Annotated in this window: 50 protein-coding genes and 1 pseudogene (2 of these 51 only partly in view); 10 read left to right on the forward strand and 41 right to left on the reverse strand. The window is 26.2% G+C overall.

The annotated features are described in order from the left end of the window. Positions 1–763 carry the beginning of a methyl-accepting chemotaxis protein gene (locus T324_RS0109470; RefSeq protein ID WP_028330030.1) on the reverse strand. The gene continues 1091 nt to the left of window position 1, outside the view, so only the first 763 of its 1854 coding nucleotides appear in the window; its start codon is at positions 761–763; its stop codon lies off the left edge, out of view. 261 nt (positions 764–1024) lie between these two features. Between T324_RS0109470 and T324_RS0109475 the strand changes: the two genes are divergently transcribed. Further along, positions 1025–2308 carry a galactokinase gene (locus tag T324_RS0109475; protein WP_028330031.1) on the forward strand — a complete coding sequence of 428 codons (1284 nt, stop codon included), beginning with the start codon at positions 1025–1027 and terminating at the stop codon, positions 2306–2308. 81 nt (positions 2309–2389) lie between these two features. On the opposite strand, the gene T324_RS0109480 is transcribed toward T324_RS0109475, so the two are convergent. From T324_RS0109480 to T324_RS0109570, 18 genes and pseudogenes are all read right to left on the reverse strand, one after another. After that, a complete protein-coding gene (locus T324_RS0109480; RefSeq protein WP_028330032.1) occupies positions 2390–3091 on the reverse strand; it encodes a flavodoxin family protein in 702 nt (233 codons plus the stop codon). 14 nt (positions 3092–3105) lie between these two features. Then, positions 3106–4842: a flagellar assembly protein A gene (locus T324_RS0109485; protein WP_028330033.1), complete on the reverse strand. Its 1737-nt coding sequence runs from the start codon at positions 4840–4842 to the stop codon at positions 3106–3108. Positions 4843–4879: 37 nt separating this feature from the next. Continuing rightward, positions 4880–5677 (reverse strand): class I SAM-dependent methyltransferase, encoded by a 798-nt coding sequence (locus tag T324_RS0109490; protein WP_038375171.1) that lies wholly within the window; start codon positions 5675–5677, stop codon positions 4880–4882. A gap of 77 nt (positions 5678–5754) precedes the next feature. Further along, positions 5755–6393, reverse strand: a complete 639-nt coding sequence (locus T324_RS0109495) for a PASTA domain-containing protein (protein ID WP_028330035.1) — start codon at positions 6391–6393, stop codon at positions 5755–5757. Between the two features lie 13 nt (positions 6394–6406). Next, complete coding sequence (fmt, locus tag T324_RS0109500) at positions 6407–7348, reverse strand: methionyl-tRNA formyltransferase (protein ID WP_028330036.1); 942 nt, start codon at positions 7346–7348, stop codon at positions 6407–6409. Between the two features lie 41 nt (positions 7349–7389). Continuing rightward, on the reverse strand, positions 7390–8847 hold the full coding sequence (locus tag T324_RS0109505; protein WP_028330037.1) for a hypothetical protein: 1458 nt from the start codon (positions 8845–8847) through the stop codon (positions 7390–7392). Between the two features lie 12 nt (positions 8848–8859). Next, positions 8860–9474, reverse strand: a complete 615-nt coding sequence (locus T324_RS0109510; RefSeq protein WP_028330038.1) for a hypothetical protein — start codon at positions 9472–9474, stop codon at positions 8860–8862. 128 nt (positions 9475–9602) lie between these two features. After that, positions 9603–11135 carry an alginate O-acetyltransferase AlgX-related protein gene (locus T324_RS0109515; protein ID WP_028330039.1) on the reverse strand — a complete coding sequence of 511 codons (1533 nt, stop codon included), beginning with the start codon at positions 11133–11135 and terminating at the stop codon, positions 9603–9605. Between the two features lie 12 nt (positions 11136–11147). Further along, on the reverse strand, positions 11148–12560 hold the full coding sequence (locus T324_RS0109520) for an MBOAT family O-acyltransferase (RefSeq protein WP_028330040.1): 1413 nt from the start codon (positions 12558–12560) through the stop codon (positions 11148–11150). Positions 12561–12766: 206 nt separating this feature from the next. After that, a complete protein-coding gene (locus T324_RS0109525; RefSeq protein ID WP_028330041.1) occupies positions 12767–14695 on the reverse strand; it encodes an ankyrin repeat domain-containing protein in 1929 nt (642 codons plus the stop codon). A 91-nt stretch (positions 14696–14786) separates the two neighbouring features. After that, positions 14787–17384: an ABC transporter substrate-binding protein gene (locus T324_RS0109530; protein WP_028330042.1), complete on the reverse strand. Its 2598-nt coding sequence runs from the start codon at positions 17382–17384 to the stop codon at positions 14787–14789. Positions 17385–17469: 85 nt separating this feature from the next. Continuing rightward, entirely contained in the window at positions 17470–18912 is a 1443-nt protein-coding gene (locus T324_RS0109535) for a restriction endonuclease subunit S (RefSeq protein ID WP_028330043.1), read from the reverse strand. After that, on the reverse strand, positions 18903–20684 hold the full coding sequence (locus T324_RS17745; RefSeq protein WP_211232585.1) for an HsdM family class I SAM-dependent methyltransferase: 1782 nt from the start codon (positions 20682–20684) through the stop codon (positions 18903–18905). Before T324_RS17745 ends, T324_RS0109535 begins: the two co-directional genes overlap by 10 nt. A gap of 176 nt (positions 20685–20860) precedes the next feature. Continuing rightward, positions 20861–21283, reverse strand: a complete 423-nt coding sequence (locus T324_RS18275; RefSeq protein ID WP_211232586.1) for a type I restriction enzyme HsdR N-terminal domain-containing protein — start codon at positions 21281–21283, stop codon at positions 20861–20863. 202 nt (positions 21284–21485) lie between these two features. After that, positions 21486–22031 carry a hypothetical protein gene (locus T324_RS0109555; RefSeq protein WP_211232587.1) on the reverse strand — a complete coding sequence of 182 codons (546 nt, stop codon included), beginning with the start codon at positions 22029–22031 and terminating at the stop codon, positions 21486–21488. Between the two features lie 149 nt (positions 22032–22180). Then, the gene (locus T324_RS0109560) at positions 22181–22699 is read right to left on the reverse strand and encodes a cupin domain-containing protein (protein ID WP_051436828.1); all 519 of its coding nucleotides are present in this window, start codon (positions 22697–22699) and stop codon (positions 22181–22183) included. A 172-nt stretch (positions 22700–22871) separates the two neighbouring features. Next, positions 22872–23622, reverse strand: a pseudogene (locus tag T324_RS18985) (PorT family protein). Positions 23623–24011: 389 nt separating this feature from the next. Further along, positions 24012–24395: a PepSY-like domain-containing protein gene (locus tag T324_RS0109570; RefSeq protein ID WP_028330046.1), complete on the reverse strand. Its 384-nt coding sequence runs from the start codon at positions 24393–24395 to the stop codon at positions 24012–24014. Between the two features lie 369 nt (positions 24396–24764). Between T324_RS0109570 and T324_RS0109575 the strand changes: the two genes are divergently transcribed. After that, a complete protein-coding gene (locus tag T324_RS0109575; protein ID WP_028330047.1) occupies positions 24765–26078 on the forward strand; it encodes a bifunctional folylpolyglutamate synthase/dihydrofolate synthase in 1314 nt (437 codons plus the stop codon). A 60-nt stretch (positions 26079–26138) separates the two neighbouring features. Here the strand turns inward: T324_RS0109575 and T324_RS0109580 are convergent, their stop codons facing one another. From T324_RS0109580 to T324_RS0109605, 5 genes are all read right to left on the reverse strand, one after another. Continuing rightward, the gene (locus tag T324_RS0109580; RefSeq protein ID WP_028330048.1) at positions 26139–26834 is read right to left on the reverse strand and encodes a hypothetical protein; all 696 of its coding nucleotides are present in this window, start codon (positions 26832–26834) and stop codon (positions 26139–26141) included. A gap of 254 nt (positions 26835–27088) precedes the next feature. Continuing rightward, complete coding sequence (locus T324_RS0109585) at positions 27089–27784, reverse strand: hypothetical protein (protein WP_028330049.1); 696 nt, start codon at positions 27782–27784, stop codon at positions 27089–27091. A 209-nt stretch (positions 27785–27993) separates the two neighbouring features. After that, positions 27994–29256, reverse strand: coding sequence for a 3-deoxy-D-manno-octulosonic acid transferase (locus T324_RS0109595; RefSeq protein WP_028330050.1), 1263 nt, complete (start codon positions 29254–29256; stop codon positions 27994–27996). Between the two features lie 17 nt (positions 29257–29273). Then, positions 29274–29561 (reverse strand): hypothetical protein, encoded by a 288-nt coding sequence (locus T324_RS0109600; protein ID WP_028330051.1) that lies wholly within the window; start codon positions 29559–29561, stop codon positions 29274–29276. Positions 29562–29848: 287 nt separating this feature from the next. Further along, positions 29849–30223, reverse strand: a complete 375-nt coding sequence (locus T324_RS0109605; protein WP_028330052.1) for a hypothetical protein — start codon at positions 30221–30223, stop codon at positions 29849–29851. A gap of 402 nt (positions 30224–30625) precedes the next feature. On the opposite strand from T324_RS0109605, the gene T324_RS0109610 reads away from it, so the two are divergent. After that, on the forward strand, positions 30626–32443 hold the full coding sequence (locus T324_RS0109610; protein ID WP_028330053.1) for a methyl-accepting chemotaxis protein: 1818 nt from the start codon (positions 30626–30628) through the stop codon (positions 32441–32443). A gap of 10 nt (positions 32444–32453) precedes the next feature. Here T324_RS0109610 and T324_RS0109615 read toward each other — a convergent pair whose 3' ends face one another. Further along, positions 32454–33491 (reverse strand): glycosyltransferase family 9 protein, encoded by a 1038-nt coding sequence (locus T324_RS0109615; protein ID WP_028330054.1) that lies wholly within the window; start codon positions 33489–33491, stop codon positions 32454–32456. Between the two features lie 175 nt (positions 33492–33666). On the opposite strand from T324_RS0109615, the gene T324_RS0109620 reads away from it, so the two are divergent. Beyond that, positions 33667–34629, forward strand: coding sequence for an ABC transporter substrate-binding protein (locus T324_RS0109620; protein ID WP_028330055.1), 963 nt, complete (start codon positions 33667–33669; stop codon positions 34627–34629). A gap of 93 nt (positions 34630–34722) precedes the next feature. Here the strand turns inward: T324_RS0109620 and T324_RS17120 are convergent, their stop codons facing one another. The 6 genes from T324_RS17120 to T324_RS0109650 form a co-directional block, all read right to left on the reverse strand. Then, positions 34723–35655, reverse strand: coding sequence for an endonuclease/exonuclease/phosphatase family protein (locus T324_RS17120; RefSeq protein ID WP_211232588.1), 933 nt, complete (start codon positions 35653–35655; stop codon positions 34723–34725). 124 nt (positions 35656–35779) lie between these two features. Continuing rightward, positions 35780–36406, reverse strand: coding sequence for a D-sedoheptulose-7-phosphate isomerase (locus T324_RS0109630; RefSeq protein WP_028330056.1), 627 nt, complete (start codon positions 36404–36406; stop codon positions 35780–35782). 42 nt (positions 36407–36448) lie between these two features. Beyond that, complete coding sequence (locus T324_RS17125) at positions 36449–36889, reverse strand: hypothetical protein (protein WP_038375174.1); 441 nt, start codon at positions 36887–36889, stop codon at positions 36449–36451. Then, positions 36889–37551: an ankyrin repeat domain-containing protein gene (locus T324_RS0109640; protein WP_028330057.1), complete on the reverse strand. Its 663-nt coding sequence runs from the start codon at positions 37549–37551 to the stop codon at positions 36889–36891. Before T324_RS0109640 ends, T324_RS17125 begins: the two co-directional genes overlap by 1 nt. A gap of 196 nt (positions 37552–37747) precedes the next feature. Continuing rightward, entirely contained in the window at positions 37748–38404 is a 657-nt protein-coding gene (locus T324_RS0109645; RefSeq protein ID WP_028330058.1) for a YczE/YyaS/YitT family protein, read from the reverse strand. Further along, positions 38397–38834, reverse strand: a complete 438-nt coding sequence (locus T324_RS0109650; protein ID WP_483771101.1) for a MarR family winged helix-turn-helix transcriptional regulator — start codon at positions 38832–38834, stop codon at positions 38397–38399. Before T324_RS0109650 ends, T324_RS0109645 begins: the two co-directional genes overlap by 8 nt. Positions 38835–39013: 179 nt before the next feature. Between T324_RS0109650 and trxA the strand changes: the two genes are divergently transcribed. From trxA to T324_RS0109670, 4 genes are all read left to right on the forward strand, one after another. Further along, positions 39014–39331, forward strand: a complete 318-nt coding sequence (gene trxA / locus T324_RS0109655; RefSeq protein ID WP_028330060.1) for a thioredoxin — start codon at positions 39014–39016, stop codon at positions 39329–39331. A gap of 113 nt (positions 39332–39444) precedes the next feature. Then, positions 39445–41271, forward strand: a complete 1827-nt coding sequence (locus T324_RS0109660) for a ring-infected erythrocyte surface antigen domain-containing protein (protein ID WP_028330061.1) — start codon at positions 39445–39447, stop codon at positions 41269–41271. Between the two features lie 2 nt (positions 41272–41273). Further along, entirely contained in the window at positions 41274–42815 is a 1542-nt protein-coding gene (locus tag T324_RS0109665; RefSeq protein ID WP_028330062.1) for an NAD(P)H-hydrate dehydratase, read from the forward strand. A 5-nt stretch (positions 42816–42820) separates the two neighbouring features. Next, the gene (locus T324_RS0109670; RefSeq protein ID WP_028330063.1) at positions 42821–43378 is read left to right on the forward strand and encodes a hypothetical protein; all 558 of its coding nucleotides are present in this window, start codon (positions 42821–42823) and stop codon (positions 43376–43378) included. Positions 43379–43409: 31 nt separating this feature from the next. Here T324_RS0109670 and T324_RS0109675 read toward each other — a convergent pair whose 3' ends face one another. The 10 genes from T324_RS0109675 to T324_RS18290 form a co-directional block, all read right to left on the reverse strand. Next, the gene (locus T324_RS0109675) at positions 43410–43778 is read right to left on the reverse strand and encodes a preprotein translocase subunit SecG (protein WP_028330064.1); all 369 of its coding nucleotides are present in this window, start codon (positions 43776–43778) and stop codon (positions 43410–43412) included. Between the two features lie 78 nt (positions 43779–43856). Continuing rightward, positions 43857–44987 carry a [FeFe] hydrogenase H-cluster radical SAM maturase HydE gene (gene hydE, locus T324_RS0109680; protein ID WP_028330065.1) on the reverse strand — a complete coding sequence of 377 codons (1131 nt, stop codon included), beginning with the start codon at positions 44985–44987 and terminating at the stop codon, positions 43857–43859. 27 nt (positions 44988–45014) lie between these two features. Then, on the reverse strand, positions 45015–46199 hold the full coding sequence (gene hydF / locus T324_RS0109685; RefSeq protein WP_028330066.1) for a [FeFe] hydrogenase H-cluster maturation GTPase HydF: 1185 nt from the start codon (positions 46197–46199) through the stop codon (positions 45015–45017). A gap of 114 nt (positions 46200–46313) precedes the next feature. Further along, positions 46314–47738: a [FeFe] hydrogenase H-cluster radical SAM maturase HydG gene (gene hydG, locus T324_RS0109690; RefSeq protein WP_028330067.1), complete on the reverse strand. Its 1425-nt coding sequence runs from the start codon at positions 47736–47738 to the stop codon at positions 46314–46316. Positions 47739–47775: 37 nt separating this feature from the next. Next, positions 47776–48027 (reverse strand): TM1266 family iron-only hydrogenase system putative regulator, encoded by a 252-nt coding sequence (locus T324_RS0109695; RefSeq protein WP_028330068.1) that lies wholly within the window; start codon positions 48025–48027, stop codon positions 47776–47778. Positions 48028–48149: 122 nt separating this feature from the next. Next, positions 48150–49991 carry a methyl-accepting chemotaxis protein gene (locus T324_RS0109700; RefSeq protein WP_028330069.1) on the reverse strand — a complete coding sequence of 614 codons (1842 nt, stop codon included), beginning with the start codon at positions 49989–49991 and terminating at the stop codon, positions 48150–48152. Positions 49992–50155: 164 nt separating this feature from the next. After that, positions 50156–51994: a methyl-accepting chemotaxis protein gene (locus T324_RS0109705; RefSeq protein ID WP_028330070.1), complete on the reverse strand. Its 1839-nt coding sequence runs from the start codon at positions 51992–51994 to the stop codon at positions 50156–50158. Positions 51995–52147: 153 nt separating this feature from the next. After that, positions 52148–52609: a methyl-accepting chemotaxis protein gene (locus T324_RS18280; RefSeq protein WP_211232589.1), complete on the reverse strand. Its 462-nt coding sequence runs from the start codon at positions 52607–52609 to the stop codon at positions 52148–52150. Next, the gene (locus T324_RS18285) at positions 52609–53622 is read right to left on the reverse strand and encodes a methyl-accepting chemotaxis protein (protein ID WP_211232590.1); all 1014 of its coding nucleotides are present in this window, start codon (positions 53620–53622) and stop codon (positions 52609–52611) included. The genes T324_RS18280 and T324_RS18285 overlap by 1 nt, the downstream gene beginning before the upstream one ends. Continuing rightward, positions 53606–53905: a hypothetical protein gene (locus tag T324_RS18290; RefSeq protein ID WP_038375177.1), complete on the reverse strand. Its 300-nt coding sequence runs from the start codon at positions 53903–53905 to the stop codon at positions 53606–53608. The genes T324_RS18285 and T324_RS18290 overlap by 17 nt, the downstream gene beginning before the upstream one ends. 379 nt (positions 53906–54284) lie before the next feature. On the opposite strand from T324_RS18290, the gene pbpC reads away from it, so the two are divergent. Both pbpC and T324_RS0109720 read left to right on the forward strand, forming a co-directional pair. Continuing rightward, positions 54285–56891: a penicillin-binding protein 1C gene (gene pbpC / locus T324_RS0109715; RefSeq protein ID WP_028330071.1), complete on the forward strand. Its 2607-nt coding sequence runs from the start codon at positions 54285–54287 to the stop codon at positions 56889–56891. A 75-nt stretch (positions 56892–56966) separates the two neighbouring features. Next, positions 56967–57671, forward strand: partial view of a FecR domain-containing protein gene (locus tag T324_RS0109720; RefSeq protein ID WP_028330072.1) — the 5' portion only. 51 nt of this gene lie beyond the right edge of the window; 705 of the gene's 756 nt are visible here — the first part of the coding sequence; the start codon lies at positions 56967–56969; the stop codon falls past the right edge of the window.

A 57671-nucleotide genomic window follows, 5' to 3' on the forward strand; every position in this document is an offset into this window, starting at 1 on the left:
TTTTACCTTCATCTTCATAATGCAAAGCACCTTTTCTTTGTGAAGCTGCTGCAGATAAAGCATTTTTAGAACCTATAGATATGGTATTAACTTTTGCAACTTCTTTATGTGCTACTCTTCTTCCATCTTCATTAACTATATATATATTGCCTGTTTTTCCTATAGTTATTTCAGAAAAATATTTTTGAACAAAAGAATCCCATCTTAATTCAGCATATAAAACTCCTGCAGGTCTTGAATTAGTATCGAATACTCCTGCTAAAACTCCTATAACATAATTTCCTGTAACTGATGATAAATAAATCTCATCCTCAATGGCATATTTATAATTATGATCCTGAAGCTCTTTCCATATAGTTTTCTGAGTTACAGTATTTAAATGTTCATTGGAAGCTGTATCTAGAACTACTTTTCCATTTAGATCTATTAAAGCAAAAGCTGAAAAATGGGATTCCAATTCTTTTAAAAGCTCATTAAATTCACCATTTGCTATAGATAAAGTATCCTGATTTGGATTTTCAAAATAATCTAAAAATTCAGATTCTTTTGATATAACAGAAGTTAAATCTGCCTGATCTTCAATCCATATAGAAACTAAATCTCTATATCCATCAGCAGTTTCCATAAATCCGCTTATAGCAGTTCTTTCCATAAATATTGCAGAAGCGGATATTATTACTATCATAAGTACAAAAAGCATTAAGGCTACAGAAGATATGATAGTAAAAGGCATTTTAAATTTCAAAGTTTGTATAAATTTCATAAATAACCCCTATATAAAGCTCAATTATTATAATAATATTATATTACAAAAAATCAAAAAAGTCTATAGTAATGTAAATATTTTTTACTAAAAACGATAAAAAATATCTATTTTTTTACATAATTAGTAAATTTTAAGTAAATATAAAGATGTTATGTAAATAAAATTTATACAAAAATATTTAGAATTTTATCTTTGACAAATTTTATATAATTATATATCATAATTAATATAATTATTATATATAAATTGAGGGTTAGTATGTACAATATAAGTCAATTAAAAGAACTAATAAAAGAAAAAAATATGGATGAAAAATTTTCTTCAATATACGGAGGAGATAAAGACAGCATATTAGAAGCATACGACAGATTAAATAACACAATAAAACACTTTGAAAATATAGATAAAAACGATGAGATATATTTATTTAGTGCCTCTGGAAGAACAGAATTATCAGGAAATCATACAGATCACAATAACGGATGCGTATTAACCGCTTCAATAAATTTAGACAAATTAGCAGTTGTTTCAAAAAGAAATGATAATAAAATAGTAGTTTATACAGATTACTCTAACAATCCGGATGTAATAGATGTGAATAATTTAGATATAGATAAAGATGAATATGGTAAATCTAATGCTTTAAGCAGAGGAGTATGTGCAGGAATAAAAAATAAAGGATATAATACAGGCGGATGTACAATATCATTAAACAATAAAGTACTTATTGGAAGCGGACTAAGCAGTTCTGCAAGTTTTGAATCATTAATAGGCGAAATACAAAATGCTTTATATAATGATGATAAAATAAGTAAAATTGACATAGCAAAAATTGGACAATATGCTGAAAATGTTTATTTTGGAAAGCCTTGCGGACTTATGGATCAAATGGGTTGTTCTGTTGGCGGTATAATGTCTATAGATTTCAAAGACAATGACAACCCTATAATAGAAAAAGTGGAATATGATTTTGAAAAAGAAGGATATGCTCTTATGATAGTAGATGCTAAAGGTGATCACAGCGGACTTACAAATGAATATGCTGCAATAAGAGAAGAGATGAATGCTGTTGCAAATTATTTCGGTAAAAAGGTATGCAGAGAAATAAATAAACAAGAATTAATAGATAATGCCTCAAAATTAAGATCGGAAATAGGAGACAGAGCAATAATGAGGGCATATCACTTTTTAGAAGAAAATGAAAGAGTAATTAATCAAATAAATGCATTAAAAAATAATGACATAAAAACATACATAAAACTTATGAATGAATCAGGACTTTCAAGCTTTATGTATTTACAAAACTGTTATTCTGTTACAAGTTCAAAAAATATGGGTGTAGCATTGGCTATTGCTTTAACAAAAGATTTCTTAAAAGATGATGGAGCATGCCGCGTTCATGGAGGAGGATTTGCAGGAACTATTCAGGCTTTAATACCTATAAATAGAGCTGAAGAATACAAAAAATATATGGACTCAATATTTGGTGAAGGAAGTGCCGCAAAAATAAGAGTAAGACAATCTCCAGTTTGTGAAATATAATATGAAAAATAATACATAAAATAAAAGACAAGACTGAAATATTAGTCTTGTCTTTTTATATAATTAATTTTTAACTCAAACTTAATTATTACTTTTCCAAGGGACTGTACTATTAAGCCATCCCCTTTCATTCCAATAGTTAAAATCGTTTTCCGTAAAGTTTTTCTTTTTATGAAGTGATTTTATTACCTTAAAAAATATTCTTGTTTTTATAGATGGTTTTACTTTACCATATTCTCTTTTTATCTTTATTGCTGCCAAAGCCATTTTTTTAGAAATAGATTCTTTTATATCATATTTTACATTATCCCAAGTAACTTCTCTAACTGCAAATCCATATTTATATATTTTTGCTGCTCCCCAAAAGAAAGCACTGTCCGCCATATCTTTATTAGTGCTTTTCATACCGCCTCCTGCAGCAGTAGAAATGCATACAACCTGCTTTCTGAACATAGATTCATTAGGTCTATGAACTATCCATCTATATCCGTAATGATCTAAAAAAGCTTTCATAGCTCCAGTTGCATGATAAACATATACAGGACTTGTCAATATGATAATATCAGAATTATCCATAGCTTCTGTAATAGGATTAAGAGTTTTATAATGAGGACACAAAGTCTCAGATTTGATAAAACAGTTATTACATCCTACACAAAAAGAATTAAAATCTCTAGGTAAAAAAAATTCTTTTATTTCTCCATCTAATTTATCGTACAGCATTTTAGCTATATGATAGGTGGATCCTTTATGATTCTGCCCATGTATAACAGTTATTTTCATATAGATTTTGTCTATTAATCCGCTTTTATATCTCTTGGAAAGTCATATTCTTCTATAGGAAGAAGTTTAGGCGCTTTCTCAGATATATCTCTTAATTCTTTAGAGAAAAAGTATTCCGTACCTGAAATCTTTTTAGATATATATTTTCTAACACTTGAAATATAAATAGTAACACCTGGGAAAAAGCCTTCCATTGAAGTAATGCTGCTATGAGATAATTTTTCAAACTCAGCACTCATTTCATCTCTTCTAGCCTCTAACTGAGATGTTTCTTTAACAAGATTTGTAATTCTCTTTAATATATCTTTAATACCTTCTCTTTTATTTGGAGGTATTCTTTCTATAAATGCTTTAGGGTTTTTAAAATATTCAGTACCTAAAAGCGATTTAATCTTGCTGATTTCTTCTCTATTTGTTTTAACAGTTGCAACAATATTCTTAAATTCAGCGTCAGCTTCAGCATCTCTTCCAACAGTGATTGTAGTTTTTGATTCACTCATAGAACCTATACTTTTAGCCCATACGCCATTTAAAGCCTTAATATTTCCGCCTATTATAACACCTTTACCCTCTAAAACAATTACTCTATCATTACATGCTATTTCAGCATTAACAAGCTGATTTGATAAAAGGTCACCCTTACATATTATAGTAGCATTTCTAATAAATGAAGAATATATTTTACCATTAACATGTATAGTGCTGTTAGGACCTCCTATTATCCCTCCTGACACTATCAAATTACCTGCACATTCAATTTGAGCATCCTCTATATTACCGCGTACAAGTATATCACCTTCTGTCTTTATAATAAATCCAGGTGCTACATTATCCTTAATAATAAGAGAACCATTAACTTCTATATTTCCTGTAGATAAGTCAACTTTATCTATTTCAGCAACTGTACTTACAGATAAAGTATTATTATGATTAGTTAATATTCCTCTAATACCGCTTCTTATAACGATACCATCAGAATCAACTGTAACATTTTTTCCCAATTTATAACAAGGATCTTCATCATAATGAGCTTCCATAACAGTATCATATATGTCAAGCCCATCAATAGCAGGTTTTGCCTCCATAAAATGTGCTATTTGTATACCTGACTCTATATTATGTATAAATCCTCTCTCTTTAAAATCTATAGAACCAGATTCAGATTCCTTTCCTGTATCTATAGTAAAATCATAGTCCAATATAATTTTTTGAACATTGCCGTCTATTGGTTTTCTTCCTTCTACAAATACGCACATAACTCCTTCATTGTATTTCAAATTATGCTCTACAAGTTCAGCTACTTTATCATAATTTACCATTAATTTAATAGGAATACCTGCTATTAATGATTGTATATCTTCTATAGTTAATTGTTTTTTCAGAATTTTTTGAGGAGGAAGTACCATTACACCACGCCACTTATCTGCAACATTAATAACTGGTATTATGGAAACAGATTTTAATTCATCATAAAATACATATCCATTAACTGTACTTTTATATGAACCAGTCATTTTATCAAATTTTACATTTTTACCAGCTTTAATACCTTCACGTTTAGAAATTGATTTTAATACGGTATCACCAGGATAAACATAATTTCTTAGTAATTCATCATATAAATTTTGATCATTACTATCAACATCAACTATTTGATCATATATCTCTCTTGTATTTACAGTATTATCAAATAAGAATTCGTAATTACTAGCATCTATTGATAAAGCTGGTTTACCATTTTCATTATTCATATATTCTCCTTAAAATCAATTCAAACATTAAAGCTATTTACTTCTTACATAAAAATAGCATTACATCCCCTCTATTAAATAATTTAACATATTTATCAAAAAAAGCTTTAATAAATTTATTAGGTTTCTTTTCTATGGGTATAGATCCCCAAGAGAAATCACTAATTATATTAAAACCAATATTTTTCATATATTGTGATAATGTACTTTTAGAAAATAACCATAAATGCTGAGGCATTACAGCTCTCCAAGAACCCCCATATTTCTTAGCGAACATTCCTTCTGCATTAGGTGTTGTTATAGCTAAATATCCGCCTCTAGCAAGTATTCTATATATCTCTTTTAATGTGTCTCCAGGATTTGGAACATGTTCTATAACATGTGAGAAATGAATAAAAGAAAAATAATCACTTTCAAATCCTACATCAAGCAAAGGTTTTTCATGCACTGTTATACCATAATTTTTTCTAGCATACTCAGCAGATGATGAGCATATTTCAATACCTTGTGCATTATAACCTTTAGTCTTTAAATAATTTAACATCATACCTGTAGCACATCCTATATCAAGTACATTCTTATTAGGCAATTCACTCTCTATTTTCTCAAATCCTATGTCTTTTAAGGCTAATTTCATAAGACCGAAAAAATTTTCCTGATTAGCTACTTCATATTCAAAATAATTATCGCTGTATATATCATTTATCTCTTCCTGACTCAATATAGGATATTGATATATAAGCCCGCAATTTAAACATTTATTGTAGCTTACTAAATCAGTTTTTATATAAACTTCTGATTTGTCGCTACCGCAAAATTCACATTTTGATCCCACTGTATAACTCTCCAATATTATATTCGGAAAAAAAAGATATTTTCTTTATTTTTTAATAGTAAAAAGCCTATAGTTTATTATTCTTGAGCTGGTTTATTATTAACAGTTAATATTATTTCTGTATTCATGCCCACAACATCATCAGGCGAAGGTATTTGAGAAAGTACGACATCATTTTCATACATATCATCGCTTACTTCTACTTTTGGAAGTATTGTTACATTTGTCATACTATTAATAATATTGTTACTAATAATACTTACTGCCTCTTCATACTTCATACCTGTAACATCCGGCATTTTTATAAGTGCCTGCTCTGCAACATTAATAACTAAATATACAGTCCTTCCTCTTTTTACTCTAATACCTCCTTTAGGCTCCTGACTTACTACTGTACCTAAAGGGTAATTATCAAAGTAATGTGTTTGTACATTCAAATTCATACCCTCTTTTTCAAGAGTATTGAATGCTTGAAATACATCTGCTCCCTGAACATCTGGAAGAACAAATGATTCCCCATTGGATTTCACAGTTACAAATACTATCATAGTTACAATGATGCCTTGTAAAACAAAAAGTAAAATAGCAAAAATTATTAATCTTTTGAATACCAAAAAAGATTTAGGATCACTTATAATACCATCAGGTAAAATGATTTTTATGAATTTATTGATATAAAATACAATTTTCTTAAATATTTCTTTTAATTTATCCATACCACCCTCAATTTTAAGTAAAATATTCACCTTTTATTAATTTATTACCACATAAGAACTCTTTCACTGTTTGTCTTTTCTTACCTTCTCTTTGCAATTCTTTTATAATATAAATGCCGTTAAGAGCTTGAATATATATACCTTCATTATTAAAATCTATTATCTTTCCAAAATCTGAACTGCAACCATCTGAAGTTTCTCTATATTCACTCTTAAAAACTCTTATGGACATATCTTTGTAAAAGCAATATGCTGTAGGCCATCTTACAAATGCCCTTGTCATATTATGTAAGCTATATGCCGACTTTGAAAAATCTAATTTGCCATCTTCTTTCTTTATTTTTGTACAATAAGTGGCTAAACTATCATCCTGCTTAACCATATTTGATATATATTTATCAACATCTGTAAAAAATTCTTTTAAAAGATAAACGCCGCTTTCCTTTATTTTATCATATAAATCATTGAACTGCCAATTAGAATCTATAGATATTTCATGCTGAAGTATAACATCCCCTTCATCAAGTTTAGCATCCATTTTCTGCAATGTAGTGCCGCTTTTATCAAAACCATAAAGCAATGCATGTTCCACAGGACTTGCTCCCCTTAATATTGGTAAAAGAGAACCATGTATATTAAGAGGCATTATTTTTGGAAGTGCTAATGTTCTTTTATTTAAAATCTTACCATAGGCTACTACTATTAAAAAATCAGGAGCTAAGTCTGTAAGTACATTATAAAATTCATCTTTATTTATACTTTCAGGTTGAAAAAGACTAATATTATTTTCTAATGCTGTTTCAACTGTTGGAGAGTTAATTATATTCCCCTTTCTGTCTTTTTTTGTATCAATAGGAGCTATAACTCCGCACAAATTAACATTATCCGTATTTTTTAATTGTAGGATACAATCCGATGTGAAATCCGTAGAACCTGCTATTACAACATTATACATACTTACATTATATATTTTTATCATTAAAAGTCAAATATATTTTAATCCTCTAGCTGTAACTCTATTCCTTTAACTTCAGATAAAAATTGTACAAATAGATTAAATATTATAGGATCTATTTTTATTTTATCTTCTATAAAATTTTCTTTCATAAACATAACAACTTCTGACGGATCTTCATTTCTGCTTCCACCCATAAAAGTTAAACTGTCATATATATCAACAATTTCTAACATTTTAGCAGGGAAGTATGCTAAAGCCTCTGCATTAATAATATCATCAGGTTCAAATGTCATCAAGAATTCAACTTTATACTTTGGATCATTGATTTTTTTATTAATAAAATTCTTCAATATGCCACTACCATAACCATAACATTCATGATGCAATCCGGCAATTAATGAAGATTCATCTTTTTGATTCATTACATATTTAAGAAAATAATACGCCTTTGATGTATGAAAATCTTTAAAATCCCCATCTTTAATAAACTCATCTGTTGGAACAAAATACATCATATTCAGCATAGTTGTATCATGGTAAAATGCTCCTATTGCATAATTTATTATTTCAGAAGAAGTAAATTTTCTTATACCTAATTTAAATACATTTTCTAATTTTTCTATAGTTGTAATAACATTAAAATGCGAAAGTATTCTTTTATATTGTTCTAAATATATATTTTTATAATCCTGTCTTAATTTATTACTTAATCCCTTATTAAAAGCCTTATTATAATAATATAAGAATTCTATCATAAGTATACATACTCTATTTCCATGACTCAATATATTGGAATCATTCAGCATATCCAAGTTATCAAAAATATCTCTAAATAGATATTCTTTTTCCAAATATGAAACTATAGAACTTATTGTATTAATTATTAAATTTCCAGTTTCAGGATTAATATTTTCAGAGCTACTTTTTTTAGAACTTTTAATATACTTAAGATGTTTTACGAAATCTAATCTTGCAATCATTCCAAGACCAGTTAATAAACGTTCTATATCAATAGCTATTTCATTAGTTACTTTTGGTGCCTTAGCTTCAAGTTTTAATTCATCCAAATAAGGTTTTAATACATATAATCTATTAGTATCTTTCTCAGTAATAATTCTTTTCAAAAGTATATCATTAGCTGATTTCAATTTATCATAAAAAGGCACACAATTTTTATAAATATGATAAAAATATCCATATTCATCATATTTATTTTCATCTACGCCATCAACTATTGTATTAGTATTAGTTTCCGGATTACTTAAATTAAAAAACTTACTAGAAAAAGATGATATATAAAATTTGCCATCTTTAAGTAAATTGTTTTCAGCATTATTTTCTTCTATTAAAATATCTATTGAATTACCAGGTATGATAATACTTATAGAGTTAGAATTTACGCATGTAATTTCTATATTCTCTTTAATTATCATTTCTCTCATTTCTACGATCTTATTAAAATTAATCTCATAATATTTATTCATTGATTTAAACATAGTATTCTCCAATTACTTTTCCATCTCTTGTAGAATATCTTCTATATGCTTAAGCTGCCTGTCTGCTGTTTTATTATAATCAATTTCTCCAAGTGCTATTTTATATGCCTTATCAATTAAGTTATCCATTTCTAATTTAGCCTTATTTTTCATAACTTTATCAGCAAGTTCTTTAGTAATAGCCCATCTTTCCTTAGCTAAATTATAAAAAAATACAGCATATTCAAAACTTTTCTTTATATCCTCATCAAATTGTGAATTATAAAAATAATAGTTTTCTTTATCATAAAGTCCGGCAAGATAAATATAATTCTGAGTAATAAGATAGTTAAACTGCATATGCATCAAATCTTTATATCTAGTATATGCTTCTTCTGTTTCTATAATGGTTAAAGCCCTATTTACAAAATCAAAAGGGGCATTTAAAGCACGTTCAAGATAATCTACATTCCTAAGCAGATCATACTCAGCATAATAAGAAGGTAATGCATAAAGTCTGTAATAGTCCTCAGCATATACTATGTAACCATAGTCTTTTTTTTCTACTATAGTTGATTCTTTCATACCTATTTTAGGATAAAGATTTACACTAATAATTGCAAATATAATTAAAACTATCTTTTTCATAATACAAACTTATAAATAAAATACTACTATCATTAACGGTATAAATTAAATATTTCTTTATCACTTATTTATAGATCAAAAAATATAGGTAAGTAAAAAATTATTATGTTTTAGCTGCCAGAATTAATTTACAAATCTTTATTTAGTTTTTCTATTTTCCAATTACTTATATTCATCAAAGTATCTTTTAAACCAAATTCTGCTATTTGCAATACTACTAAATCTATATTATTATCGATAAGATATTTTGTATCAAATACATAACGATGTAAAAATATTGTTTCTTTAAATGAAGAAGCTATATAATTAAACATATGATAACCAAAAGAATCTCTTACAAACAATATGTTCATATTATTTGTGGAATCAGATACAGAATGACAGTAATAAGAATCATATCCTGAATAATAATGATTATTTGATCCTTCTATTATCTTAAATTTATTTGTAGTATAATTACTTAACACATATACATCTAAACTATTTTCTTTTAATACTGTAACATTATCAATATCAATAATATTATTAGTAATATCAAGTTCTTTCATTAAAGCCAAATAACCTATATATCCAGATATATTATTCCAATGTCCATCTCCTATATAATATAATTCATATTTGTTTTTATATTTCAAAATATCTTTTTTAGGATATACTATTTTTAAATCTGTATTTTTTATTAAATAATTAGTTAATTCATCTATAGAATTAGTCTCTTTAAATTTTATATAATCAGGGATACCTTCATAATAAATAGACTCTTTATTTGGAGCTATAAATAAAACAAAATCTGTACCATTTTTTTTTAATTCATCTCTAAAATTTAACAAATTACTTGAAATTAATTCCAATTCAGATTCACTAAATCTAATTTCTCCAGTTCTATATTTAATAGACTCTAGAGAATACAAATTACCATCATCACCATAAATTCTATCTTTATCCCTTTTTTCTTTGAGTATATTCCAGTCTATATATTTTCTTAAATTAATAAAATCATTTCTAAATGGTAAGTAATCATTAAAATATGCCTCATAATTTTTTGGATAATCAATAAAATTTGAATATATATTTGGATATTCTTTAAATTTTCTATTTTCATAATTATTATGATCAAACATATCATAAAATGCAAGATATATAAATTTAGGAAATACAGTAAATAAAATAAATAATGATATTACCAATACATATCCAGTTCTGACATCTTTAGAATATTTTTTATAATAAAACTCTATTTTGGATAAAAATAAAATTAATATAATAATATTTAAAATAATAAAATATTTAAAAAATTTAAATTTTATTTTTAAAATATATTTAACATTATCTATTTTTTCGTCCTCAGATATTTTTTGAAAACTAATTAAAGTTCCAAATGGAGTACCAGATTCATCTTTCATTTTTACTTCTTTTACATATTCCGGCAAACTATTAGTAACTAAATAAACTCCATATATATCACTATTTCTAAATACTTTATCATAATAGCTTATTCTAAAACCATATACATAATTATTATGATAAGAAATATTATCATTAAAAGATAATTTATCTAAATATCCAACTCTAGGTTTTGCACCTAATACAGATAAAACTATTAAAGAAATTATACATAAAGATAATAAAACTAAATAAACTCTTATCAATATTTTTTTCATAAAGATTCTGCCTTAAAATCTGAAATATATAAATGGATTGTAAGTACCATTAACTAAATACATAATGCAAATGAATAACAGTACGAATTGAATAACACTCTCTAATATATAAACTCTGCTTGAAAATATAGCTTCCTTAAGCTTTGGAAATATGCTCTGTAATAAACCGCAAAATAAAATACCGAATACAAAACAAACTTGTGTCTGAGGATAGAAGAAATATCTAACTGTAAAAATGCTCTCTTGATAATTAAACATTACTTTATATAATTCTAAAGCATGTTTCAAATCATTAGCTCTAAATAATACCCAGCCTAATATAAATACTAATATCACATATATATGATTAATAAATTTTAATTTATTTCTCTCTAACAGCTTACCTAAAAATATACGCTCTATTATTAAAAATAATCCATGCCACAAGCCCCACAATATAAAATTAAAACTAGCTCCATGCCATAAACCTGTAGCAAAAAATACAATAAATAAATTTAAATAAGTAAAATATTTACCTTTCCTATTTCCGCCTAATGGTATATATAAATACTCCTTAAACCAAGTAGATAAGGATATATGCCATCTCCTCCAAAACTCCTGTACTGACTTTGATATATAAGGATAATTAAAATTCTCTAAAAACTTGAATCCGAACATATGACCTAATCCAATAGCCATATCTGAATAACCTGAAAAATCATAATATATCTGAAGTGTATACAATATAGCAGCAAGCCATACTAAAACTGTACTTAATTCACTAACTGGTTGTTTTAATATTTCATCGCAGGATAAGGCAAACATATTCGCTAATATTACCTTTTTAGATAGTCCGTAAATGAATCTTTTTATTCCATAGCTGATATTTTCTAAACTTTCATTTCTATTAATTATCTGACTTTCTATATCATGGTACTTTACTATAGGTCCTGCTATCAATTGAGGAAAAAACGATATATATAAAGCTAAATTAAATACATTCTTCTGTGCTTTATTTTGCTCTCTGTAAACATCTATTACATAAGATAATGCCTGAAATGTATAAAAAGATATACCTATAGGAAGAACTATATTTTTTAGACTTATTACTTCTTTGCCTGATATTGAATTAATTATTGATATAGCAAAATCTGTATATTTAAAATAACCTAATATAACTAAATTAAGGATTATACAAAAAATTAAATATACTTTCTTCTTTCTTTTATTATTATCTTCAATAGCTTTATCAATTAATAATGCAAATACATAATTGATGAGAATAGAAGAAAACATTATTAAAGTATAACTAACTCCACCCCAAGCATAAAAGATAATACTTGCTGCTAAAAGAAGAACATTTCTATATTCTTTTTTAATTAAATAATATAAACAAAATACTACAGGAAGAAAAAGCCATAAGAAAATCATGGAACTAAATAACATATAAATAGCTCCGTAATTTTATTTCTAATTGTTTTAAGAGAATAATATAAAAAGTCTGATATACTACATAATTTGTGCGGTGCGGTGCGGTGCGGTGCGGTGCGGTGCGGTGCGGTGCGGTGCGGTTACCGGCATAGTATTATTCTCCAATATAGTTTTATTTTCGATATATTATTATAATTTATAATTAATGTCAAATAGAATTATTAATTAGATTGTTGCTTTTCCTCTGCCTCTTTCAATATTTCAAATATAGCATTATTATTATTATCTTTTGCTATATCTAAAGGATAATCTCCATTATTGTTTCTAACCATAACATCAGCACCAGATAATACAATTTCGCTTACTATATCAACACTTCCAGAATTTACTGCCTTATGCAAAGGTGTATCACCATTTTGATTTTGTATATTAAGATTTGGTTTCTTTTCTAAAATCATTCTTACAATAGGAAGTTTAGAATTTTCAGCAGCAATATGCAAAGCAGTATCTCCATATTTATCAACAGCATTCAAATCTACTTTTTGAGATAATAATATTCTAGCTATATTTTCAGCTCCGCTTTTTGCTGCTATCATTAATGGAGTATAACTTGATATTCCTGCATAATTTATATCAGCACCAGCTTCTACTAATATTTGAAGCAAATCAACATTATCATTATTAATAGCATATTCTATTAAACTCTCTCCATCCTTAGTTACAACGGAAAGATTAGCTTTATTAGCAATTAATAATTTTGTAAGCTCTGTATCATTATTCATAACAGCAACAGTTAAAGGACTAAGACCATTACTGTCTTCTACATTTATATTTGCTTTATTTTCTATCAAAAGATTTATCATATCATTTCTACTTGATTCTATAGGACTATTCATAGCATATAAAAGAGGAGTTTTCTCTTCATAACTTTTAGCATTAACATTGGCTTTGTTTTCTATTAATAGTTTAGCAAGTTCAATATCTCCATTATTTGCTGCATACATTAAAGAAGTCCATCCGTCATTATCTGCAAAGTTAACATCTGCTCCATTTGTAAGAAGAACTTTTACAGTATCTATATATGAATTTCCTACAGCTATTATTAATGCATTTTTTCCATTAACGAGTCTATTTAATGTATTTTTATTTATATTTGTAATTATTTTTTCCATCACTTTGGCACTGTCTGCAGATTTCTGCTGCATTAATACTAAATCAACAGGAGATGAACTTGTATTATTAAATTTAGAACCAGCTGCCGCCATTATTATATTTCCATATACATCGCTTTCCCCAGCCTCTTCTATTTTAGCACCTTTAGATATAAAATAATCTACTAAAGCAGGATTAAGCGATAAAACTGCATTATAAAGTACTGTAGTTCCGTCAGCACTTTTATAATTAATATCCGCTCCATTATCTATTAAATAACGTACTATACTCTCATCACTATTGTCAATCGCATAACTTAAAAGTAAAGGCTCTCTTTTCAAATCAAATGAATTATCTAAAAGAAGCTTTATCATAGTTTTATTAGTTTGAGAAACAGCATAATACATTGGATATCTATTAAAATTATTACCTGTATAAGAACCATATACATTAGCCTTACCTTCTTTTATAAGAAATTCAGCTATTTTTGTATTATTATTGCTTATAGCCAATATTAGAGGAGTAACTCCTGAATCATCAGCTATTTCTGCATCGGCTTTATTTTCTATTAAAAATTCTACAGCTTTCATATTATTATTTTGTACTGCATGAAACAATGGGCTTTGATTATTATTATCTGTTTCATTAACATCAGCCGAATAATTATTAACCATTTCTTTAACAATTCTATCGCCATATTTTTTCTTATATATTTCCTCGCTGTATATCTCATAATTTCCAACCATTTTCTCCATATCAGATTTACCCTTTATAAATAAGAATAAACCTACAAGCAAACCAGCTCCCACAAGAAGAACAAATACAATAGCGCAAGCTACTACAGCTACTTTAAATATATATTTTTTATTTTCTTCTGCTTCTTTGGATCTATTTATTTTTTCTATAGCATTTTCATTATTATTAACTGAAATATCATTGCTTGATTCATTATTTATTGAATCGTTATTAAGTTCATTATTATTATCCATATTTTCCATAACCGCACCTTAAACAAATTAAATTATGAAGTATAATAACATATTTTTTATAAATTAAAAGCAGTAAAATAAAAAAAATATATACCCCTATCTACTGTAGTACAAAACTTCTAGTTTCTATATAAGGAGTCTCATCAGCAATATATGATTCTATAACAATAATATAATTTCCTTTAGGAAAAGATGTTAATTCTTCTTTAGGTATAGTTAATTTGAATACATCATTTTCTAAAACTGCATTATATTCTTTTTCTCCTCCGTTTTGCAGCTGAAGCAACACTTTTACTTTAGTATTAATATCAGGCATTTCTAAAGCATTGTTCGGATAATTATACGAAGAAACATAAATATCTATATTCATATCACTATTTCTATTTACTATAGCAGGCATTTCAATATCTTCAATCCTGCTCATTTTAGTTGATAATTTCTCAATCCAATATTCAGCAGTATAACTATAATCTTTAAAAGCTGTTAATTCTATATAATTAGCTTTTGAATCTATCCTTGAAATAAAGAAAGGTCCATTTGATATATAAGCATGTCCATATTTATCTATAAAATCAATAGCAGCCTGATATCTTTTAACAGCCTCTTCTTTTGTTATAAAATCTTCTATTCCTGCAGGTATATATTGAGAATCACGCATTTCTATTAATTTTTCTTTTATATCAGATACACAGGTTGGATTTTTCACATCTATTGAAGTTAAGGACTGATCCTGAGAAATGGTATAAACATTACCGGATTTAGAACCTTCAAGAACCATTTTCATTATAGCTTCATTTATTTCAAAAGGAATAACCGTATTTCTATTTGGATTACCTATTTTAGGACTAACAGCAGCAATAGCAATTTGTCTGTCCATATCCATAGGCCAATAATAGTTTCCGTATAAAGTAAAACTTCCGTCTTCATTTATAACACTTCCTACAGCTCCGTCCATTGCAGAAAGATATCTTCCAGCCATAGCAGAATCATAATATTTATCATTCTCATTTGTCTTTGTTATAACATTTGCAATAAATACGCTTCCATACATCAAGTCAACTAAAGATGATTCTATACCATGATGCCATTTAAAATATCTAGGCTTAAAGTCGCATTTTACATAGGCTGTAATATTATCTGACTTCTTATAATCCAATTCTCCATTTTCATTCATTTTTACTATTAAACCTTCTTCCCATTTTTGAGTATAAGGATTGTACATCTTAGCATTCGTAGGAACTTCTATTGTACCTACTGGTATGCCGTTATTACCTGCTCTAACGCCTATTTCTAAACTGTTAGTGTCAGGCTCTCCCAACATAAATACCGTCTTAGCAGTAGAAGGAGATTCAAATGTAGCTCCGGCATCAGAACAAGGACCAATCATTATAGAAGAATAAGCATCAGAAAATCCGCCTACACCTACAGGATCCCATGGACTTATAAATAATGAACCTTGTGCGGAATGCTGAAGAACTCTTAATACTTTTTCTCCATTCCTATTAGGTTTTATATCTGCACTTCTTATAGACCAATCATTTATACCGTCTCCTACTCCGTAAAGCATTCTTCTGTTAAATCTTTCTTTATTAGCTACAAAAAATTGAGTCTGAGAGTTTAAATATATTCTAACAGCATCTTCAAGCCCTATTTCCTGCAAACGCATATTGCCATTCCAATATTCATCAGCAGTCAAAAACCATCCGTTTGAATTTTTATCGCTTATTCTTGAAGCCTCTCTATTATCATAATTCCAAAACTCAGAAATATTTCCTCCAGGCATATAGTTGCCTTCTCTTACATACATCTGTCTTAATGTAACATCCCACCAAGCACGAGTAGCACCTGCCCCCCAAGCCTCTGTTATAATATTCCATTCATAATCTTTAGGATCTGAACCATATACAACCTGAGTAGATTTATTTCTATCATATAATAATTTTTCAACTTTTATACCTGTTTTTTCTATCAAATCAGATACAGCATTTCCTGCAGGAAGTCTTCCTGTAGGATCATCTACCCTTATAACGAATTTAAGAGTTACAACTTCTCCATTATATTTCCACCATCCGTTTTCCTTTTTTAATTTCCCTCTATTTTCCGGCAGATTAGCAGCTTTTTCCATTGCTTTATTTATATCATTAATAGCCTTTTCCTGATTACCATTCTCTGTCATACCCATTCTTGAAGGAATAAGATTATATCTATAAGTACCCGGCTGCCCCGGTGTTGCCTGAGTAAATGAAGGCTGCCCTGCTCCTCTTAAAATTTCATCAACTAGTTTTTTTCTATCAATCAAAAAATTCATTGCAAATCTTACTTCTTTTATGGCCAAAGGATTAAAATGAGTTTTTCCATCTCTAGTGGTAACTGTATAAGGTGCTTTATTTGGCACAGGATTAAATAATAAAGACCAAGAACCGGAAGGCACAGCATAAGTATCAAGTTTTTCTAAATCGTTTTCCCCTAATGATAAATATATTCCTCCGTCTATTCCGCTAGCCATTAAATCAGCTCTTCCATCTGCTACATCTTTAATAGCTATTGTCATATCCGTTCTCACTTCATATATTATTTTATCTATTAATGCACCGCCTCTGTCTATTTCTTTTTGTGCTATTTCTTCTTGATTATTTGAACATGAAGAAAATATTAATATTATAAAAATTGATAAAAAGAATTTATTAATAAATTTCATTTAAGGCCTCATTTATATATTAAAAATACAACTTAACATAATATATAACATAAGAAATAAATGTCAACAAAATGAATATGTAAAATCACCCATTAATATAGTTGTTAATAATATTATATATTTTATTTCTTTCTTTTTCTATTTGTATATTAATTTTTTGCTGTTCTTTAATTTTATTATCAATTTCATCAACTATTTCTTGTTGTTTTTTTAATGGGATATTTGGTATTTTAAAGTTTTCAATTTCTTTCCATCTTAAATGGATTTGATTTGTAGTACCAGTAAAATCTCTTTCTATTTGAAAATATCCTAAAATACTTCTAAAAAAATATACAAAAAATAATTTATTATAATTAGTTATTCTTATGATAAAATTATCAACTGTGGTTATAGCATCTTCTTTATAGTTATATAAATCAATTTTTCCAAGTGATATTTTACCTGTTACACATAAAATAATATCATCATATTTTAATTTTTTATTATCAGATATTAAATTATATTCCTCTTCCAAAATATATTCTGAATCATTAAAATCTATATAAGAATTTTTTAAATTTTGAATTTTTATAACCTGTATTTCTCCTTCAGAATTATAATTAGGCTGTATACCTTTTTCATATTCAAAAATTATATTTTTTACCTTTATTGTGTCAATATCATTCAATATATTCATTAATTTTTTAGTTGGAGTATTATGAAATCTAGTTGAAAATCTCATTATATCGCTTTTAGAAAAATCAGTAAAATCAGTGTTAAATACTTTAAAAGTTTTATCATCTGCTATTTGAGTACTTGCAGTCATTCCCTTACCAAATTCATTATATAAATTCTCATCAAATCCAAATTCTCTAGCAAATACTTCATTAATAATTTTTTGCTCTGGTATAATAGTTTCTTTAAGGCTTTTTATTTTCTTTTCTATAGGTTCTATTAGAGAAACAATTTCATCTTGTTTTTGTTTGTCAATTAATGGAATTTTCATATTCAATAAATCTTCTTTTTTATAAGATGAAATTCCAATTCCTCTGTAAATATAATTATCAATAATATTCCTTATAATTTTAGTTCTTAATAAATATAGTATAAATTTCATATTATGATTATTATTAACATCAAAAATATAAAAACCATTTGAAAATACATATTCAGATAGATTAATATTTTCAAATAATAAAGCAGGAGACTTAGCCAATCTTATACTAGAAATTAGTAAATTATTATTTGAAATTTTATATTTAATTCTATTTGGATGTTCTTCATATGTAACTATTTGAAAATCCTTTATATATCCATCTTCGTCTATATAAGATTCTCCAGTAGGAATTCCTTTATATTCTTGCCCATAATCATACTCAAATATCTTATAATCAGATTTCAATATATTTCTTAATTTAATAGTTTCTTTGGCATAATTAAAAACATTCCAATTTAATTTAAATATAAAAGCATTATATTTAAAATCACATCTTAAATATAAATCATTAGAAAATTGTGAAAAATCTATATTATAAACTTTTAATCCCATTTTATATCTCTTAAATAATCTAGTATTGTTTCTTTTTTATTGTCATCCACAATTATTTCGCCTTTATTATTCATTCTATAAAGGTCATTAGGCATAATTTTTTCGCCTCTTTTGGTTCTTTTATAGCCTATATTTTCAGCCTCTGCCATTAATATACTATAATTCAATTCTTTAGATAATTCTCCAAAAACCCAATAAGAATTTACATAACCAAAGATATCTTTTGTATCATTATCATATTTGCAAATTTCTTTTAATTCATATTCATATTTTTTGGTTAATTCTAATATACTTAATGATTTATCATATTCTTCTATATAGTTTTTTAATAGTCTATATAATATATTTTTTCTTTCTTCTTCACTTAATTTATTGATAGATGTTAATTTAGCCTCACTCTTACCATTTATATAAACATCTATGATATTTTCTGCTCTAGTTTTTAATTTACTCCATTCATCTGAATATTTTTTCCAAACCTCATTCCACTGCTCTAATTCGTCTTTTGTTTTCTTTTGAGCAAATAATATACTAGTTTTTGTACTTGTAAAAGGTTCAAATGTAAGCTGAGGTAAACTAATAACTGCTTTTATTTTAAAATATTTATAAATAAAAATTCTAATATATTTATTTTCTGTAGTATCAAAAACACTTTCAGGTAATACAGCAGCAAAACGTCCATTATTTTTTAATAACTGATACCATCTTTCTATAAATAAATTTTCTGAATTTTTTTTATCTCCAAATAAAAAACCATCTTTTAAATTATTTTTAGTATCATTATCTAAAGTAACACTAAAAGGCGGATTGGTAAGAATACAATCAAATTGTCCATTGACATTTTTATCATTATAGATTGAATCTTTATCATATTGTTTTAAATAATTTGGAGATTGTTCTTTACTGTAAAAATTAAAAGGAAGTAATCCATCTTTAACAAAAATATTGCTAGAACCATCTCCATGCAAAATCATATTTACTTTAGTAGCTGTTCCCAAATTAAAATTAGTTTCTATACCATATATAAAATCTTTTGCCCATTTATTTTCTCTATGATCTGGTTGAAACCATTGAGTAAATTTATCTTCTACATCTCTGCTTTTATTTAATTCATCAAAAAATCTTCTTTTTATGTTTTCTGTGATGAATTTCATATATTCAATTAAAAATGTACCACTTCCTGCACTCGGGTCTATCATATAAGGTATTTCTAAATCATTATTTATTCTATCAATAGCTAATTTATCTATTTGTAATCCCCAAAGCATAAATTTAACTATATTTATATGTGTAAAAAATTGTCCTTTAGTCTGTTTAAATCCCTCTCTTATAATACCCTCAAAAAAATCTCCTAAGATATCTTTTCCTGTAAAGCTATTCTTACCATCTACAAAACTAAATCTTTCAATTTCTGAAACTGTATATTTTAATTTATTAAGAGAGAATTTATTTTCATCTATAACAAATGACTTTTTTAATTTATTTTCATCGTTTATATTTAATCTTTGCTTTAATGCTCTTCTATATAATTCATTTATTCTATTAAAAAGTCCCTCATCTGATTCAAAAGTATTTCCATCTTTATAAGAAAAAATCTGAAAATCATACTTCTCACCTTTTTTCTTTTCTGACTCATCTTGTATTTTTGATAATATTATATTGACCAACGAAGAAAAAACATCATTATCATCTGTGCTTCCTCCACCCCAAAGTACATTATGTAAATTTTTTCTTAAACTATCCAACTGCTCATGTGTAAAATTGGTATCCAAATCTTTTTTACCATTTTTTATATAAGGTTCTTTTTGTGCCTTTCCATATCGTTTAGGAATCTCATCACTAAAATTTCTTACTTCTTTCCAGTCATTAAAATTACTATATTTTTCATAGTCTATAAGTATACATTTATCTTTTATTATATTATTTGTAATTTCAAAAGTATATAGAACTAGATATTTAACTTTATGTCCTTGCCTTTTTCTTGAGAAGCTAAATTGAACAACTGTTTTTCTATTATTTCATCTTTATCTTTTTCATATTCTTCAGGACTTTTTAACTCCATATATAAAAAAGCATTTTTTTCATCATCTCTTACTATAATGTCTATTCTAGGTTTATTTACTTTAGGTCTACCTATATCATATTGTTTTTCTATTTCAATGTTTTCTAATTTATAACCTAACTCATTAACCAATTTGGACAATATATAAGCTCTAACGATTTCTTCATCACCTCTAAATTTATCTATCTTCCAACCACTAATTTTTTCTGAATATTTTACTTTTTTATTATCAAAATTATATTCTTCTACCACTCTTATATTTTGTATATCTAAATACTCTTTTATAAATACAATATCATCTTTATTCATAAATTAATCCATAATTATTTATATAAGCAATAATATAATAGTATAAATAATAAATGTCAATATAATTATATATAACTATATTTTGTAAAATGATTTTTGAAGTTTAGAATTAAACTATTTATAACAATCTTAATATTTTTATTAATTAGAAAACAAAGAGCATACAAAATAAATTTGCATGCTCTTTATTATTTTATTTGAATTACTTATTAGTATTATTTTTATGCCAATGTATAGATTTTATATAAAGTGATGAAAGATTAGTTAAATCTTTATCATCTTCAATCTTAGTTGATAAAGCATAATAAATATCATCAACTCTCCACAATGTAAACTTTTCATTATTAGGAGTAATATTATATTCAACATTTATAGAATATTCATTTTCTATAAAATTTTTTCCGCTATTAGTATAATTACCATAAAATGATAATAAGTTATTTGAGTTTTTAGAAGCTCTGTAAATATAACTATTATTCATATAGTCAAAATTTACTTCTGCCACATCCTTATTTACTACAAAATATTGAGCATTCTGTCCATGTTCAGGAGGTGCCACTGTTATTCCTATTCCTAAAGGTGCGAATGAGTTAGGAGAATCAACCTGAACATAATCTAAAACTGCATCATTGGAAATAACCTCATTATTCTTTGATGCATTGCTTACTTCTGACTCATTTGATTTACTAGAGCATGAAACTATAAACAATAAGCAGGAAATATATAAAGTAACAATAAATTTAATCATCTTTTACCTCTGTTTTATTTTTTATTTGTTAGTTTAAACAGAAAATAATCATATAAATTAAAAATTCTCATTTAAACTAATAAATTATGTTTACTTAAATAAAAAGCATGCATATAATTTAGATGCATGCTTTTTTAAACATTAAAAAATTATTTTCCTGATAATACAGCAAAGAAAATTAAAGGAGTTGTTCCGCTGTTAGAAATAGCATGACTATGTCCTGAACGGCATATTGTCATATCGCCTTCTTTAACTTCATATTGGCTTCCATCTGTATCTGTATAAGTAGCAGTACCGGATACTATTAAATAGCTGTCTTCATTTCCTTCATGTCTATGTAATCCTACAGAATCACCAGGCATTAAAGTCATATATCCCATTTCTTTTGTAGTATAATCTTTTGGAGCATTGTCTCTAACAAAAGCATATTTAACAATTAAATCTCCATTTCCACCTGCAACTTTATTTCTATTGGTAACTGGCAAATCAGCTAAACTATAAACAGCAGGTATAAAACTTTCATGTATCTCTTCTGTTGCCAATGTATCAGAAGTAGTATTAGTTGCTGCATTATCAACTACAGCAGATTCAGTTGTTGAAGATGTATTATTGCTGCAGGAAGCAAACATAAATAATAGCAATAATAACATAATATTTCTTAATAACATATTTCCCCCTATTTGTTATATTGCAATTATTCTAAATATAATCTTGAAAAAATCAATCCATATTTTATTAAATTAATTAAAAACATATAATAAAAAAGGAACAGCTTATTAATTAATAAGCTATTCCAAATTGATGAATTATCTATATAAAATTATTATATAGCAAAATTAATTAAGCTTTAGGACCAAATTTGAAGCCTAACTGTAAGCCTACATCAAAGCTTGAAAATCCCATACTATCAAATATTCCAGTTCCTGCAACAGATTCAAAAAATTTATCTGACATATTCATACCAAAATCATATCCTGCATAAAGTCCCACATTCATAGCCATATTATCAGTAAAGAATATTGAATAATCGAAAGTAGCCTTAATATATCCTATAACAGGAGTTTTAAAATTATCTTTTATATCTGATAAATTCGCTTTTACTGGAGAACCTATTATATTTTTACCATCATATTTTTGATACATTTTTCCAGATAAAGGTATTTTAACTCCTCCTCATATTCCTATAGCAAAAGCACCTATATTGAATTTAGGAAGAAGTCCAATCTGTATGCTTTCAAATGTAAAAGACTGTGTTATTTTTTTTATCGCTTGCAAGTACAAAAGCATAAGAATCATGGCTGTATCCTATTTCACCTAAAACACTAATTCCAAAACCTTCTTTTACTTGGAACATATAGCCTAACTGGGCTGTAACTCCTATATCGAAACCTACCCCGCTATTCTGTTTAGTAGATGGTTCAATATATTGTTTTATTGATTCTCCATATTTTGATAATTTGTAATTGTGAAAACCTACACTCAATCCTATAGGCACATTAACTATAGCCTCAAATCCGCTTGCTGCAAATGCTGATACACTAAATACTGATATCATCATCAATGTTAAAATAATTTTTTTAATGCTTCTCATAAAGAAACTCCTAATAATGATTTTTTATTTATAACAAAATGAATATTGCTATTCAATAAGTTATCAGGTAGGCTTGAAATACAAATAAATAAGTGATGCAAATATTTTAAAATAATATTTGCAACACCAAAAGAAATATTGATTTTAATTAAAATATTATAAATTGATATTATATAAAATTTAACAGAAAAAAGTTTTATTGAATTATTTAGAATGTGTGCTGTGTGCTGTGTTAAAAACTAAAGTACTCATAACCAGTATGATATACTCATTTAATTTTTATGTCAATATTCTGTCTAAAAAAAGTAAAAAATTTAAAATAAAATCGGCTTAAATCTAATAAAAGACATAAGCCGAAAACTATATTAAAGAGATACAAATGAAAAAACTTATGCTAATAATTCTCCGTTATAACCTATACATAAATCTAATGAATTACTTAATTTTACTCTATAAAAATTGATTCTTTTATTAACTTCAAATACAAATACTTTTTTATCTTTATATTTTTTCATTATAGATTTAACTCTGTTAGCTATGTTTTTTGGTAAAGCATTTTCTGATATAGAGTCATCGCTGCTTATATAATTCCAATCTCCTCTTTTATCAAAGTTAATATAAGTTCCATTGTTTAATTTAACTTCGTATTCATCTTTAATTTTATCAATATAAACTATTTTTGTTTTGCTGTAATTAGCATCTATAAATCTTCTAGCATTCTCTGGTAATTGGCTAGGTGTTACTTTTATAAAAAGGTTTAAAGTGTTTGTCATAATGTATCTCCTTATAGGGTGTATTGTAAAATCTCTTTACAATTATTATTATATCAGATTACCCATTTTATGCAATATTTTTTTACAATTATTTTACAATTATTTTACATTTATTCTAAAAAATAAGATATATAAAATACATTTACTACATATACAGGTGTTATTGCAAATTTCATGTAAAGAAAATGCTAAAATTCATTGATTACAATATATAAATTTCAAAAACAAAGCATAATTTTATATAAAAAATAGAAAATAATACTCTATTGCAGACTTTTATAAAATATGTTATCTTATTGCAAATTTTTATAACTATATATAGAAAACTTTTGATAAAAAATAATTGAATATGGATTTTGATGTATGGAAATAGTGAATATAAATGACGCTCTCGATTATATATATTCTTTTATGGGGAAGAAAAACTTACATAAAGAAGGTTTTGACCATATAAATAATGTACGAAACATATTAAATACTTTAGGATATAAACAAACATTTGAAGTAATACATATTACTGGAACTAAAGGAAAAGGATCTACTACATTAGTATTATCCCACATGTTAAAACATTCCGGATTTAAAACAGGTGCTTTTATATCTCCTCATATAATAGATGAAAGAGAAAGAATATCAATAAATGATGAATGGATTAGCGAAAAAGATTTTGTTTATATAACAAATAGAATAAAAAATATAGTAGATAATGATAATTATATATATGAGAATATTACTGTATTTGAAATATTTACAATAATAGGGTTATATTATTTCTATATGCAGGAAGTAGATTATGCATGTGTAGAGGTTGGTATTGGAGGAAAATTAGACTGTACAAATGTAGTGGACTCTGCTATAAGTATATTAACATCAATATCTTATGATCATACTCAAATACTTGGAGATACAATAGAAAAAATAACAGAACAAAAAGCAGGAATAATTAAACCAAACTCAATTGTAATATCAGCGTATCAAGAAGAAAATTCAATAAATATAATAAAAAATATATCAGAAAAACAAAACTCAAAATTATATATTTTTAAAAAAGATTTTGATGCAGAAATTATAAAAAACAGCAATGAAAATTTAGAGTTTATATATAAAGAAAATGATAAAGAATACACTTTTAATACAACATTATTAGGAGAGCATCAGGCAGAAAATATTTCATTATCATTTAAAGCATTTAGAATGCTATTGGAAAAAAGAAAAAACATAAAAAATACAGAAAAAATATATATAAGTGCCATTAATTCATTAAATACATTTGATATAAAAGCACGTCTTACATTTATGCAAAGAAATCCAGACATAATAGTAGATGGTGCTCATAATGCAAAATCACTAGACAGAGTATTAAAAACGGTATATAAATGGTATAAGGATATTATAATATTATTTGCTCCTTTAAGCGAAAAAGATGTTAATGGTATGTGCAATGTATTAAAACAGTATGATTCTATTATAATATTAAGTTCTTCAAACAATATAACTTATAAAGAAACAGATAGTTATAAAGTATATGAATATTTAAAAGACTATGATAATGTTAAGCATATACCTAATTTTAATGAGGCTATTGAATATATGAAAAAACTTTCTAAAGAAAAAAGTATGCCGGCATTAGTTATAGGTTCATTATATGCAGCAAGCGACTTTATTAATACTTATAAAAAATGAGGGATATATTAATTAAAATAATATATCCCTTTATAATAAAACTTTTTTCGATATAAGATATTAAATCTCTATAACTTCTTTTCTTTTAGAACCACCAAAATCAAATAAATCTAAATGTATACCTAATTGAGCTCCTATATCTACAGAACCTAATTTTCCAGGATAATTATATCCATAACCTAAAGAACCCAAATTATTTTTTACTCCCATATAAGGTATATCAAAATTAACATATAATGATAAACTAATAAATACTATATTTATTCCTGTATAAAGTCTAACATAAGGTATTAAAACATCATTGAACCTTCCAGAAAGACCTGATATTTTTCTATCAGTATCTCCTTCAGTATATTTACCTGAGAAAGGAATTTTCACACCGCCTCCAATACCTAATTGGAATAATAAAGGACGCCATTCTAAATTAAGCCCTGTCATAACACTGTCAAATTCATGGGTATAATTTCTAGAATCAGCTGTTATAAATTTAAATGTATCTCTATACCAGCCTACATCTAAACCCAAAGATATTGTATGAGTTCCGTCTCCTATATTAAAATTAACTCTAGGCTGAAATATAACACCAACTTCAAATGCAGTTTTAGGACTAAATGACACACTTGGATCAACACTGCTTTCTGGATAAAAACTAGGGATACTTCCGCCTAATGGTATATACATTCCGATACCCAGTGAATGAGAATATGCTAATGATGATATCATTAGAAATAAACTAATTAATACAAACTTTTTCATATATATCTCCTTGCCAATTTGTATAAAAAGATTAATAAGTTTATAAAGAAAATAAGATTACTAAAAAATAGTGTAAACTTCATAAACTTTCTTCGAGAATAAAGTTTTTTTACATAAAAGTCAATATGAAAATATCTTTTTTTTAAATAATACAATACCTTAGTATAGCATAATAATATTGAAAAAACATACTATTCATAACTAAATTTATATAATAAATATTATAAAACTATTTCTTATAATTATTTATTTAATTATATGGTAATCTCTGATTTACTTTCTCCAAATTCTAATAAAGGTAAATAAATACCTATCTGAACACCTACATCAAAAGCTGCAAGCTGACCAGGATATTTATATCCGTAACCTAATGAACTAATATTATCTTTTATCTGAACATAAGGTATATCAACATTCATGTATAATGATAAATTAACAAAATAGAAATTTACACCTGCGTAAAGTTTCAAATAAGGTATAATGACAGGAGTATTAAATCTTTCTGTTAACTTATCTCCGTTTAATTTAGTACCAATATCTCCTTCCAAATATTTGCCGGAACAAGGAAATTTAACACCACCTCCAATACCTAATTGAAATAATGAAGGTCTCCATTCAATATTAAGTCCTGTCATAATACTGTCAAATTCATGTTTAAATTTTTGTGAATTATTCTGAAATTTAAATGTATCTCTATACCAGCCAAAATCCAAAGATACAGCTATATAATGAAATTTACCTAATTCAAAATAAAGTCCAGGCTGAAATATAACACCCATTTCAAATGACCATTTTTCTTCTCCTATTGTAGCTGGTTCGTAAAGTTTATTGGGTAAGAAACCAGGTATACTTCCTCCTAACGGAACATACAAACCAATGCCAAAATAATGGGAATAAGCTAGAGCTGATGTCATTAGAAATAGACTAATTAGTATGATAATTTTTTTCATATTTTTTCCTTACAGACAATAAAAAATATTTAGGCATACAATAGAAATAATCTATATATAAAAAATAAATAAAATTTGAAAAAACGTATAAAAGATTTTTAAAAAAGAAATTTAAATATCTCATAAATTAATTCCACAAAGATTTCATAAACCTTATTTAAGTATAGATAATTTTTATACAAAAGTCAATATAAGAATATATATTTTGATTATACAATACCTTGGTATTTATTAATAATATTTATAGTCCTTTGAGAAGCTCCGTTATTTTGTCTTAACAGATTGTATGCTTTTTCAGATAATTCATCTCTAAGTTCTTTATTTTTATATGCAAGCTCTATAGTTTCATGCAATTTATTTTTATCTTCACAAGTAAATACAGCATCTTTCATATACTCATAAATTTCTATAAAATTATACATATACTTACCAACTATAACAGGCTTCTTAAAATATATAGCCTCTAATATATTATGGCCTCCTACATTTCCTATAAAAGTACCGCCCATAATAACCAAATCAGATAATTTATACCAATTTAATAATTCACCTATAGTATCAATTATTATACCGTCTTCAGAACTATTTTCATAATCTGTATAAAGAGGTAAATCATATCCTAATTTGGAAGCAGTATTTTGTATATCTTCTCCTCGGTTAATATCTCTTGGAACTATTACAATATAAACATTATCTTTTATTCCAAGCATATCAATTGCTTTGAGTATTATATCTTCTTCATTAGAATGAGTACTTCCTGCTGTTATTACAAATTTGTTAACTGGTATTCTATTCTCTAAATCATCTATTTTTTTCTCATTGGCATAATAATTTATATCATATTTTAAATTTCCTGTAACAGTTATAAGTCCCTCAGGCATTCCTATGCTAATCATATTTTCTTTATCTATATTGCTCTGAGCCAAAATCTTCGTATACATATTAAAATAAGGTTTAAAGAAAAATTTAAAATTTTTATATCCTTTTATTTCTTTCTTTCCAATTCTTCCATTTATCATATAAAGAGGTATTAATTTTTTATGAAGCATATAAATAAATGTAGGCCATATCTCAATTTCAGCTATCATTACATATTCAGGAGATATTAAATTAATAAGTTTATTTATCATATGAGGATAATCCAATGTTAAATAAAATAATTCAACTTTTTCCCCATAGTTTTTTTTAGCTATATCATATCCTCCAACTGTAGTAGTTGATAAATAAACACTATATCCTCTATCTATCAAAGTAAAAACTATTTCTTTTACAGCAACTATCTCACCCACGCTTACAGCATGTATCCATACAGCATTTTTATTATTTTCTTTAGGATATATAAAACCTAATCTTGATAAAGCACCTTTTCTAATAGGTTTATTAAATATCATCATTATAGAAAAGCATATAAATATTATAGGATAAATAATATAACCAAATACAGTATATATAAACATTAAAATTCTTTGCATTTATAAAACCAAACCATTTATATTATTATAGATATAACAGTCAACATAATTATAACAGCATATATCAAAAATGAAATAATAGCTTTCACAATAGCATGCTGTTTTCTAGTACCCCATTCACATTTTGAAGCTACAACCATAAAAGAAATAAATAATGCTATCTCTATTATATTTAAAATGATAAAAATAATACCATATACGCCGTTTCTAATATTATTATGTTCTATAATATAGTATGCTACTATTGGAAAAAGCATGATTATTGAAGCATTAATCAATTTATGTATTAAAAGGTATTTATTCATAGTTTTAATTATACTAAATAAATATATTATGTCAATTAATTAATATAAAATAATAGACTTTCTATTAATTATAAAACTAATAGAAAGCCCAAATTTGTGTAATGTATAATTAATTTATATAAAAAATAAAAGCTATTTATACGCATACAAAATATAAACTTTATTTTCTGATAAAATATCATAATTTATATTATTAAAATTTCATTCTAATCTATATTAACCTAACTGTTCCATTAGCTTTTTTTAGTATCCTCATAAAGTTTTGTAATATTATTATTCCATATATCCTATTTATAATGTAAATCAAATCCATAATCAGAAGAACCATTCTCAGGAACACAATTTCTTGGAGCAAACCCTATATTTGATGTAGGATAACTAGATAATTCCATTTTATTAGCATCAAATTTAGGAACACTATTTCTGGATTTTTTCTTAATATAATAACTATATAATTTTTTATTCTTCTTTTTATCAAAAAAAGTTTCACCTTTAAATATGCAGTATGATTTCAAATCATCTTCTAAATGATCAAAAAATGAAACTATTTTTATGATATCATCTTTATTTGAAATCAAAAAATAATTTTCTATTCTAAAAAGAAAAGACTTACCTATAGGAATATCTACTAAAAATATACTTCTATTTACATTGAAGTCCATAAAACATACTTAAAATTAAGTATAATATAATATTTTATTAAATTAAGATTTTTTAGAATAAACTCACGGTTTATTTATGATTAAAATGTCTCGGGAAAGTAAAAATTCTGATTAAGATATGATAATATTGAACTACTTCCTAATAAATACATGTAATATATCCTGATAATTAATCACATAGATTGTGTTATAATAACATACAAATTTATTAATGTCAATATTTTCCGATAAACTTATAAATAATATAAAAAATTTTTAAATGATATTATTATAATTTACTTAAAATATACATTATTGATATAAAACTAAAAAAATATGATACTATTTACTATTTTTAAATAATAATATATTATTTAATTATTTACATTGTTAATTTTTGTTCAAATAAAAGGGGTCATCTTTATGTTAAAAAATAAAAAATATAGCTTAGTATTAAAATTTTTAATACCATATATGGCAGCACTATTTATAATATGCAGTAGTATTTATATAATGTATATTCCGCAATATAAAACAAGATTTATAAATTCAAATAAATACAATATAACTGATATATCATCCAAATTAGAAAATAATATAGAGTCTATATATGGAAGAATAAATATATTTTGTTCTTATGTTGAAAAAGAAACAGATCACAATAAACTATTAGAAGTGTTTGCCAATGTTCTAAAAAATGAAGAAGATTTAATGAATATTTTTTATGCAGATACTATACCATATAAAGATGGTGGAATCGTATTAAATACCTTGGGACAACTGCCAGGCGATTATGATCAAACTACTAAAGAATGGTATAAAAAAGCATTAGCTTCACAGGAAATTGTTATCTCTGAACCTTACATAGATGCAGTTACAGGAAATATAGTAATAACATTTTCAAAGGCTATGTATATTAATGGTGAGTTGTATGGAATACTTGGAATTGATGTAGATTTTATAAAAACAATTAGTGACATATTGGAACAAAGTAAAAATTATAATTATGATATTAGTATAATAAATGACACAGGACTATATTTGTTTAATAAAAATGAAAGCTATATGTTAAAAGAAAATATATTTAGTGATAATAAAATATCAATATATAAAAATGATATATTAAATAATAAAAACTACTATTGGATAGAAAAAGCTAATTCTTATATTACATCTAAAATAGGAAATACCAAATGGAATTTAATAGTAATTGCCAATAATGATGAATTAAAATCATCATTATTAAAGTTGCTTATATTAGTTATAGCTGTATTTATAGTATTATCAGCTATAGAAACTATATTAGTTCTTTTAATAGCAATTCCTATATCAAGCACATTAGACAATACTATATCAATAATAAATGATATGTCTATGGGGAATTTTAATACATCATTTGACCAAAAAGAGTTAAATAAGAAAGATCAAACAGGAGATGTTGTAAGAGCCTTAAATAATATGCAGGAGAAACTTGGAGATATAATATTCAATATGAAAGATGAAATAAATGGTATTAATAATGCAGTTAATATCATTACAAATGGAAATATAAACCTATCTGATAGAGCCAATGCTCAAGCTAGTTCATTAGAAGAGTTAACAAGATCTATAGAATTTGTATTTTCATCTTTGAAGGACACTGCTGACAATGCTGGAAATGCCAAAAAAATGAGTGAAAATGTTTCTACTTCTACACAAAATGGTGTAAATGCTATAAATTCAACATCTGAAAGTATGTCAGAAATATCTGAAGCAAGTAAAAAAATATCTGATATTACAAAAATAATAGAATCCATTGCTTTGCAAACTAATATATTGGCATTAAATGCTTCTGTAGAGGCTGCACGTGCAGGAGATCAAGGAAAAGGATTTGCTGTTGTAGCATCTGAGGTTAGAAACTTAGCAATTAATGTAGGAAATGCTGCAAAAGACATAACAAGCATAGCAAATGAAACAGTAGAAAAAATACAAAATGGAAGTGCTGCTGTTCAAGCATCATCATATATATTAAATCAAATAGAATCATCTGTTAATGATGTGCTCACTTTATTAACTGAAATATCAGATGCTATCATAGAAGAAGAAAACAGTATATCTCAAATAAATACAGCTGTTATAGAAATAAACAGAATAACTCAGGATACATCAAAAATAGCTAATGAAGGAGCCAATGCAAGTAAAGATGTATTAGATAAATCTAATAATATAGTTTCACAGGTTTCATATTTTAATTTTAATTAAAGCATTGATTTTATATTTTTGTTATTAATTTTGATGCTATAATAGAAGCATCCAAGTTTTCAATACATATATGATTATTAGGACAGTTTTTTCTTTTATAGCATCTAGCACATTCTAAATTTTCAACTCTTATAGTCTCTGAATTTTTTGCTATAGGTCCTACTCTAACTTCACTGGTAGGTCCGAATAATGCTATAAGAGGCTTTTGAAATGCACATCCTGTATGCATTGGAAAAGAATCTACAGTAACCATGCCTTTAGAATTCTTTATTAAATATGCAAGCTCAGGTAAATTAAAAAGCCCAGAACTATTTAACACATTATCAAACCCTTTAACTATCTCCAAACATTTTTCATTATAATCAGATGTAGCGGAAACTATTATCTGTATATCTCTTAATTTTTGTATCTCTTTAATTATTTCTCTTGATTTATTTACAGACAAATCTTTTGTATCCCATCTTGAAAATGGAGATAAAACTATATATTCTTTTCTTATATCAAAATTACTTTCAATGTTATATTTTATATGTTCTATTTTTTTATTGAAATCTTCTTCTATAGTTTTAGGCAAAAAATAATCCAAATCAGTACCATCATCAGGACAATTAATAAATTTTAAAAAAGATATAAGACCAACTATAGCATTTATATCCTTATAATAATTACTTTTAAATCCAAACCATTTTCCTTTAGCATATTTTTCTTTAGCATGACATAAATACAAAAAAATTACACTTCTTTCAAGTCCTTGCAAATCCATAGCTATATCATAATGCTCTTTTCTCACATCTTTTATATGAGATAAAAATTCTCTTATAGTTGAAAAAAACATCAATGGAGATTTAAAAATTTCATTTTCATATTTATATATATCCAATACATAAAGTTTATTTATATATGGATTATTCTCAAGTATTCCTAAAGCACGTTTATCAGTTACTATATCTATAGTGCAATCAGGTTTCCATTTTTTTAATGCTCTTATAACAGGAGTCATATGAAGAACATCTCCAAGTGAAGTTTGCTTTATTAAAAGTACTTTCATTATAACTAAACCTACATCATTATTAATATAAATAATAATATACATTTTTTTATAATATATCAACAATAATAAAAAATAAAAAAATTACTACAAAAAGTATTGACAAAAATTACTTTACATAGTAATATTACTACATAAAGTAATTAAACTAACAATTTTAAAAAAGGACAAAATTATGAAAAGGAATATTATTATAATATTAGTTATTGTATTGATTACAACTTTTAGTATAAGCAAAGCAAATATAGGAAAGTCAAAAAATGAAGATATAATCAAAATAGGAATAAGCCAAATGATAGAACATGAGGCATTAGATTTAATTTATAAAGGTATAGAAGATGAACTAAATCTATACTATAAAAACAGCAATAAAAAAATAGTTATAGATTATCAAAATGCCCAGGGAGAACAGGCAAACTGTACTACAATAGCACAGAAATTTGTAAATGATAAAAAAGATATAATAATAGCAATAGGCACTCCTTCAGCTCAATCAGCAGTAAATTTAACTAAAGATATACCAATAATAGTTTCTGGTATAGGAGATCCTATAGGAGCAAAATTAGTTACAAATTTAAATAAACCTAATGTTAATGTAACTGGAACAATAAACCTTCCGCCTATAGAAAAACAAATAGAGCTTATGCATACATTAATGCCTAATGCTAAAAAAATAGGACTTTTATACTGCTCAAGTGAAATTAATTCTTCATATCAAATAAAGCTAGCAAAAGAAAAATTAGATTCTTTAGGAATTGAATATGTTGACTTAACAGTAGCAAATGCCAATGAAATACAGCAAATAATGCTTAGTGCTGTTAATAAAGTAGATGCTATATTTTCACCAACAGACAATATCATAGCAAGCAGTATGGCTAATGTTGCTATGATAGAAGAAAGTGAAAAACTACCTGTTGTATGTGCTGATGCTTCAATGACAAAAATAGGAGGTACTGTAACTTATTCTGTAGATTATTATGAAATGGGTAAGGTTACTGCCAAAAAAACAATAGAAGTTTTAGAAGGAACAAAAGACATAAAAAACATACCACTAGAAACTGTTGATAGTTATAATTTTATAGTTAATACTAATATGATAACTAAATTAGGATTAAGCATACCAAATAATATTTACTAATAAGCTAATATATAAAAATAATTCCATATTTAGAATTCTACTACATAATATTGGGCTTGTAATTATATTAATTATTACAAGCCCATAAATATATTACTGTTCTAATAATTTTAATGTAGCAATTACAGGTAAATGATCACTTACAGAAGTCCATTCAACTCCATCTGCTTCCGCAGAATTTTCTTTATTAGGTATATAAACATCAGCCTCCCATACTTGAGCTTTACTTGTAAATATATAATCTAATCCAATTTCAGGATTCTCAGAAGGCCAGGTTCTATTATCTATTGAAGAAGGTATTTCACATTTCCAATATCTCTCTAAACGTTTAATTGTATCAGAATTAATAGTATCATTAAAATCTCCGCACATTATTTTTATACCTCTTACATCCAATAAATATTCATCTATTGCATATATTTGAGACATACGAGTTTCTGGATTTTCATGCCAATCTGTATGAGTATTAATAAATGTTATAGGCACATCAAAATTTGGAACATCTATTTTAGTTATTAAAGCTACTCTTTGTTCATCACTTGAAGGCAACTGTAAAACATGAGTATATATTATTGGATATTTTGAAAGTATAGCTATTCCGTAATCTCCTCCATCAAACTCTATAGTTTTGGCAAAATATGAATAATATCCTGTAATTTCTGATATTATTTTTATTTGATCCACATTTCCGCTTCTAGCAGTATTAACATCTACTTCTTGTAATGCTACCAAATCAGGAGATACCTTTTTTATAGCTGCAGCAGTATTGCTTGCATCTATCTTTAAAGTCTTAGCACCTGATGCCATATTATAGGTCATAATTTTAATAGTTGGATTATTCTCTCTTATAATCTTATTATGCAATACTTTCTTTAATAATGGATTATCCATATCATTTGTATTGCTTTGCTGTGAAGAAGTAGAAGATTGATTAGTATCCGATGTTTTAGTATCTGAAGTATTATTATTACATGAAAAAACAAATAAAAAAACTAAAATTAATAGAGTATAAAAACACTTATTCATAAATAAATCCTTAAAATTATTTGTAAAAATAGTAATACAAAAAAAATATTTGTCAATCAAATTTTAGAAAACATTTAAAACATTATTAATATCTTTCAAATTTTAAGAGATAAACATTAAGAAATTATCTATTTTCTTTAAAAAAGTGTTCTTCTACTCTTATACAAATTTCATGGTATATTACTTCATGATATTCCTGAGATATATGGGTTTCTTTTGCAGGTGCTTTAATTGCAATATCAGCCATTTCTGCAAGTTTTCCTCCATTTTCATTTGTAAAAGATATAACTTTTATTCCCATAGCCTTAGCAAGTTTAACAGCATAAATAATATTCTTAGCATTTCCAGATGTACTTATAGCAATAAAAATATCCCCTTTATCTCCAAAACCTAATAACTGCTGTGCAAACACCAAATAAGGTTCTTTATCATTAAGATATGCACTTGAAAGTCCAAGATGAGAAGTTAAAGCAACAGCTCTTAATGGAGATTCCAAATTATCAGCTATATATTCTCCGTCATCTATTTTTAAAAGCTCTTTTCTTATATCTTCTTTTATAGGACGTTTCTTTAGAAAACTTTTTAATAGCTCTCCTGCTATATGCTCGCTGTCGCATGCACTTCCTCCATTTCCAGCTATTAAAACTTTTCCTCCATTCTCATAACATTTTATTATCTCATCTATAGCATTTTCTATAGCTTTTTTCATAGGCTCTAATTTAGGCACTCTTTCAATTAATTGTTCTATCATTCTAATTTCCTTAAATTAATATCAATAAATTATATACAAGTTTTATATTTTAACAAGTAAATTATACTTAATATCATTATATATATCTTCTTTACTTACAGTATCGATACTTTCATAAAATCTAGCCTGTTTTTCAAAAGGATTATCAATATAACCATATTTTATACTGTACAAAATATATAAAAATAAAAATTTAATAAATCCTAAATATTCTATTTGATATATATGTATAAGCTCATGTCTGAATAAATTACTGCTGCAATCAATATTGTCAAAAATATATCTAGTTTTTACATGTATTCTTTTTGTAAATGGATTTGTTATAGCTATAAAATCTATATTGGAAATCCTGCTTGAAATCACTAAACTTAAACTTAGCAATGAATTAAAAACATAAATAACATCGCCTACTTTTTTAGTTTTCTTTATTAGTGTATAATATATAATAATTATTAACACAAATAATATTATAATATATAACACTATTCTATAGCACCATAACCGTTTAAAAACTCTACTAAACTGTCAGGCTTTTTATAATTTTCTTTAACATAGGAAAGAGCAGTTCTTCCATTTTTATCTTTGGCATTAACATTAATACCATTATCGCATAATATCTTAGCTACAGGAAGCATATTCTCGCTTTTATCAGCAGACATAAAAACCATAATTAAAGCATTATCACCATCATTATTTACAGCATTAATATTAACCTTATAATCAATTAAAGTTTTAACTACATCAGGATAAAGCTTATATGAAGCAACATGTAAGGAAGTTTCACCATACATATTAGATGAATTTACATCAGCACCATTTTTAAGCAGCATTTTTACAATATCATTGAAACCACCTGAAGCAGCCATTATCAAAGCATTATAACCCACTTTATCAGAGATATTAACATTTGCTTTAGAATTTACAAGCAGTCTTGCAACAGCAGTATGTCCATGATGAGATGCAAGCATTAAACCGGTTACTCCGTCCTCAGTTATAGCATCAATATTAACTTTCTTATTAATAAGAGAAACAACTGTTTCATATTGCCCTTCTTCGCATGCTTTTAAAAATTTTGTTTCATTATCTGTTAACGGATAAAGAATGGAACAAAACAAAAATAAAAAAATAAAAATTATATTCTTCATAAACAACCTATATACTATAATCTAATGCATATAAAATATAATTAAAACGATATTTGTAAAAAAATTTTAATTATATTCTTTAATAAAACCTCAATATTGTAAATACATACCCTAAATAAAAATATATTACAAAATCAATAATAATTAATGCATCATTTATAATATATAAAAAATTTTTTTTTAATCAAATATTTTATTATGATAAATATTTTTGTTCAAAAAATTTCAGAGGTTTATTAATTTGTCTTGCTATAAATCCAACGCATACAGCAGCAACCAAAGTTCCTTCCCTTACTCCTTCTAAATGTCCTAAACAAATCAAAACAGTAGTTATAGAAATTAACACCAAACTAACATCAAAAGCTATTTTTATATTACCAAATTTTACTGGAAATACCTGACATATTGCAAGAACTACACCCTCTCCAGGAGTTGTAACTAATTTAGCCATTACTTCTATACTAATACCTAAAGCAACTAAAAATATACCTAAAAAACATATAATCCATTGCTGAAAATAATTTTCATATACCATATCTTTTATCAAAAATTGAGAAAAATCTATCATAATACCAAATATAAACAGTGCAGGTATTTGAAGAAGTTGAAACAAATTATATTTTTTTCTCAAAATAAGAATCTGCATAATTATAAATACTATATTAACAATAATAGTTGTTTCTCCAACAGATAACCCTGAAATACTGCTTGTAACATAAGGCACACTTGATATAGGAGAAGTTCCCAAAGATGCCTTTATTGATAATGCTATACCTAAAGACATTATAGCAAGACCTATCAGTAAAATAAGGATCCTTTTTAATAAATGATCTTTTAATATTTTTTTATCCATTTTCCACTCCGTTTTTATTATTTGATAAATTTTCATATATTTTTAGTAATAATGTTTTTAATAATATAATTTCATCATCAGATAATTTCTCTATAGCTCTGCTCTCAACTTTATTAAAAATCATTTGCATTTTATCGGCAGCTTCAATCCCCTTCTCAGTTAAAGAAACATAAAGAGAACGTCTATTTCCTTCATGCTGTTTTCTCACAATTAAGCCCGCATTCTCCATACCAAGTAAAATACTTCCAACTGTAGCCTGTTCTATTTCACAATAATTGGCTATTGTCTTTTGATCCATTTCCCTAAATTTTGATAAACAATACAAAATTTTAGGCTGTCCGGATGTAAGTCCTATCTTATTCGCATTAAACATTACATTTTTAACAAATATAGAATTTGATTTCATCAGTAAATAATGTAAGCTCTCCACTAATAAGCTCCCTTATAATAAGAATTAATATAATAAGATACCTTATTATATTAAAAAATTTAAAATAAGTCAATAAAAAATACCCTGTCCTTGTATATTAAAAAAATAAAAAAGTTATTGACTTTTAAGAAAGTTCGATTATACTAAAAAGTATAAATAATAAATGAGGATGAACAAATATGTCAGTATTAGAATTAAAAACAGATAATTTTGAACAAGCTATATCTGGAGATAAAGCTATATTAGTAGACTTTTTTGCAGAATGGTGCGGACCTTGTAAAATGCAGACTCCTGTATTACATAAAGTAGCAGAAGAATATGCTGATAAAATGGGATTTGGTGCTGTTAATGTTGATGATTGTGAAGATATAGCAGCAAAATATGGCGTTCAGTCTATACCTACTTTATTAGTATTCAAAAACGGAAAAGTTGCTAAGAGAGCCGAAGGAATGAAAAATGAGGCTCAATTAAAAGAATGGTTAAAAGAATATCTATAATTTTTTAATTGCAAAGTAATTTTTAAGCCTAATTTTATTATAAATTAGGCTTTTTTTTATTCTAAATTGATATATAATAAGAACATGTTTTGAAAATAAATTATGGGTGAAACATGTTTATAAACAATAATAAATTAATAGAAAATATTTCAAACGAATTTAATATAAAAAAAGAAGAAGTCAATAATATAATAAATAACCTGTTCGGAAATATATCTCTCTCTATACTTAATGGTAAAAAATTTTATATGGATAAGTTAGGTGTAATAAGTATAGATGATAATTTAAATGTAGTTTTATCAAATAATGAAGAAAATTTTGATGAATCACTAGAATCCATCGATGTAAAAAACAATGATATTAAAAACATATTTTTAGAAAAATCCATATATAAAAGCATATTTAAAAACATAAAAGATATTTCCAAAGAAGAAGAAGTACATATAGAAAATTTTGGATATTTTCATAGTTCTTCAATATCATTTAAAATAGATCCTATTCTTCAAAACATAATATCTATTAAATTTAATAAAGATGATAAGGATAATTCAAATATCAATAATGATGATTTAATAAAAAAATTAGATACAACTTTAGAAGATATATGTAATAAGGAAAAAGGAACTAGTAATAATGAAAACAAAGAAGTAGTCGAAGATATATTAGATGAATTAGACAATAAAGTAAATATAGAAAATACCAATGAAAATTATGAAGAAGATATAGAAGAAATTGTTGATGATAATAATGATATCGATGATAACAATGATAACAGCTATAATGAAGAAAATGACGATTCAATAGATAATAATGTAATAGGAAATATATGGAAAAATCAATCTTGTCAATCTAACATTGAAAATAATAATGAAAAATATAGCAATAATTATACAATAGATGATATAATAAATAGTAATGAAGATAATAATATAGAAGATAATATAATAGAAATAGAAGAAGATAGTATAAAAGATAAAGAAGAGATAGAAAATGATCATCCTACAATGAAAGAATATACAAAAGAAGAGTTATTAGATATAAATAATTTTGATAGTTCAGATTTAAAAAATATTAATGAAGGAAGGGTTGAAGAAACAATGGGAGAAAATATGGAAAAAGATATAAATGAAAAAATATCTTCACAAGAAGAATTATTAAATGTTACTAGTGGTAGTGAAGATTTACTAGAAACTTCTAAAAGAGAAAGTTTGGAAGTATTAAATAAATATGAAAATGAAATAAAAAATGTTCAGCAATCAAATACAGACAATAAAAAAAATAATATTCAAAAAAATTCTTCAAGCCTATTTGGCGGAATTCTAAAAGTCGTTTGCATAATAATATTTATATTAATAGTAGGTGTAATTATATCTAATTATTATAATAAAAGCAGCAACATTTCAGCAAGTAATAATGTAGAAAATCAAAAGTTATATGATATAGTTAATACATATTTTAATGGAATAAATTCTACTAGTTTATCATATATAACTTCTAAGGATATGTATTATTGGGATATAGCTAAATCCTTATATGGTGATGCTACTTATTGGCCTTTAATATATTCTTATAATAGCGGAGAATATAAAATAAGTAATGTAATAAAAAAAGGCAGCAGTATTTCATATAAAAATTTACAGAAACCTACTTCTACAAAAGATATAAAATTATTAAATAATACATTATCAAAATCTTATATATCAATTTATCCTATATTAGTTAATGATAAAAAACTTAGCCACGCATTATGGGCTTTAAAATTATCTGCATATTATGATATAGATGTATTTAAAAATAATGCTTCAATTATGCCGGAACAGACATATAATGATATTCTAAAAGAAAATAATGGTATAAAAAACATATATAACGATATGGTAAATAATGAAAATGTATTTGTCTCATTTATTGAAAACATCAAACAAAAACTAGGAATTTAAAAATGAAAGTTGTAACAACAGATGATTTAATAAATATAGATAAAAAAACTATTGAAAAAATTCCATCTATACTTCTTATGGAGCATGTTGCAAGTGAAATATTTTACCTCTTATTAAGAAGACATAGAAAATTATTATACAATAAAACTGTATACATATTCTCGTCTGTAGGAGGAAATGGAGGGGACGGACTTGCTATAGCTAGGTATTTAATAAAAAATGGATATAATGTTAATATTTATATTACAGGAAATCTTGACAGAGTAAATAAAGATACTTATGCTAATTTTAATATACTAAAATCAATGAACGCTGATATAACATATTTAAATAGCGAAGAAACTGTAAGAGAAGCAGTCGAATCCATAGAAAAAAAATCTATAGTTCTCGATTCATTATTTGGAACAGGAGGAAACAGACCTCTTGAAGGAATACAAAAATTATTAATAGATAAACTTAATGATCTTGATGTAATTAGAATAGCTATAGATATGCCTTCAGGGTTAGCTTCTAAAATTAATGACAATGAAAATATTTATTCATGTTTTAAAGCTCATGAAACTTACACAGTATGTTTTGCCAAAGATATATTCTTCTTATATAGAACTAGAGAATATATAGGAAAATTATTTATAATAAAATCAGTATTTCCAGATCATATATTGGATAGCTGGGGATATAAAGCTAAATTAATAGATTATAACGAAAAAATAAATATAAATAGAAATGCATTTTTCAGCAAAAGAGAACAGGGGATGCTTGCTATTATAGCAGGCAGCGGCAATTATATAGGTGCTGCAATATTATCAGCACATGCTGCTTATAGATTAGGTGTAGGATACATAAGACTATATGTACCTAATGGAATAGTAAAAAATATAAGAGATGCAGTAATGTCAACAATGCCGGAAATAGTTATCATAGGCGTAGGACAAGAAAATCAAATGTATTTTACAGAAAATGATGTAGATATAGTAAATGATATAAACAAAAACGATGCATGTATAATAGGTTCCGGTATAGGAAGAGAGATGCCTACAGAAGTTTTTGTAAATAGTGTTATCAAGCAAATAAATATACCTACTGTTATAGATGCGGATGCTTTATATTTAATGTTTGAAAGCACTCTTCATGAACTTAATCACAATTTTATACTTACACCTCATATATATGAATTTGAAAAATTAACAAGAATAAATCATATAGAAGCATTAGAAAATCCTTATGATGCATTATTAAAATACAGACAAAAAACAAATGCTGCTTTAATTTTAAAAGATGCTGTAAGTTTTTTAATGCATTATGATGATATATATATAAATTATAATCCAAATGTTTCTATGGGTAAGGCAGGAATGGGAGATGTTCTTGCTGGATTTATAGGAGCCTTGCTTGCTAGAAGATTAAATGAATTAGACGCCTCTAAACTAGCATTAATTATACAAGCAAAATCTTTTAAAATATTATCAAAAAAACTAGGCAATGATTATATTCAGCCTAGCGACTTAGCAGATATTTCATATAGAATACTCAAAAGGATATAATAAAGTTGCCTAGAGAAGTTTATGACCCTCAAAAACCTGAATTAGAATTTCATGCTAATAGAAAAGCAAAGCCTCCAGCTCCAAAGAGAGAGGTTAGCATATTTGCGAGAAGATGGTTTATGTTTTTATACGGTACATTCTTAACTGTTGCCGTAATTGGTATTTTATTATACAAGAGAGGATTTTTTAATGATTTGCCTATATTTGCTGCATTAAGAGTTAATACTGCAATAGAAGTAAAAATAAATAAAGTTGAATTTTATGATGATGGTGCTATTATAACCACAATAGAAGTAGAAAATATTAATTATACTAACAGCGGCAGCATAAAAAATCTTAAAGCTAATTTATCACTTTATAAAAATAAAAAATTGATATTTTCAGGCAATGATTCATTTTATAATGTAAATTTTCCATTGGGACAAAGAATAGGATTTCAAATGCCTTTTGATAAAAGATACTGGATGGAAGCAAATAATTTACAAGTTGTACTTTATATAGATACTAATTTAACAACCACAAATTATATCAATATAAGCAAAATGAAAAAGCCTACATCATAAAAATAAAATCAATACTTAAAATATTATATAATTAATTAGAAGTACCTATATTAGTATTATTAGTAGATATAATATTACTAGATTCTAATGGCTGAGTTTGATTACTTGTAGTCTGAGGTGCTGTTTGTGTTTGCTGAGATGCAGTATCTGTTGTAACATTTTCAAAAGCTGTTTTCTGACTGCTTATAGCAACAGATATTAATAAAGCACCTACTACAAATATAGTAGATAGAAAAGTAGTAGCCTTTGTTAAGGCATTTCCTCTTTGGCTTCCTAATACATTGGCCTGAGCATTTGAGAATAAACCTTCAGCTTTACCACCCTGTATGATGATAATTAATATTAATAATACGCAAACGATAGAATAAACTATTATTCCAAGAGTTAGTAAAGCATTCATAAAGATATATTCCTTAAATATAATTAATTTTTTATTTTAATTGTGTAATTATATCATTTATAAAATTTTTTTCAAGTATTAATTAATATTAATTCTTCTGTTTATATCAAAATCTCCACGCATACCTGTAAGAATATAGCCTATATCTTGCATATTTTTTTTAAGACTCTCTACACCTTCAGCAGATTCAGTTCCAGTTGCTATTTTATCATTATAAAGCAAATATTTTTTTCTTACATCCATAGGCGATAAATTAGGCATAACAACATTAGAACCATGAAGTATACCAAGCTCTCTTCCTCCTTCTTTAATAGTTCCAAGTGCAGTAGTAGCTGGTATCAGTGCTAATGGAAAAACTAAACGAAGTATTGATATGAGTATTAAAGTAAGCTCCAATTCTCCTTTTTTTTCATTTGCAAAAGGTGTGTCTTTATGAGGCAAAAAAGGTCCTATACCTATCATCTCTGGTTTTATTTCCTGCATAAAAACAAAATCATCAGCAATATTCTCCAAAGTTTGATAAGGGCTTCCAACCATTATACCTGTACCTGTTTGATAGCCTAGTTTTTTTAAAGTTCTTAAACATTCTTTTCTATTTTCTAAACTCATATATGCAGGGTGAAGTTTTGAATAGTGAATATTATCAGAAGTTTCATGTCTAAGTAAAAATCTGTTAGCACCTTTTTCTTTTAATGCTTTATAATACTCTTCTTCTTTTTCGCCTATTGATAATGTTAAAGCACAATCCGGATATTTTGTTTTAATAGCCTCAACTATATCAGACATAATTTCTAAATTATAATAAGGATCTTCACCTCCCTGAAGTACAAAGGTTCTAAATCCTATTTCATAACCAAGTTCGCAGCATGATAAAATATCTTCTTTATCCAGTCTATATCTTTCTGCATTTTTATTGCTTTTTCTTATTCCGCAATATATACAGTCATTCTTACAATAATTAGTAAACTCTATAAGTCCACGCATAAAAACATATTTGCCGAATACTTTATCAGCTTTTTCTCTTGCCTTTACTCTTAAATATTCTTTTAAATTTTTTACTTCTTCTTTTTCTTCATCATTTAATTTTTTTATATTAATATTATTATCATATTCAAAAGATGATAAAAGAGTAACAGCATCTTCTTTTGATATTTTTTCTTCTATTTCTATTCTGTTAATAATTTCTTTTGCTTTATTTATATTAATCAAATTTATATTTCCTTTATTTAAAATAAATTATATATATTGAACACTATTAATTTTTGCTATAGTCATACCGTAATTAGTTATAGGTACATTCTGCTCTTCGCATATTCTTATTCTATTTAAAATATGTTTTCTAGTACCCATACAGCCGCCGCAATGTATAACTAAATCATATTTTGACAAATCGATTGGAAAATCATTACCTGCCACATAATCTATATCAAACTCAAAACCAAATTTCTTTTTTAATAGATTAGGAATTTTTACTCTTCCTATATCTCCTTCCAATGGTATATGAGTGCAGCTTTCTGCTATTAATATTTTACTATCATTTGTTAAATTATCTATAAAATCAGCACCTCTTTTATATATTTCTTCATCTCCTTTATAACGGGCAAATAATACAGAAAATGAAGTTAATAAACTTTCTTTAGGTTTTAATTTTTCTACTTCTTTAAAAACTTGAGAATCTGTTATTATTACTTTAGGTGCTTTGCTTAAAGCTTTTAATGCATTTTCAAATTTATCGAATGTTGAAGCCATTATAACAGCTTTATTATCTAAAATATCTCTTATAGTTTGAACTTGAGGAAGGATAAGTCTGCCTTTAGGAGCTTGGATATCCTGAGGCATAACAAGCATTACTATATCATCTTCTTTTATTATATGTCCTGTTATACTTATTTCTTCTGTTTTTGGAATTGTTAATTTTATAGCATCAATTAATTTATCTATATTAATTTTATTATCAGCACTTATTGAAACAGTTTCTAAATTAAAAATTTCTTTTATATTGTTTTCTGTTTTTTTATAATCAGCATTTAAATCTATTTTATTTAAAACAGCTATAATTGGTATCTCTAAACTTTCAAGTTTATTTTTCCATTTCAGTTCTAATGAATAATCATTATTTATAAAACTAGCATCAAAAACAAGTAAAGCTATATCAGATGACTCCATTATTTTTTTTGTTCTTTCTATTCTTAAAGCTCCAAGCTCTCCATCATCATCGAAACCAGCAGTATCTACTATAACACATGCACCTATACCATTTATTTCTATAGCTTTTTTAACAGGGTCTGTAGTTGTACCAGCAGTATTAGAAACTATTGCTATATCCTGATTTGATATTGCATTTATAATACTAGATTTACCTGCATTTCTTCTTCCAAATATTGCAATATGAGTTCTATTTGAATTCGGTGTATCATTCATATTTTTTCCTAATATTCTATTCATAAATAAAATCAATTCAGCTTTCTTAATGAATGTATATTTTATTACAAACAATTAAGAAAACTGAATCAATTATAAAATGAGTAGCCCTAATTAAAATTTAAAATCTCTCCTTCCTTCATCTATGCCTTTTAAAGAATCTACTAATTTAGACTTTACCTTTTCATTAGGTACTTTTTCTATTTCATTTATTATAACTTTATCTATAGATTTTCTTGTTTCTGCTTTGGCATAATCATTCTCATATTCTTTTAAAGTTATTATAGCATTAGCCTGACAGAAATTTTTTATTTGTCCGCTTTTAGCAAATGCCATAAATCTGTCACCTGTTCTTCCTTCTCTATAACAAGCTGTACAGAAACTAGGAAGATAATCTATATCAGAAAGCCATTTTATAATATCATCAAGAGAACGGTTATCTGAAATTTCAAACTGTTTAGAATTCTCTTCTTCCTCTTCAACATATCCTCCAACACTTGTTCTTGATCCTCCGCTTATTTGAGAAACTCCAACTTCTAAAGCTTCCTCTCTTGATTTCTGACTTTCTCTTGTAGAAACTATTATTCCAGTATAAGGAACAGCAATTCTTAAAACAGCTACTATTTTTTTGAATAAACTATCAGTAATAGCATTAGGAAAACTTTTAACATCAACATCATCAGCAGGTCTTATTCTTGGTACACTTATAGTATGAGGCCCGCATCCAAAAGTATCTTCCAAATGTTTAGCATGATAAAGCATAGCAGTAAAATCATATTTATAATCATAAAGCCCAAATAATACTCCTATACCTACATCATCAATTCCGCCTTCCATAGCTCTATCCATTGCCTCTGTATGATATTCATAATTACTTTTTGGACCACTCGGGTGAACTTTCTCATAAGTTGGTTTATGATATGTCTCTTGGAATAATACATAAGTACCAATGCCGGCATCTTTTAACTTCTTATAATTTTCTACCGTAGTTGCAGCAATATTAACATTAACCCTTCTAATTGCTCCGTTTTTATGCTTTATACTATATATTGTTTTTATAGACTCAAGTAAATATTCCATACTAGCATAATCAGGGTCTTCTCCTGTTTCTAATGCAAGTCTTTTATGTCCCATATCCTGCAATGCTATAACTTCTGCTCTAATCTCATCTTGAGTTAATTGCTTTCTAGCTATATGTTTATTTTTAGCATGATAAGGACAATAAACACATCCATTAATACAATAATTTGATAAATAAAGAGGAGCAAATAAAACTATTCTTTTTCCGTATATTTCAAGTTTTATTTTCTTTGCTATTTCAAACATTTCATTTTCTACATCTTTGTCATTGCAAAGAAGCAAAGCCAATGCCTCATTAGGTTCAAGGCCTTTCATCTCTTTAGCTTTATCCAATATATCTCTTATATTGTAATTTCCGCTTTCCACTTGAGATATGGTTTTTAAAATCTCTTCATCATTAATAAATTCATTTGCATTTCTTGATTTTGAATCATATTTAAATAAAGTAGTTGAAGACATAATATAAACTCCTAATAATTAAACTGTTTAATATAAATTATTTTTTACCAGCATAAAGTGCTTTTGCTGAAACACCTTCAATCATACCCAGTTTACCAGTTAAACTATTAATTTTATCATTAGGAGCATTTAAAACTATACTGATTATATTTATATTCTCTTCTCTATACGGAATACCCATTCTTCCTATAATAAAATCGCTGTAATCATGTAAAATTTCATTCACCTTTGAAACTCCATCAGTGTCTTCAATTATAATACCTACAACAGCAATTCTACTATTTTCCATAAATAAAACAAATATAAAATAAAATTACCTTTATGATAAACATTAATAATTATTCACTTAGGTTAATAATATTATAGTAATTATTCTTAATTTTGTAAATAGCTTTTAATTAATAAAACATATTATTTTTCTATACTAAAGAAACTTACAACTGATTGTAATTCTTTAATTTCATTAAATAATGATATAGATGAAGCCGTAGATTCCTCCACTAATGCTGCATTCTCCTGAGTAATGGTATCCATTTCCATAACAGCTTTATTAACTTGAGCAACACCTGACTGCTGTTCTAATGCTGCAGAACTTATATCCTTAATTATATTTGCTGTTTCTTCTATATCATTTTTGATACCTATAAATAGCTGTTCCTGACTTTCTACTATTTTATTTGCTACATTAATTTTTTCATATACCTGATTAACTAATTCTGTAATATCTTTAGCTGAATCCTGACTGTTCTGTGCTAAACTTCTTACTTCACTAGCTACAACAGCAAATCCCTTTCCCTGCTCGCCTGCTCTTGCTGCTTCTACTGCTGCATTAAGTGCTAATATATTAGTTTGAAAAGCAATACCCTCTATAACTTTAATAATATCTTTTATCTTCTCACTATAATTACTAACCTCATGCATACTATTTACTGTTTCTGATACAACTAAAGAGGCATTCTCCACTGATTCTTTACAGTTATTCATCATTTGATTACCTTTAACTGAATTATTAGTTGACATAGATATTGCAGAAGATATTTCTTCCATAGAAGAAGCTGTTTCTTCAAGATTAGCTGCAGTATTTTCTGCTTTACGGGCTAAATCTTTATTACCTGAAGCAAGATGATTAGCTGCTTGAGCCATTTTATCCGTATTATGCAAAGTAGTTTCTATTACTTCTATAAGTTTATATTTCATAACATGAAAAGAATGTGATAGTTCTCCTAATTCATCTTTTCTATTTATTTTTCTCTTATGCATAATAAGTTTACCGGATGCTATCTCTTTAGCCTCTTCTACAATGATATTAAGAGGTTTTATGATACTTTTAGTGAAAATAAATACTACTAATGTCATAAGTAGCATAGATATTATACCAATAATCACACTTGTTATTATTATGGATTTATTAATCTCATAAATCTCTTTTTCATCCATTGCATAGGCAACTATCCATGGCTGAACTCTCATCTTCTTATAATATCCAGCTCTTATATGATTATTAAAAGAATATTTCAATTCGCCTTCTTCCAAACCGCTTTCAATAATTCTGGTATATTCATCAGGTGCTTGATTATTGATTTCTGTAGGATCAGTATCCATAGTAACTACAGAATTTTCATTTACAGTTATTATTCTTCCAGTTCTTCCCAATTTAACATGTGCAAAATATTGCTGATGTATAATAGCACCTTGTATAACAATTATTAAATATCCTATAATATTATTTTCAAAATCAAGAACTTCTATACCCATAGCTAAAGTAAGTTCTCCAGTTGTAGGTGATACTGTAAGATTTCTGCCGAAAGCATATTCTTCACCACTCTTCAATCTTTCCCATAAATAAGGTCTGTACTGAGATATGTTTTGACCATATAAAGTACTATTTCTATCTAAAACTATATTTCCATTAATATCTGATACATAAATATTTTCTACATATGGATTTCTTTTAACAAATAAATCTAAATCAACTAATCCTGCTCTTTTGTAAATATCATCATTGGATATTAAAAAATTTCTAATGTTTGCACTACTGGCATAAGATACCGAAACCATAACTTGAGCATCTAATATAGAATCAAATAAATTAGCATATCCTTCTGCTGTATTCTGAAAACCTGTACTTATACTTTTAGTTATACCCTTATTAGAAAAATATATTGATGCTGCAAGTAAAAAGCCTAGCATTAATATGGCCATAAAACTAATTGTTACCGGAAGCTTAAAAGATAAACTATGAATTTTACTCATAATAAACTCCAATTATTATTAGCGGGCAATAATAAACAACAAAAATCGACAAAACCCTAATTCTGTATATTAGTATAATCAAAAAAAATCAATTGTCAATAAAAATTTATTATTTATATTTATAAACAATAAATTTTTATTGGTATATGGATTGATATAAAATATCATTTTTCTATTTTAAAGAAACTAATAAGCTCCTGTAAATGCATAGCATCATTATATAATGATATAGAAGATGCTGTAGATTCTTCAACAAGTGCGGCATTTTCCTGTGTTAATGTATCCATTTGCATAACTGCATTATTAACCTGTGATACTCCTTCTTTTTGTTCCACTGCTGCTTCAGTAATACTCTTTATAGTATCAGCTGTTTCCTCTATTTGTTCTTTTATTCCTACAAATAATTGTTCCTGACTTCCTACTATTTGATTTGCTTTATTAATTTTTTCATATACCTGATTGATTAACTCTGTTATATCTTTAGCTGAATCCTGACTGCTTTGTGCTAAACTTCTTACTTCACTTGCTACTACAGCAAAACCTTTTCCTTGATCTCCAGCACGTGCTGCCTCTACTGCAGCATTAAGTGCCAATATATTAGTTTGGAATGCTATTCCTTCTATAACTTTAATAATATTTTTTATTTTTTCACTATCAGCATTAACCTCGCTTATACTTTTTACAGTTTCTTCTACTACTGATGCTGCATTTTCTATGGCTACTTTACAATCATTCATCATCTCATTTCCTTTTACGGAATTATTGATAGATACAGTGATTGCAGCCGCGATCTCTTCCATAAATGATCCTGTTTCTTCAAGATTGCCTGCTGTACTTTCTGCTTTTTCTGCTAAATCTTTATTTCCAGTTGCAAGACTATTAGCAGCCTGTGCCATTTTATTGGATTCATTCAAAGAAGTTTCTATTATATCTATAAGCTTATATTTCATGTTATGGAAAGATCTTGATAATTCGCCAATCTCATCTTTTCTATTTACCTTTCTTCCATGCATAATAAGCCTGCCCTCTTCTATTTCTTTTGCCTCTTCAACAATTATACGAAGAGGTTTTGCAATCCTTCTAGCATACATAAACATAAATATAACCAAAACAATTATGGAAAAAATAGCAACTAAAACACCTATAAATACAGTAGTTCTTGTCTGTTCAAATATCTCATCTTCATTCATAGCATAAGTTACTATCCAAGGCTGAACATCCATTTTCTTATAGTATCCCATTCTTAATATATTACCATTTTTATAACTATAAGGGCCTTCATCTATAGCATTATTAAATATATTTTTGTATTCGGCAGGTGCAGGCTTATTAATATTAGCAGGATCCATATCCATAGTAACTATAAAATTTTCATTAACAGCAACTATTCTTCCTGTTCTTCCTAATTTAACTTTTGAAAAATAATTATCATGTATAACTGAACCTTTAATAGTAGTAACCAAATAACCTATTGTATTATTTGTGAAGTCTGTAACTATAGATCCAACCCCCAATGTTATTTCTCCTGAAACTGGGGATTCTCTAGGACTTCCAAATGCAACTTTTTCTCCTGATGAAAGTTTACTCCATAAATGAGGTCTTATATCAGCCATATTTCTATTTTTTAAAGCTTCTGATGTGGTAAGTAAAACATTTCCATTTATATCTGTTAAATAAATACTTTCTACATAGTTATTTTTTTCTATAAAATTAGTCATATCTCTTCCGCTATATACGCTGTAAACATCATCTCTAAAAATCATATAGTTTCTGATATTAGCATCACTTGCATAAGAGTTTGCAAGCAGCATTTGTGCTTCTGTTAAAGCATCTAACAAATAAGCATACCCTTCTACTGTATTTCTAAATCCGACACTTATTGATTCTGTAATACCTTTACTTGAGAAAAATAACGAAATTACTAAGAGTATAATTATTATTATGCTACTTATACAACTAATTGATAAAGGCATTTTAAATGCTAAACTATTTAATTTCTTCATAGTTATGATCCCCTTAATAATTCTTTATAATAGATGTTAAAATATGATACATCCTATAATATAGTAAAAATTATCAACATTGTCAAATTATATTACAATAATTAGACTTTTATATGATAAAATATAAATACCATATATCACAATAAATAAAAATTAATTTTTTAATTTAAAATATGATATGTTTTCTGCTATATTTTCTGTTTTATTTAATATTTCTTTACTTGATAAAGCACTATCATTTGCAAGCGAACTATTCCTTTGTGTTATATCACTAATAGAAGAAACGCTAACATTAATTTGCTCTATGTTATCCTTTTCTTCCTCTGCCGCATTTGATATATTTACTAATGCCTCTGAAACATCTGTTACTAAATTATTTATTTCATTTAATAATGATGAAGATTCAGCGACAGTTTCATATCCGGAATTTATTTTTTGAATTGTACTTTCAACTATAGCAGTTATATCATCTGCCGCTTTAGAAGAAGTTTGTGCAAGATTTCTTACCTCACTAGCTACAACAGCAAAACCTTTACCTTGATCTCCGGCTCTTGCTGCTTCAACTGCTGCATTAAGTGCTAAAATATTAGTTTGAAATGCTATTGATTGTATCATTATTCCAATGCTTTTTTACTTACTTCCTTAGCATTATTTGTATTATTATAGGTGTCAGCAATAGCAGATGAAAGAAATTCTATTGAGCTTGCTAATTCATTAATTGATGACGATTGAGAAATAGTTTTATCTGATAAATCATTATTTACAAAAGATATTTTCTCCATTTCATCATTAATGGAATCTATATCCAATTTTAAGTTATAAATCACTGAGCTGATGTTTTTCTGCATATTATCTATAGATGATGACAATGCATAAGCTATATTATTACGGTTTTGTGCAATATTTTCTTTGGTATCAAAATTACCTAAAGCCATCTTTTCTATATGACTTATGGCACTATTTAAAGTGTTTGTTATAGGCATAGTAATAAAAGTTACCAAAACTGTTTCTAATGCAATAAATAAGATTATAAAAAATACAATATAAATTATTAATCTATTTACTTTATCATTAAGCTTATCTATATTTCCATTTGCTGCCACATACCATGGAAATCCTTCTATTTGTTTAAGCACATACCATTTTTTCCTATATATAGAAATAGCTTCTCCATTACTATCTAAACTATTTTTTAAATTCATAAATTCAGGTATATTAAATATTAAATATCTATCATTGAGCAAGTATTCTTTATTAGTATGAGACATATATTTTCCGTTTGATAAAACCATATAAAATTCATAACCGCTGCTGTCTTTTTTTAAATTCATTAATTCATTAATTTTTGAAGCCAAAACATCAAGTCCTGCTACACCTTTCAAACTTCCATCTGGATTTTTAATTGCTTTGGAAAGTGTTACTACAAGAGAAGATGTAAAAATATCAATATAAGGGTCTGTTATAAAAACATCATTAGTATTTACTGCACCTATATACCATTCTCTGCTAGTCTGATCATAGTTTTCAGGAAATGAATCAGGTAATGCTGTAGCAAATACACCGCCCTGATTATATGGAATTGTATTGCCGAAATATACATCTACAAATTCTTTAGCATGATTTTTCATTAGAACAGGCAGTATTCATATTATTCAAAGACATATCTACATTAAAAAAATTACACATTATGTCTATTCTCAATTTATATTCGGATATCCATTTAGACATATCTACAGCAATATTATTAATAATATCTGATGTTGTATATAAAAAATTTTCTTTATAAGTATTATAATAATATGTGTAAATAAGAACGGATACAAATACTATAAAAATAGTGTATGGAATTAAAAATTTTAATATTATAGAACGTTTTTTTATATGCTTAGTATTATTTTCTAAACTCTTCATAATTTTACCCTAAAATAATTTATATATTAATTATAATCAAAAAAATATTATAGTCAATAAATAACTATTATTTTATTATAAAAAATAATGTATAAAATCTATAAAACAATAAAGTTATTTTCAACTACATCATATAGAAAAATCATATCCAATATATAATGAAAATGATTTTTAATTATAATATTTTTAGTTTAAATATTATAATAAACATTATTAAAGTTATTATACCTAACATAATTACATAGACATTATTACAGCGTAATACATATATAAAAATACCAATAAACAATAAAGCTTTATAGAATGAAATCAATGGACTATATATTATAAAATTCAATATCGTTTGACTAATTATTTTTTTATTATAGAATATTTTTATATGGAAAAAATCATTAGAAGAATAGCATTAACTATAATATATACTTTGTTATTATCTATAATGGCAGTTTCAATTATATTTATACCAAAAGGCTATAATTTTTATAAATACTGCAAAGAATATATCAATAAACCTTTTTCAGAAAATGAATTGCATATAAATGAAGAACGTGCTTTAAAAATATATGATAGAAACTCAATACTTATATCAACAATATTTCCAGAGCATGGAGGATTCTTTGAAGAAGTAAAATATAATGATTTATCAACAAATTTAATAAATGCTGTAGTAAGTGCTGAAGATAAAAATTTCTTTAATCATAATGGAATAGATTATAAAGCTATAATAAGAGCATTTTTATCAAATTTAATAAGCGGTAAAGTAGTATCAGGCGGAAGCACTATAACTCAGCAGCTTGCGAAAAATATTATCCCCCGTGAAAGAACATATATAAATAAATTCTATGAAGCACTTGATGCAATAAGATTAGAAAGAAATCTCACAAAAGAAGAAATAATTACAGAATATTTAAATAGAGTATTCTTTGGAAATAACTGTTATGGTGTAGGTGCAGCAAGTGATTTGTACTTCCATAAAAAATCAAAAGATTTAAACAACAATGAATCTGCAATGCTTGCCTCCATAATAAAATCAGGTACAAAATTTAACCCATATAAATATGAAGAAAGATTAAAATCAAGAAGAATATATGTACTTGGAGAAATGAAGAATAATAATTTTATAACAGAAGAAAATTATAATAAATATACAAATGAAAAATTAAAAATTTATAATGATAAAGATAAATACACTTTCAAAACTCCTCACTTCACAATGTATGCAAAAGAATCATTAGAGCAATTAAAATATACTGGAGTAACCGAATTAAGAACAACATTAGATTATAATATGCAAAAAGAAGCAGTATTAGTTATAAGCAATTCCAGTCAGTCGCTTCATACATTTAATGTAAGAAATATATCATGTGTAATACTTAATGCTAAAACAGGCGAAGTACTTTCAATGATAGGCTCTATGGATTATTTTGATGCTGAAACTCATGGTGCTGTTAATGGAGCTACAGCATTAAGACAGGCAGGAAGTACTTTAAAACCTTTTATGTATGCATATCTATTTGATAAAGGAGAAACTCCAGCATCTGTTATAGCAGATATTAAAACATATATCAATTCACCTGGGGGAGATTATATACCTGAAAACTTTGATCATAAATACAGAGGTCCTGTTACCATAAGAGATGCTTTAGCCAATTCACTTAATATACCTGCTGTTAAATGGCTTGCAAGATACAGTATAAGAGATTTCCAAAATATACTTTTAAAATCAGGTTTAAGCTCTATAGATAAAAACCCGGATCATTATGGATATTCTTTGGTTTTGGGAAGTGCTGAAGTGCGTTTAGTTGATTTAGCATCTGCATATACTATATTTCCAAATTCAGGAACATTCATAAATAATTATTCTATAACTTCATTAAAAAAAGCAAATGGAGAAGTTATAACTCTTCCTAAAAAAACTACAAGAAAAGTAATATCCGAAGAAAGTGCATATTTAATAACAAGCATACTTTCTGACAGAAATGCAAGAATGGGATCTTTTAGAAGCTATAAAGGAATAGTTTATCCATTTTCAGTAGCTATAAAAACCGGAACTTCAAAAGGCTCAAGAGATGCTTGGGCTATAGGATATACAAAAGATTATATAGTAGGATTATGGCTTGGAGATTTTGCCGGAAGCGAAATGATAAATATTACAGGCGGAAATGGTGCTGTACCTATACTTTATGATTTATTCACTATGCTTAATAAAAGCCAAAAAGAAACTAAATGGGATAGACCTAATACTATTATAAAAAGAGAAATATGTCTTATAAGCGGAAAACTTAGAGGGGAATTCTGTAAAGAAACAAGAATAGAAGAGTTTTCACATATAAGCGTCCCTAAAGAAGAATGTGATGTACATAACTTATATATAAAAACCAATTCTGATGGTTCTATTAGCGAAAAAGTTTTTGTTAACCTTCCTAGCGAATATAATGGCTGGATTAAGGAACAGCAATTAGAACGTCCTACTTTAGAATGGACAAAAGTTAATAACATATATGCATATAATAGGATGAAAAATGCTATAAACACCCAAAATATTAATTTTGAAACTCATACTGAGAATATTACAGAAAATATTAATGTAGAAAATAGTTTAGCATATAATTATAGTGAAAGACCTCAAATGAATTTAAATACTTTAAATACACCTTTAGCATCATCTGATAGAAATATTAATAATAATGTAAACAATATAAGAGAAAGACTTTCAATAAAAGAGCCTACTGACAATTCTGTATATAAAATTGATTCTACCATTCCTATGGAATATCAAAATATATTCATATCTTCATATATACCTAAAAATGTTGTAAGTGCTTCTTTATATTGTAACAAAGAAATAATAGCAAATATTGATGATTTAAAAAAAGAATATATAAAATGGAATTTAAAACATGGAGATTATACCTTTTATATAGAAGCTGAAACAGAAGAAGGTAAAATAATAAAAAGTTCTACTGTAAAAATATATGTACAGTAATAAAAATAGTATTGAAAATAATTTTTATACCGATTATATTAATAGTGTGATATGTATTTTTGACGGAGTTTATTTATGAACAAGAAAATTATTTCCATATTATTAATAGTTTCTATGGCTTTGACTTTACAATCAGCTTATAAAACAAATCAATACATGAAAGTTGTTGAAGTTAAAGGAAAAGTAAAAATATCTTCTCAAAAAGCTATAGTAAAACCTGCACAAAATGGGGACTTATTATTTACTAAAGATAATATATCCACTGAAAAAAATTCTTCTCTAACTTCATATTTAGAAAGCAATAATATTTTTAAAGTAAAAGAAAACTCTTCATTAAATATAGATGAATCATATGATAAAACAGGCAATACAAAGTTATCATTAAATACTGGAGATTTTATAATTGTAGTTTCATCAAATGTAAAACCTGACAGCATAACTGTATTAACTCCTAATGCAAATCTTGCTGTTAATGGAACTGCTCTAATTTCATATACAAATGGAAATACTAAAGCACAGTTTTTATATGGAAATGGAAAAGTTAATGGAACTAATGTTAATCAATTCAGTGAAGTAAATATAGATAGTGCAAATCAATTATCCATAACAAATATAGAAGTAAATGCTTCATTGACTAATACTATTAACGAAATAGCAGCTATGCCTTATATAGAAACTATAGTACCTGATGCTGCAAAAATAAAAAATTACTATAATAGTAATAATACCCCTGTATCAGAAACTAATACTATAGTGGAAATTGAAGCAGATTATTCTGCA

Origin of the sequence: Brachyspira alvinipulli ATCC 51933 (assembly GCF_000518245.1) — a bacterium.
Taxonomy (GTDB): Bacteria; Spirochaetota; Brachyspiria; order Brachyspirales; family Brachyspiraceae; genus Brachyspira; species Brachyspira alvinipulli.

Excerpts from the sequence above, each read along its gene's own strand:
- T324_RS0109475 (WP_028330031.1), top strand. The coding sequence starts at position 1,025 with ATGTACAATATAAGTCAATTAAAAGAACTAATAAAAGAAAAAAATATG.
- T324_RS0109480 (WP_028330032.1), bottom strand. The coding sequence starts at position 3,091 with ATGAAAATAACTGTTATACATGGGCAGAATCATAAAGGATCCACCTAT.
- T324_RS0109485 (WP_028330033.1), bottom strand. The coding sequence starts at position 4,842 with ATGAATAATGAAAATGGTAAACCAGCTTTATCAATAGATGCTAGTAAT.
- T324_RS0109495 (WP_028330035.1), bottom strand. The coding sequence starts at position 6,393 with ATGGATAAATTAAAAGAAATATTTAAGAAAATTGTATTTTATATCAAT.
- fmt (WP_028330036.1), bottom strand. The coding sequence starts at position 7,348 with ATGTATAATGTTGTAATAGCAGGTTCTACGGATTTCACATCGGATTGT.
- T324_RS0109505 (WP_028330037.1), bottom strand. The coding sequence starts at position 8,847 with ATGTTTAAATCAATGAATAAATATTATGAGATTAATTTTAATAAGATC.
- T324_RS0109510 (WP_028330038.1), bottom strand. The coding sequence starts at position 9,474 with ATGAAAAAGATAGTTTTAATTATATTTGCAATTATTAGTGTAAATCTT.
- T324_RS0109515 (WP_028330039.1), bottom strand. The coding sequence starts at position 11,135 with ATGAAAAAAATATTGATAAGAGTTTATTTAGTTTTATTATCTTTATGT.
- T324_RS0109520 (WP_028330040.1), bottom strand. The coding sequence starts at position 12,560 with ATGTTATTTAGTTCCATGATTTTCTTATGGCTTTTTCTTCCTGTAGTA.
- T324_RS0109525 (WP_028330041.1), bottom strand. The coding sequence starts at position 14,695 with ATGGAAAATATGGATAATAATAATGAACTTAATAACGATTCAATAAAT.
- T324_RS0109530 (WP_028330042.1), bottom strand. The coding sequence starts at position 17,384 with ATGAAATTTATTAATAAATTCTTTTTATCAATTTTTATAATATTAATA.
- T324_RS0109535 (WP_028330043.1), bottom strand. The coding sequence starts at position 18,912 with ATGGGATTAAAAGTTTATAATATAGATTTTTCACAATTTTCTAATGAT.
- T324_RS18275 (WP_211232586.1), bottom strand. The coding sequence starts at position 21,283 with ATGAATAAAGATGATATTGTATTTATAAAAGAGTATTTAGATATACAA.
- T324_RS0109555 (WP_211232587.1), bottom strand. The coding sequence starts at position 22,031 with ATGATTAAATTTATTGTTACTTTATATATTTCCTGCTTATTGTTTATA.
- T324_RS0109560 (WP_051436828.1), bottom strand. The coding sequence starts at position 22,699 with ATGTTATTAAGAAATATTATGTTATTATTGCTATTATTTATGTTTGCT.
- T324_RS0109570 (WP_028330046.1), bottom strand. The coding sequence starts at position 24,395 with ATGACAAACACTTTAAACCTTTTTATAAAAGTAACACCTAGCCAATTA.
- T324_RS0109580 (WP_028330048.1), bottom strand. The coding sequence starts at position 26,834 with ATGAAAAAGTTTGTATTAATTAGTTTATTTCTAATGATATCATCATTA.
- T324_RS0109585 (WP_028330049.1), bottom strand. The coding sequence starts at position 27,784 with ATGAAAAAAATTATCATACTAATTAGTCTATTTCTAATGACATCAGCT.
- T324_RS0109595 (WP_028330050.1), bottom strand. The coding sequence starts at position 29,256 with ATGCAAAGAATTTTAATGTTTATATATACTGTATTTGGTTATATTATT.
- T324_RS0109600 (WP_028330051.1), bottom strand. The coding sequence starts at position 29,561 with ATGAATAAATACCTTTTAATACATAAATTGATTAATGCTTCAATAATC.
- T324_RS0109605 (WP_028330052.1), bottom strand. The coding sequence starts at position 30,223 with ATGGACTTCAATGTAAATAGAAGTATATTTTTAGTAGATATTCCTATA.
- T324_RS0109610 (WP_028330053.1), top strand. The coding sequence starts at position 30,626 with ATGTTAAAAAATAAAAAATATAGCTTAGTATTAAAATTTTTAATACCA.
- T324_RS0109615 (WP_028330054.1), bottom strand. The coding sequence starts at position 33,491 with ATGAAAGTACTTTTAATAAAGCAAACTTCACTTGGAGATGTTCTTCAT.
- T324_RS0109620 (WP_028330055.1), top strand. The coding sequence starts at position 33,667 with ATGAAAAGGAATATTATTATAATATTAGTTATTGTATTGATTACAACT.
- T324_RS17120 (WP_211232588.1), bottom strand. The coding sequence starts at position 35,655 with ATGAATAAGTGTTTTTATACTCTATTAATTTTAGTTTTTTTATTTGTT.
- T324_RS0109630 (WP_028330056.1), bottom strand. The coding sequence starts at position 36,406 with ATGATAGAACAATTAATTGAAAGAGTGCCTAAATTAGAGCCTATGAAA.
- T324_RS0109640 (WP_028330057.1), bottom strand. The coding sequence starts at position 37,551 with ATGAAGAATATAATTTTTATTTTTTTATTTTTGTTTTGTTCCATTCTT.
- T324_RS0109645 (WP_028330058.1), bottom strand. The coding sequence starts at position 38,404 with ATGGATAAAAAAATATTAAAAGATCATTTATTAAAAAGGATCCTTATT.
- trxA (WP_028330060.1), top strand. The coding sequence starts at position 39,014 with ATGTCAGTATTAGAATTAAAAACAGATAATTTTGAACAAGCTATATCT.
- T324_RS0109660 (WP_028330061.1), top strand. The coding sequence starts at position 39,445 with ATGTTTATAAACAATAATAAATTAATAGAAAATATTTCAAACGAATTT.
- T324_RS0109665 (WP_028330062.1), top strand. The coding sequence starts at position 41,274 with ATGAAAGTTGTAACAACAGATGATTTAATAAATATAGATAAAAAAACT.
- T324_RS0109675 (WP_028330064.1), bottom strand. The coding sequence starts at position 43,778 with ATGAATGCTTTACTAACTCTTGGAATAATAGTTTATTCTATCGTTTGC.
- hydF (WP_028330066.1), bottom strand. The coding sequence starts at position 46,199 with ATGAATGATACACCGAATTCAAATAGAACTCATATTGCAATATTTGGA.
- hydG (WP_028330067.1), bottom strand. The coding sequence starts at position 47,738 with ATGTCTTCAACTACTTTATTTAAATATGATTCAAAATCAAGAAATGCA.
- T324_RS0109695 (WP_028330068.1), bottom strand. The coding sequence starts at position 48,027 with ATGGAAAATAGTAGAATTGCTGTTGTAGGTATTATAATTGAAGACACT.
- T324_RS0109700 (WP_028330069.1), bottom strand. The coding sequence starts at position 49,991 with ATGAGTAAAATTCATAGTTTATCTTTTAAGCTTCCGGTAACAATTAGT.
- T324_RS0109705 (WP_028330070.1), bottom strand. The coding sequence starts at position 51,994 with ATGAAGAAATTAAATAGTTTAGCATTTAAAATGCCTTTATCAATTAGT.
- T324_RS18280 (WP_211232589.1), bottom strand. The coding sequence starts at position 52,609 with ATGATACAATCAATAGCATTTCAAACTAATATTTTAGCACTTAATGCA.
- T324_RS18285 (WP_211232590.1), bottom strand. The coding sequence starts at position 53,622 with ATGAAAAATCATGCTAAAGAATTTGTAGATGTATATTTCGGCAATACA.
- T324_RS18290 (WP_038375177.1), bottom strand. The coding sequence starts at position 53,905 with ATGAAGAGTTTAGAAAATAATACTAAGCATATAAAAAAACGTTCTATA.
- pbpC (WP_028330071.1), top strand. The coding sequence starts at position 54,285 with ATGGAAAAAATCATTAGAAGAATAGCATTAACTATAATATATACTTTG.